The sequence below is a fragment of the Leptothoe kymatousa TAU-MAC 1615 genome, from assembly GCF_018739865.1.
In the GTDB taxonomy this organism is placed as follows: Bacteria; Cyanobacteriota; Cyanobacteriia; order Phormidesmidales; family Phormidesmidaceae; genus Leptothoe; species Leptothoe kymatousa.
The window spans coordinates 115,343-173,013 of the sequence record NZ_JADOER010000012.1 but is presented as its reverse complement, the minus strand read 5'-3'; the positions used below and the strand labels follow the sequence as shown (position 1 = coordinate 173,013).

Annotated in this window: 50 protein-coding genes (2 of these 50 running past the window's edge); 26 read left to right on the top strand and 24 right to left on the bottom strand. The window is 50.3% G+C overall.

Annotated elements, in window-relative coordinates; all coding sequences use genetic code 11:
* Positions 1-1,483, top strand: the 3' portion of a protein-coding gene (gene nadB, locus IXB28_RS14025) for an L-aspartate oxidase (protein WP_215619227.1). The gene continues 191 nt to the left of window position 1, outside the view; 1,483 of the gene's 1,674 nt are visible here — the last part of the coding sequence; the start codon falls outside the window, past its left edge; its stop codon occupies positions 1,481-1,483.
* Positions 1,484-1,493: 10 nt separating this feature from the next.
* Here the strand turns inward: nadB and IXB28_RS14020 are convergent, their stop codons facing one another.
* The 3 genes from IXB28_RS14020 to IXB28_RS14010 all read right to left on the bottom strand — a co-directional run bounded on the left by IXB28_RS14020 (position 1,494) and on the right by IXB28_RS14010 (position 8,082).
* On the bottom strand, positions 1,494-5,015 hold the full coding sequence (locus IXB28_RS14020; protein ID WP_215619226.1) for a two-partner secretion domain-containing protein: 3,522 nt from the start codon (positions 5,013-5,015) through the stop codon (positions 1,494-1,496).
* A 232-nt stretch (positions 5,016-5,247) separates the two neighbouring features.
* Positions 5,248-7,302, bottom strand: coding sequence for a thioredoxin domain-containing protein (locus IXB28_RS14015; RefSeq protein WP_215619225.1), 2,055 nt, complete (start codon positions 7,300-7,302; stop codon positions 5,248-5,250).
* Between the two features lie 60 nt (positions 7,303-7,362).
* The gene (locus IXB28_RS14010; protein ID WP_215619224.1) at positions 7,363-8,082 is read right to left on the bottom strand and encodes a hypothetical protein; all 720 of its coding nucleotides are present in this window, start codon (positions 8,080-8,082) and stop codon (positions 7,363-7,365) included.
* 189 nt (positions 8,083-8,271) lie between these two features.
* Here IXB28_RS14010 and IXB28_RS14005 point away from each other — a divergent pair, with 189 nt between their 5' ends.
* The 4 genes from IXB28_RS14005 (at position 8,272) to IXB28_RS13990 (ending at position 11,860) form a co-directional block, all read left to right on the top strand.
* Positions 8,272-9,411: an S-layer homology domain-containing protein gene (locus tag IXB28_RS14005; protein WP_215619223.1), complete on the top strand. Its 1,140-nt coding sequence runs from the start codon at positions 8,272-8,274 to the stop codon at positions 9,409-9,411.
* A gap of 26 nt (positions 9,412-9,437) precedes the next feature.
* Positions 9,438-10,055, top strand: a complete 618-nt coding sequence (locus IXB28_RS14000) for a DNA-3-methyladenine glycosylase I (RefSeq protein ID WP_215619222.1) — start codon at positions 9,438-9,440, stop codon at positions 10,053-10,055.
* Between the two features lie 99 nt (positions 10,056-10,154).
* The gene (locus tag IXB28_RS13995) at positions 10,155-11,519 is read left to right on the top strand and encodes a leucyl aminopeptidase family protein (protein WP_246559790.1); all 1,365 of its coding nucleotides are present in this window, start codon (positions 10,155-10,157) and stop codon (positions 11,517-11,519) included.
* Between the two features lie 149 nt (positions 11,520-11,668).
* Entirely contained in the window at positions 11,669-11,860 is a 192-nt protein-coding gene (locus tag IXB28_RS13990) for a hypothetical protein (protein ID WP_215619221.1), read from the top strand.
* Positions 11,861-12,156: 296 nt separating this feature from the next.
* On the opposite strand, the gene bicA is transcribed toward IXB28_RS13990, so the two are convergent.
* The 4 genes from bicA to IXB28_RS13970 all read right to left on the bottom strand — a co-directional run bounded on the left by bicA (position 12,157) and on the right by IXB28_RS13970 (position 18,231).
* Positions 12,157-13,860: a bicarbonate transporter BicA gene (gene bicA, locus IXB28_RS13985; protein WP_215619220.1), complete on the bottom strand. Its 1,704-nt coding sequence runs from the start codon at positions 13,858-13,860 to the stop codon at positions 12,157-12,159.
* Between the two features lie 652 nt (positions 13,861-14,512).
* The gene (locus IXB28_RS13980) at positions 14,513-17,275 is read right to left on the bottom strand and encodes an AAA family ATPase (RefSeq protein ID WP_215619219.1); all 2,763 of its coding nucleotides are present in this window, start codon (positions 17,273-17,275) and stop codon (positions 14,513-14,515) included.
* Positions 17,276-17,365: 90 nt separating this feature from the next.
* A complete protein-coding gene (locus tag IXB28_RS13975; protein ID WP_215619218.1) occupies positions 17,366-17,662 on the bottom strand; it encodes a hypothetical protein in 297 nt (98 codons plus the stop codon).
* 431 nt (positions 17,663-18,093) lie between these two features.
* Positions 18,094-18,231 (bottom strand): hypothetical protein, encoded by a 138-nt coding sequence (locus IXB28_RS13970; RefSeq protein WP_215619217.1) that lies wholly within the window; start codon positions 18,229-18,231, stop codon positions 18,094-18,096.
* 732 nt (positions 18,232-18,963) lie between these two features.
* On the opposite strand from IXB28_RS13970, the gene IXB28_RS13965 reads away from it, so the two are divergent.
* The 3 genes from IXB28_RS13965 to IXB28_RS13955 all read left to right on the top strand — a co-directional run bounded on the left by IXB28_RS13965 (position 18,964) and on the right by IXB28_RS13955 (position 23,363).
* Positions 18,964-21,525, top strand: coding sequence for an nSTAND1 domain-containing NTPase (locus IXB28_RS13965; protein ID WP_215619216.1), 2,562 nt, complete (start codon positions 18,964-18,966; stop codon positions 21,523-21,525).
* A gap of 529 nt (positions 21,526-22,054) precedes the next feature.
* Positions 22,055-22,627 carry a peptide-methionine (S)-S-oxide reductase MsrA gene (gene msrA / locus IXB28_RS13960; RefSeq protein ID WP_407659211.1) on the top strand — a complete coding sequence of 191 codons (573 nt, stop codon included), beginning with the start codon at positions 22,055-22,057 and terminating at the stop codon, positions 22,625-22,627.
* Between the two features lie 88 nt (positions 22,628-22,715).
* The gene (locus IXB28_RS13955; protein WP_215619215.1) at positions 22,716-23,363 is read left to right on the top strand and encodes a DUF3386 domain-containing protein; all 648 of its coding nucleotides are present in this window, start codon (positions 22,716-22,718) and stop codon (positions 23,361-23,363) included.
* Between the two features lie 58 nt (positions 23,364-23,421).
* Here IXB28_RS13955 and IXB28_RS13950 read toward each other — a convergent pair whose 3' ends face one another.
* Positions 23,422-23,898: a hypothetical protein gene (locus tag IXB28_RS13950; RefSeq protein ID WP_215619214.1), complete on the bottom strand. Its 477-nt coding sequence runs from the start codon at positions 23,896-23,898 to the stop codon at positions 23,422-23,424.
* Positions 23,899-24,138: 240 nt separating this feature from the next.
* Between IXB28_RS13950 and IXB28_RS13945 the strand changes: the two genes are divergently transcribed.
* The gene (locus IXB28_RS13945) at positions 24,139-24,996 is read left to right on the top strand and encodes an NAD(P)-dependent oxidoreductase (RefSeq protein ID WP_215619213.1); all 858 of its coding nucleotides are present in this window, start codon (positions 24,139-24,141) and stop codon (positions 24,994-24,996) included.
* 112 nt (positions 24,997-25,108) lie between these two features.
* Here IXB28_RS13945 and uppS read toward each other — a convergent pair whose 3' ends face one another.
* Positions 25,109-25,885, bottom strand: coding sequence for a polyprenyl diphosphate synthase (uppS, locus tag IXB28_RS13940; protein ID WP_215619212.1), 777 nt, complete (start codon positions 25,883-25,885; stop codon positions 25,109-25,111).
* Positions 25,886-26,595: 710 nt separating this feature from the next.
* Between uppS and IXB28_RS13935 the strand changes: the two genes are divergently transcribed.
* A complete protein-coding gene (locus IXB28_RS13935) occupies positions 26,596-29,013 on the top strand; it encodes an AAA family ATPase (RefSeq protein ID WP_215619211.1) in 2,418 nt (805 codons plus the stop codon).
* Positions 29,014-29,673: 660 nt separating this feature from the next.
* Here the strand turns inward: IXB28_RS13935 and IXB28_RS13930 are convergent.
* Together IXB28_RS13930 and IXB28_RS13925 are read right to left on the bottom strand one after the other, a co-directional pair.
* Complete coding sequence (locus IXB28_RS13930; protein WP_215619210.1) at positions 29,674-30,315, bottom strand: YdcF family protein; 642 nt, start codon at positions 30,313-30,315, stop codon at positions 29,674-29,676.
* Positions 30,316-30,454: 139 nt separating this feature from the next.
* Positions 30,455-31,099 carry an L-threonylcarbamoyladenylate synthase gene (locus IXB28_RS13925; protein ID WP_215619209.1) on the bottom strand — a complete coding sequence of 215 codons (645 nt, stop codon included), beginning with the start codon at positions 31,097-31,099 and terminating at the stop codon, positions 30,455-30,457.
* A 124-nt stretch (positions 31,100-31,223) separates the two neighbouring features.
* Between IXB28_RS13925 and stpA the strand changes: the two genes are divergently transcribed.
* From stpA to IXB28_RS13910, 3 genes are all read left to right on the top strand, one after another.
* Positions 31,224-32,462, top strand: coding sequence for a glucosylglycerol 3-phosphatase (gene stpA / locus IXB28_RS13920; RefSeq protein WP_215619329.1), 1,239 nt, complete (start codon positions 31,224-31,226; stop codon positions 32,460-32,462).
* Positions 32,463-32,468: 6 nt separating this feature from the next.
* Complete coding sequence (locus IXB28_RS13915; protein WP_215619208.1) at positions 32,469-33,353, top strand: ROK family protein; 885 nt, start codon at positions 32,469-32,471, stop codon at positions 33,351-33,353.
* 499 nt (positions 33,354-33,852) lie between these two features.
* Entirely contained in the window at positions 33,853-34,629 is a 777-nt protein-coding gene (locus tag IXB28_RS13910) for a pantothenate kinase (RefSeq protein ID WP_215619207.1), read from the top strand.
* On the opposite strand, the gene IXB28_RS13905 is transcribed toward IXB28_RS13910, so the two are convergent.
* Complete coding sequence (locus IXB28_RS13905; RefSeq protein ID WP_215619206.1) at positions 34,599-35,447, bottom strand: M48 family metallopeptidase; 849 nt, start codon at positions 35,445-35,447, stop codon at positions 34,599-34,601. The two genes, IXB28_RS13910 and IXB28_RS13905, sit on opposite strands and share 31 nt — an antisense overlap.
* A 462-nt stretch (positions 35,448-35,909) precedes the next feature.
* On the opposite strand from IXB28_RS13905, the gene IXB28_RS13900 reads away from it, so the two are divergent.
* The 5 genes from IXB28_RS13900 (at position 35,910) to IXB28_RS13880 (ending at position 40,521) form a co-directional block, all read left to right on the top strand.
* Positions 35,910-36,440, top strand: coding sequence for a DUF4330 domain-containing protein (locus tag IXB28_RS13900; RefSeq protein ID WP_215619205.1), 531 nt, complete (start codon positions 35,910-35,912; stop codon positions 36,438-36,440).
* A 147-nt stretch (positions 36,441-36,587) separates the two neighbouring features.
* Positions 36,588-36,950: a hypothetical protein gene (locus IXB28_RS13895; RefSeq protein WP_215619204.1), complete on the top strand. Its 363-nt coding sequence runs from the start codon at positions 36,588-36,590 to the stop codon at positions 36,948-36,950.
* Positions 36,951-37,113: 163 nt separating this feature from the next.
* Complete coding sequence (locus IXB28_RS13890) at positions 37,114-38,490, top strand: folate/biopterin family MFS transporter (RefSeq protein ID WP_215619203.1); 1,377 nt, start codon at positions 37,114-37,116, stop codon at positions 38,488-38,490.
* Between the two features lie 115 nt (positions 38,491-38,605).
* Positions 38,606-40,087 carry a carotenoid oxygenase family protein gene (locus IXB28_RS13885; RefSeq protein ID WP_215619202.1) on the top strand — a complete coding sequence of 494 codons (1,482 nt, stop codon included), beginning with the start codon at positions 38,606-38,608 and terminating at the stop codon, positions 40,085-40,087.
* Between the two features lie 149 nt (positions 40,088-40,236).
* A complete protein-coding gene (locus tag IXB28_RS13880) occupies positions 40,237-40,521 on the top strand; it encodes a hypothetical protein (RefSeq protein ID WP_215619201.1) in 285 nt (94 codons plus the stop codon).
* A gap of 1 nt (position 40,522) precedes the next feature.
* Here IXB28_RS13880 and IXB28_RS13875 read toward each other — a convergent pair whose 3' ends face one another.
* On the bottom strand, positions 40,523-40,963 hold the full coding sequence (locus IXB28_RS13875; protein ID WP_215619200.1) for a hypothetical protein: 441 nt from the start codon (positions 40,961-40,963) through the stop codon (positions 40,523-40,525).
* A gap of 467 nt (positions 40,964-41,430) precedes the next feature.
* Between IXB28_RS13875 and folD the strand changes: the two genes are divergently transcribed.
* The 3 genes from folD (at position 41,431) to IXB28_RS13860 (ending at position 43,767) form a co-directional block, all read left to right on the top strand.
* The gene (gene folD / locus IXB28_RS13870; protein ID WP_215619199.1) at positions 41,431-42,297 is read left to right on the top strand and encodes a bifunctional methylenetetrahydrofolate dehydrogenase/methenyltetrahydrofolate cyclohydrolase FolD; all 867 of its coding nucleotides are present in this window, start codon (positions 41,431-41,433) and stop codon (positions 42,295-42,297) included.
* A 76-nt stretch (positions 42,298-42,373) separates the two neighbouring features.
* Complete coding sequence (gene crtE, locus IXB28_RS13865; RefSeq protein ID WP_215619198.1) at positions 42,374-43,282, top strand: geranylgeranyl diphosphate synthase CrtE; 909 nt, start codon at positions 42,374-42,376, stop codon at positions 43,280-43,282.
* Positions 43,283-43,314: 32 nt separating this feature from the next.
* Positions 43,315-43,767 (top strand): divergent PAP2 family protein, encoded by a 453-nt coding sequence (locus tag IXB28_RS13860; protein WP_215619197.1) that lies wholly within the window; start codon positions 43,315-43,317, stop codon positions 43,765-43,767.
* A gap of 93 nt (positions 43,768-43,860) precedes the next feature.
* Here IXB28_RS13860 and IXB28_RS13855 read toward each other — a convergent pair whose 3' ends face one another.
* The 7 genes from IXB28_RS13855 to IXB28_RS13825 all read right to left on the bottom strand — a co-directional run bounded on the left by IXB28_RS13855 (position 43,861) and on the right by IXB28_RS13825 (position 51,885).
* Positions 43,861-44,493 carry a hypothetical protein gene (locus tag IXB28_RS13855; RefSeq protein WP_215619196.1) on the bottom strand — a complete coding sequence of 211 codons (633 nt, stop codon included), beginning with the start codon at positions 44,491-44,493 and terminating at the stop codon, positions 43,861-43,863.
* 31 nt (positions 44,494-44,524) lie between these two features.
* A complete protein-coding gene (locus tag IXB28_RS13850) occupies positions 44,525-44,851 on the bottom strand; it encodes an MgPME-cyclase complex family protein (protein ID WP_215619195.1) in 327 nt (108 codons plus the stop codon).
* Between the two features lie 132 nt (positions 44,852-44,983).
* Positions 44,984-47,194: a GumC family protein gene (locus IXB28_RS13845; RefSeq protein WP_215619194.1), complete on the bottom strand. Its 2,211-nt coding sequence runs from the start codon at positions 47,192-47,194 to the stop codon at positions 44,984-44,986.
* Between the two features lie 166 nt (positions 47,195-47,360).
* Positions 47,361-48,641 carry a polysaccharide biosynthesis/export family protein gene (locus IXB28_RS13840; protein ID WP_326521046.1) on the bottom strand — a complete coding sequence of 427 codons (1,281 nt, stop codon included), beginning with the start codon at positions 48,639-48,641 and terminating at the stop codon, positions 47,361-47,363.
* Between the two features lie 351 nt (positions 48,642-48,992).
* Entirely contained in the window at positions 48,993-49,688 is a 696-nt protein-coding gene (locus IXB28_RS13835) for a cyanoexosortase B system-associated protein (RefSeq protein ID WP_215619192.1), read from the bottom strand.
* A 74-nt stretch (positions 49,689-49,762) separates the two neighbouring features.
* The gene (gene crtB / locus IXB28_RS13830) at positions 49,763-50,701 is read right to left on the bottom strand and encodes a cyanoexosortase B (RefSeq protein WP_215619191.1); all 939 of its coding nucleotides are present in this window, start codon (positions 50,699-50,701) and stop codon (positions 49,763-49,765) included.
* 26 nt (positions 50,702-50,727) lie between these two features.
* Entirely contained in the window at positions 50,728-51,885 is a 1,158-nt protein-coding gene (locus tag IXB28_RS13825) for a DegT/DnrJ/EryC1/StrS family aminotransferase (RefSeq protein ID WP_215619190.1), read from the bottom strand.
* A 315-nt stretch (positions 51,886-52,200) separates the two neighbouring features.
* Here IXB28_RS13825 and IXB28_RS13820 point away from each other — a divergent pair, with 315 nt between their 5' ends.
* A complete protein-coding gene (locus IXB28_RS13820; protein WP_215619189.1) occupies positions 52,201-52,542 on the top strand; it encodes a Dethiobiotin synthetase in 342 nt (113 codons plus the stop codon).
* Here the strand turns inward: IXB28_RS13820 and IXB28_RS13815 are convergent.
* Positions 52,526-53,146 (bottom strand): class I SAM-dependent methyltransferase, encoded by a 621-nt coding sequence (locus IXB28_RS13815; RefSeq protein ID WP_215619188.1) that lies wholly within the window; start codon positions 53,144-53,146, stop codon positions 52,526-52,528. The two genes, IXB28_RS13820 and IXB28_RS13815, sit on opposite strands and share 17 nt — an antisense overlap.
* A gap of 102 nt (positions 53,147-53,248) precedes the next feature.
* Between IXB28_RS13815 and argF the strand changes: the two genes are divergently transcribed.
* Positions 53,249-54,172 carry an ornithine carbamoyltransferase gene (gene argF / locus IXB28_RS13810; protein WP_215619187.1) on the top strand — a complete coding sequence of 308 codons (924 nt, stop codon included), beginning with the start codon at positions 53,249-53,251 and terminating at the stop codon, positions 54,170-54,172.
* On the opposite strand, the gene IXB28_RS13805 is transcribed toward argF, so the two are convergent.
* Together IXB28_RS13805 and clpS are read right to left on the bottom strand one after the other, a co-directional pair.
* Positions 54,153-55,001 carry a CPBP family intramembrane glutamic endopeptidase gene (locus IXB28_RS13805; RefSeq protein ID WP_215619186.1) on the bottom strand — a complete coding sequence of 283 codons (849 nt, stop codon included), beginning with the start codon at positions 54,999-55,001 and terminating at the stop codon, positions 54,153-54,155. The two genes, argF and IXB28_RS13805, sit on opposite strands and share 20 nt — an antisense overlap.
* A gap of 39 nt (positions 55,002-55,040) precedes the next feature.
* Complete coding sequence (clpS, locus tag IXB28_RS13800; protein ID WP_215619185.1) at positions 55,041-55,331, bottom strand: ATP-dependent Clp protease adapter ClpS; 291 nt, start codon at positions 55,329-55,331, stop codon at positions 55,041-55,043.
* A gap of 408 nt (positions 55,332-55,739) precedes the next feature.
* Between clpS and IXB28_RS13795 the strand changes: the two genes are divergently transcribed.
* Positions 55,740-56,171 (top strand): hypothetical protein, encoded by a 432-nt coding sequence (locus IXB28_RS13795; RefSeq protein ID WP_215619184.1) that lies wholly within the window; start codon positions 55,740-55,742, stop codon positions 56,169-56,171.
* Positions 56,172-56,231: 60 nt separating this feature from the next.
* Here the strand turns inward: IXB28_RS13795 and IXB28_RS13790 are convergent, their stop codons facing one another.
* Positions 56,232-56,426 (bottom strand): hypothetical protein, encoded by a 195-nt coding sequence (locus IXB28_RS13790; protein ID WP_215619183.1) that lies wholly within the window; start codon positions 56,424-56,426, stop codon positions 56,232-56,234.
* A gap of 352 nt (positions 56,427-56,778) precedes the next feature.
* Between IXB28_RS13790 and IXB28_RS13785 the strand changes: the two genes are divergently transcribed.
* Both IXB28_RS13785 and IXB28_RS13780 read left to right on the top strand, forming a co-directional pair.
* Complete coding sequence (locus IXB28_RS13785; protein ID WP_215619182.1) at positions 56,779-57,099, top strand: STAS domain-containing protein; 321 nt, start codon at positions 56,779-56,781, stop codon at positions 57,097-57,099.
* Between the two features lie 169 nt (positions 57,100-57,268).
* Positions 57,269-57,671: the beginning of a TIGR03960 family B12-binding radical SAM protein gene (locus IXB28_RS13780; protein ID WP_215619181.1), read on the top strand. 2,294 nt of this gene lie beyond the right edge of the window; only the first 403 of its 2,697 coding nucleotides appear in the window; it begins with the start codon at positions 57,269-57,271; its stop codon lies beyond the right edge, outside the window.

Here is a 57,671-nt window from a genome sequence, read left to right as displayed (position 1 = left end):
AGATGACACCCCCGAACTCCACATAGCGGATACGCTCAATGCCGGTGCTGATCTGTGCGATCGCGCCGCGGTAGAAGTGCTGGTGCGCGAAGCCGGACGATGTATTGAAAATCTTTCCACCATGGGCGTAGCCTTCGACCGAAAAGGCGAACAGCTAGCCATGACCCTAGAAGCCGCCCATTCCCGCAAACGAGTACTCCATGCCGCGGATACGACCGGGCGAGCCGTTGTCAGCACCCTAGCCGGTCAAGTATTAGACCGTCCCCATATCCACGTTTTTAACCAAGCATTAGCCCTAGATCTATGGATGCACGGCAACGAATGCCACGGTGTGCAACTGCTATATCAAAACCAGATCATTTGGGTACAAGCGAACGCCGTCGTTTTAGCCACCGGGGGCGGTGGCCAAATTTATTCCCAAACCACCAACCCCACCGCCAGTACCGGCGACGGTGTAGCCATGGCATGGCGTGCAGGGGCGATCCTCCGGGATCTGGAATTTATGCAGTTCCACCCTACGGCACTGACCAAAGCGGGCGCTCCCCGATTTCTCATCAGCGAAGCCGTTCGCGGAGAAGGTGCCCATTTAGTAGACAGCACCGGACATCGGTTTGCGTTTGATTACCATCCGGACGGTGAGCTTGCCCCCCGCGATGTGGTCAGCCGCGCAATTTTTAGCCACTTACAAAAAAATCCCCATGAATCTGTGGTCTATTTAGATCTTCGGGCAATTGAACCAGAACGCATTCGCCGCAGATTTCCCAATATCATTCGCAAGTGTCAAAAATGGGCAGGCATTAACATCTTGGACACCCCCATTCCGGTGTCACCAGCCGCCCATTATTGGATGGGGGGAATTGTTACCGACTTAACAAGTCAGACCACGATTCCTCGGTTATATGCAGTGGGAGAAAATGCCAGTACCGGCGTCCATGGAGCGAACCGCCTCGCCAGCAACTCTTTGCTAGAGTGCTTGGTCTTTGGTGCCCAGCTGACAGCACTCATACCTCCCCAGCTAGCCGATGTGCCATTACCACCGCCGAGGGAAACGCCCCAGCTCAATACCACGGCAGCTATTCCGGCTGAGCTTGAGTGGCTAACCCAGCATCGAACCGCCATTGGTCAATTAGTTTGGCAAAGTGCAGGCATTTCTCGCACCGCCAGCCAGTTAGACGAGGCCCTAGCCCAGTTGGAACAATGGCAAGACACGTTCAACACATTGGCCCTTACCCAGACCATGGAAAATCTGCCCACAGGTCATCCCTCCCAGCTGCCTGACACCTTACCGCTGCAGACAATGCGGCAATGGAGCGAACTACGCAATTTATTAGCGATCGCAACACTTGTGCTCAAAAGCGCCCTGTTCCGGAATGAAAGCAGGGGGGGGCACTATCGCAGCGATCATCCAGAAACACTTCCCCACTGGAAACTACATACCCTCATCCAAGGCACAACAATATTTAAATCGAATCCACTCACATAAAGCAACGTTGTTATCTCTCCCATGACTGGGCACTACTCAAACAAGTCCCCTTTGAATCCTCCACGGGGGCTGGGGTCATCAACGTTACGTCCCCTTCAGCATTGCGTCCCCATATTGTTGCTTCCTGCAACAACGGCCGTTCTGGAGTCAAGGCTAACCTGGCCGTATCCTTGGTTGGCGCTCCTATGGAACTCACTTCAAAGGAGTGGAGCAGAATATCTTCCGCAACAGATTGCCTCGGATCAATGGAGAGACCACCCCGGCCAGTGACGACAAAGTTGGCAGCCGTATTTGCCATACATCCCGCAACAATTTGATTAGCGGCATCCACCACATCGCTTGGGAGTGGGGCTAATCCCGCCTCAGGATTCAGCACAATAGGTTGAATTGCCACAACTCCCTCAAGGCCAAATTCGGAACTAGCCGTGATGTCACTTTCGATGGTGAGCTGATCGCGAAAGTCTAGACCGAGCAATCCTCGGGTGGCAATGTTTATATTGCCTCCATTGCCCTGGATCGCATTAGCGGTAATGTCGCTATTGTCATACCCAAGCAAGATCGGGGTAGTAATAAGAATGTTGCCCCCTGTCGCTCCGTTGGTTGCATTAGTCGTGATTTGGCTACCACGATTGAGCACAACGTAGCGGTCTGCATAGATATCAATATTGCCCTGGTTCCCAGCAGCCGTTTCTGCCCGCAGGCTGGCATTGTTACTAAGTACGATGGAATCTGCTGCGATCGCTAAGTTACCAGCGTTGCCACCGTTGATGCCGCTAACGGTTACTTCACCACCATCTCGCAACTCTACAGCGCCAGCATCAAGAACGATAGCGCCAGCATTACCGTTCGTTTGAGAAAAAGCCGTAATCCGGCTGGCCTTGCCGTCAGGACCTATGCCTTGAACATTGATATCATTGGCATTAATGATAATAAGCCCAGCAGGGCCATATTGGACACCGTCCGGCAACGTAGGAGTAATCAGATCCAAGCTGTTACCCCCTTCGCCAGCAAAAGCAAACGTTTGTTGAGCCGTGAAGCCAATTTCTTCGAGGCTAGATGAGCTAATTTGCGCCCCCTCCAAAACATCTAGAGTATTAGCGGTCACCTGCAAAAGGCCACCCTCGCCTTCTCCCCCCGTAGAAACCGTGATGGCACTGCCTGCATCTAACGAAATATACTCAGCAACAAGATGAACATTATTACCAACGCCTGTTGCCCCCGTTCCATTGGCGGCAAAGATGCTGCCTCCGTTGGTAATGGTCAGGTCATCGACTAGGATATCGAGATTGCTGCTGCCGCCACTGCCAAATTTAGCCGTGGATATTAGTCCCCCCTGCATGTCAATTTCCCTGGCGATAATACTAATATCTCCAGCACTACCGTTCCCTAAATTTTGAGATTCAATTGATGCACGACGATTCTCATCATCTAACTCTCGCAACACAATGGTATCGGCTTGAACATTAATTTGACCACCATCGGCACTGCTATTAGTATTTTTGACCGTTGTTCGAATCAAACTCTCGTCAAGAACAATGCTCCTAGCGATGACATCCACTCTGCCAGAATTGCCAGTGCTATTCTGTTGGGCTGAACTGGTCAAACTAGACGTAGTCATCGTAATGCTATCAGCCCTAACGGTGAGAATCCCTGAATCAGAGGTGGAGAATGTATCTGAACCCACACCAGACTCAACCATAATTAGCTTGTGAGCATTTACGGTAAGATTGCCAGCCACCCCCTGCCCCGAGATATCTGTTCCGAGACCAGCCCTCTCCATGAACATGGTGTCATTGACATTAATGATAATGTCTCCACCAGTGGTATCTTGAGCATCGATGTCAAGGACCGAGCCGAACCCCGCGTCGCGGAGCGTAAAATTATTTGCAGTGATTTGAATCGAACCACCTCGACCAGTGCCATTGGTGGACGCACCAAATCCACTTTCTTCGAAGAGAAAATTACCCGCCACAATATTGATTGTGCCAGCATCACCACTGGCAAAGGTATCAGTCCCAAAGCCCGATTGGGTAATGGTGAGTTCATCGGCAGTGAAATAGATATCCCCCGCATCGCCGCTGCTAAAGGTGTTGCTCCCAAAGCTAGATTGCCAAATTGTTAATTCACCAGCGGTCATTGTAATGTTGCCAGCATCGCCGCTTGACTCGGTGCCGTTAAAAAAACCTGACTGGGAAATGACCAGCGAATCGCTAGCAGTCATTGTAATGTTGCCAGCATCGCCGCTTGACACGGCATCATTACGAAAGCTCACCCCATCAAGCAAGATATTTGCAGCCATAAAGGTCAGGTCGCCTGCTCGACCTGCGCCATAGGGCCTACTACTTATAAATCCTCCAGGGCCAAGATAGAAGCTAGCAGACGCGTTGATAGTGATATCACCGGCTCTGCCGTCACTATACCCGTCGCTGGTAATCCCCCCGTTTTGGATGGAAACATCCTCGGCCGTAATGATGATATTACTGGCGTTACCCAGGCTTGCACTCTCACCTCTGATAGCTGCATTGTTATCCAGCGAAAATGTATTGGCTGTAATGTCAACGCCACCGGCATTACCCGCCCCTCGAGTCTCATTGAGAACAAACCCACTTGAGATCTCAACAGTGCCACCCATGAGGGAGATAGTCCCTGTATCCCCCTCATCCATGGCGATGGAAGAGAGTGCAGTATTATTGTTTAAGGTTAATGCACCCGCAGCCTTAACATCAATGCTACCGGCGGCACCTAGGTCTCCATTGGCAATCAGAGACACATTACTCAATGTCGTGTCGTTACCCATCAGGCTAATGGAGCCATTGGTAGTACCACTAACATTGAAGCTAGATTCCTCGATCAATACGTTACGAAAACCCCTGGCGCCAATAATGTCCACATTATCGTTTTGGAAAGTCCCATCCGCATCAAGGCTTAAGGTGCTATTGGCAGCTAGACCGGCCACCTGCAGGCGTCCTCCCGGTGCAGTGAGGCCACTCCGGTCCATCGTCACTGCGCCACCAACCAGGCTCATGGCCTGACCGGCATCCACGGCAAACTCCACGTTCTCAAAATGCATGGGTGCAGCCGTATTCCCAAACTGTAAGCCGACCGGTGTGCTGAGGGTAAGCAGGGGGGCGGCTACTGCAGTATTGGCACTGAACCTCAGACCACCCTCAAACAAAACAGACTCAGCAGTGGTCGCGACAAAGGAGGCCGGCAATGCCAGGGTAGCATCGGGACCAAAGACCATACCGTTAGGATTCAGTAGGAACAGATCGGGGGCATTGCCACCGGTCAGGGACAGCTGTCCATCAATAAAGGAGCCGTTGTTTCCTGTAACTCGCCCGATCACGGTATCAACTGCGGCTTGGGTACCATCCAACGCAAAGGTGACATTGTTGGCATTGGGTGAAAACTCAGAAAAGCTGTGGAATAGGGTGGTAAGTTGTTGCGTTCCTCCGGTAATGATTAGTGGGCCACTGCCACTCACCACCGTCCCCACCGTATTGTCCTCAATCACCTGCGCTCGTGCTGGCATATGCACCAACGAGCACAAGATACTTATGCCCAACAAACGATATAGCATGAGAGTCTCCCTAGGCTATAAAACCGTTATGTTGAAATAGATCAAGTTTTCCCATGATGATTAGCACCGTCCTAGCTAGATCATCAAGTGTATGCCATGGGCTAATCACCGATTGTGAAGAGTCTAAGAGTTTTCTCTCCCATCAACTCTTCTCTGCATAAAAAGAGAGTATAGCGGCATACCCTTAGGGGCATTGACTAGCCAACATTTGTTGTTCCATTTGGTTGTAGCTATGGGCTGGGTCTTTGCAGGTTAGCCCTTGGCAGACTAGGCCAAGCACGCCCTCAGACAGTTGATTGTCAATGGCAAAAACAGTTGTAGGTGCATAGTGTCGAGATAAGGTTGATACATGCTCGACGGTGGTGCACACTAGGGTTTGATGTCGATACCAATCTAAGGCTTGGAACAATGTGGGACAGGACCGGGGGGCTTGATCCATTACGATACTAAATGCTTTTAATGCCTCCTCAGCGCGATCAAAATACGCTAAATCTTTAGCCAATAATGACAATCGGATTAAATTAGCGATCGCAACGCCATTAGCTGCAGGAGTCGCATTATCTTGATAGCTGCGTTCGCGCACTAACAAACTGTCACTAACATCACTAGCAGTGTTGTAATAGCCCTGAGCGGCATCGCTCCACAGCCACTGGTCAAACTCAGCTTGAATTGTTGTTGCATGGGCCAACCAATCTACAGAGACATCAGGTGTCCGCAAAGATAAGCTCGCTTGCTGAATATCCAGCAAAGCTTTAATAAACAACGCATAGTCTTCTGACTGAGCAAACACAGCGGGGTTACCATCGTAGTTGAGTCGATGAAAACGGCCATTGACCCACTGGTTCTCAAGAATAAATTGAGCCGCAGCCATCGCCAGTTCCAAATAGTCGGTGCGGCCAAACACCTTGGCAGCAAGGGCTAAGCCCGAAATCATCAAACTATTCCAAGCAACAATCATTTTGGTATCGGTCACGGGCGGTATGCGACCAGGCCATGACGCTGTCTTAGCCGCTGTAGCATCAAGGGCCGGGGCAGCCGTATCCACATTCGCTTGGCCATAACGGATAACAAATAACTTACCCAGAGCAGTTTCCGTTGAAGCCCGCAATGCCCCACCTTGTTTACGCTGCAAGACAATATTGCCTTCAAAATTACCGGCCGCCGAGATCATAAAGTCTGCAGATAGAGCCGCAAATTCCGCCTCTGTTAACAGCTCTCGCAACGAGACCTCAGTCCAGACATAAAAAGCGCCCTCTTCCGGTTCGGCATCATTCGGTGTGACAAAGCTATCGGCATCTTGAGCCGCGTAGAAATAGCCTGCCCACATTTCTCGCTTTAACCACTGAAATGTGCCATCAATCGCCCTTTCAAACGCAGGCTCTTGATGCCCTTGGCTCCAGAGGTCTGCTAAATACTCCACAATCAAACCATTGTCATAGAGCATTTTTTCAAAGTGGGGCACCGTCCATGTGGGATCCACCGTATAGCGATGGAAGCCCCCTGCCACATGGTCATAGATTCCCCCCAGAACCAAATCCAAACCGCGACGCAGACAAATCTGCTGAGGCTGCAGGTCATCCGTTGGTGGCACCAAACGAATCGACCGCAAAGCACTCAACCCATATGGAACCATCGGGAAACGAGTACCAGGGCCAGATGGGGCAAGGATTTTGGCACTAATGGTCAGCCCCCGCCCTAACAACTCAGCACTAAGATTATCGTCCGCAGGTAGTAGTACAGACTGCTGCAACGTTTCTAAAATTTGAGACTTAACCGCACCAACCTTAGGTTTATCCGTATCGTAGAGATTTCGCAGAATTTGGAGTAGCTGCAAAAAACCTGGACGGCCATAACGAGGCTCCACCGGAAAATAAGTCCCCCCATAGAACGGCACCAAATCCTCAGGAGATAAAAATATATTTAGCGGCCAGCCCCCCTGCCCCACAAGCATTTGCAACGCTTGCATATAGATACTGTCTAGATCAGGGCGCTCTTCACGATCAACCTTGATCGGCAGAAAGTTAGCATTGAGATACTCGGCAATAGCGGGCTCTGAAAACGCCTCTCCCTCCATTACCGTGCACCAATGGCAGCTAGAGTAACCGACTGACAAAAAAATCGGTTTATCGCCAAGCTTGGCAGTCTTTAAGGCCTCGTCACACCATGGCCACCAATCAATCGGATTATGGGCGTGCTTGCGTAGATAGAGACTTTGACTTTGGGCTAACCGATTCACCATTAACGACATCAGGCAGGAACAGCCCTATGAGTCTATCAAGGTTGAGTTGCCGTTCACCCATCAAGAACAGCCTTCGGTCCAGGTCACAGCAGGCAGCTGCCCAGCACGAAACTGAGTCACCTTACCTGATTTGTCAGTCTCAAACACCAAGCTATATAAATTGGTTCCCGAGGCCTCGGAGCTCAGCGTCAAATAGTTGCCCTCAGTGTAGGGATGCTGGGTCACTTCCATGTTGCCGTCATAGGCAGCCTGCACCTCGGCCATGGTGGAGCCAATACCAATATCCCCAGGGGTTTTCACTGGACTACCTGGCCAAATATCGATGCGAATGACCTGACCGTTCACCACCATCAAGCCAATACCGTCAATCGTACCGGTACGAACGGCCTTCTCAGGGTCAAAGTTTTCTGGCAAATAATACTGACACGACGGCGATTGGCTCAGGGATGTCACCACAAAGCTCACCTGGGCAGCATTAGCAGCCTCTTGAATGGTCATCCCCCATTTAACTGGGCCTAAACCACCGATGGAAATCGAGGCCTTTTCCAGCTCATGCAATGACGCAAACTGCTCATGGACACGACTAATCAAGGCATCGACAGCTGTGGCCCTGGCAACGAGATGGGGCACTAAGAGCGACACTGGACGCAGTGTCGCCACCTGGGCAGTGGCCGCTAAGCAACCGCTGACCGAGATAGCTGGCAAGGAACAGAGGATTAAACGACCAAACGCCCTTACCAGAGACGATTTTGGCCAAGTTTTTTGGAATTGAGAAATCATGAGTAGACTAAAACGTTGCGTCCCAAAGCAGGAACACCCCAAGGAAAAACACTTACTTAAGTAAAAGCTTAATAAAAAGAATAATTGAGAAATGTAAGTAATAACGCTGAAATCAATTCTTTTCTGCTTTATCTTTATATAGGGAATATATTGTCTAGTTCACACTTGATTAGGTATTAGGAGTCTACTGTGTCTCAAATTCCGTCTGACCCAGGTACCGACCGTCGCCGTCGATCCCTTAGCTACGACGAGCTAATTGCAATGTTTGTTGCATTTTTAACACTGGGCAGCGTTCTGTTCTGGGGTCTGACCCGTGCAGGCGTGAACCTATTTGGCAATGTCGGTCTTTTTGATGCAGACGGAGCGCCTTCCATCGTCGGTGACTTAGATGGTGATGTGGCACCGCTCGAGTTGCCCAATGCTGAGCTCGATGACGATGATGTCATTGGCTTTGGTGCGGCTGAAATCGTTGGCGCAGCAGGTGCTGGTAGTGCGTTGGGAAATATTGGCCAATCGGCAGAGAAAGCTACGCAAGCCTTGGAGCCACAGCGTACTACCCGTAGCCAATCGGTAACTACGCCTGATGATACAGATACTATTAGTACAGATACTGCCCCCACGCCTCCTCAACAGGAAGCTCAGCCTGCCGCTGAGCGCGAGGCCGCCCCAGAGCCAGAGGAACCTGTAGCCCCCCCGGTCCCCTTGGAGGTGACGCAGGAAGCTCTTAAGTTCCAAGATGTGCCTGACGGTTATTGGGCAAAACCCTACATTGACGCCCTGAGCGAGCGCGATGTATTCGACGGAATCATTGTTGATGGTGTCGAAGCAGAAGACACCTTCAAACCAGATGAGCCAATCACTCGGGCTCAACTTGCCAGGGCAATTACGAAAGCCTTTCCCCTTTCAGACGAAGAATCTGCTATTTCGTTTTCAGATGTAGCGACTGATTTTTGGGCCATCGACTTCATCAATGAATCGGTGAAGGGAGGCTATATGAATGGCTTTACGGACGGTAGTTTTAAGCCAGATGTTAATGTGCCTAGGGTGCAGGCGTTGACTGCCATGGTCACCGGGAGTAAATCCGCTGCCGATGGGGATGCCGGAGAAATAGTAAAACGGTATAGCGATGCTGACACCATTCAAGATTGGGCTGTACCCAAAGTGGCTGCAGCTACCCAAGCGGGTTTGGTCGTTAATCATCCTGATTTAAGTGCGTTGAACCCCAATGAACCGGCTACTCGGGCTGAAGTTGCGGCGATGATTTATCAAACGTTGGTAGCCCAAGGGCGCATTGACCCCATTGATGGGGAGTACGTTGTTCAACCGTAGGTAAGAAGTAGTAAGCGTCTGACTATATGGACGGTCTAATTACGGGCGTTGATAAGAAAGTTCGATGTTGGTGGCCCGGTAAGGATGCTCAATATTTGGACTATCACGACCATGAGTGGGGCCGTCCCGTTATAGATGATCGAACGCTGTTCGAAAAGATTTGCTTGGAAGGATTTCAGTCGGGTTTGAGCTGGCTCACCATTCTTCGTAAGCGAGACAATTTTCGGGCAGCATTTGATCAGTTTAAATTTGAGACAGTTGCCCGTTATGGCGATGCTGATGTGGAGCGGTTGCTGCAAAATGCAGATATTGTGCGCCATCGACGCAAAATTGAATCCACCATCAATAATGCTCAGCGGGCATGCGACCTGGGGGATGAGTTTGGTTCTCTAGCGGCCTACTTTTGGCAATATGAGCCGAAAGAACGCCCGCCGAAATGTGACTATGCCACCCTGTCTGAAATTAGTAAAACCCCTGAATCTACTGCACTCAGTAAAGATTTAAAGAAACGGGGGTGGTCATTTGTGGGTCCCACAACGGCCTATGCCTTTATGCAATCCATGGGGATGGTGAATGATCATCTCGAAGGATGTTGTATGCGAGCAATAGTAGAAAAGCAACGAAATTTGTTAGAGCGTCCGTAAAGGAGCGTGAGTTTCAGGTGTAAATCGAGGACTCTGCTCATTTGCAAGACAGTTGCTGACAGCCTTAGGGCAAACTACACTCGTTTGATGCAGGTGTCTTTGAAGGCGTGGAGGTTTCCCTTGGCAGATGCGATCGCAATTTACATAGTCAGTTCAGACCAGCTACAAGAGCAACACAGCGATAGCACCACCTGGTGCCAGGTCTCCGGTTTTGCCGGAAAAGCAGGTACCCTATGCATCGTCCCCGATGCCACAGGCAACATTTCCAAAGTTCTCGTCGGCAAGCCCGAGCAAATAGATACCTGGACTCTGGCCGATCTCCCCAAAACACTGCCTACTGGCACCTATCAGCTTGCCGATAATTTTTCCGCCGCAGTAGCCACCAAACTTTACTTAGGCTGGCACCTGGGCAGCTATAGCTTTGATCGCTACAAACTCACCAAAGCAAGCAAAATATCCAAATTACACCCCCCCGAAAATGCTGATGTAGCCTATGTCAAAGCCACAACCGAGGCCACCTATTTAGTCCGCGATTTAGTCACCACCCCATCTAACAACATGGGTCCCGAACAGCTAGAAGAAGTTGCTCGCAACCTAGCTGATACCCATGAAGCCAAAATGAGCGTGATCGCTGGAGGGGATTTAGTCATCGAAAATTATCCGATGATTTATGCCGTCGGCAAGGCCAGTACCCGTGCCCCCAGGCTCATCGACTTACGCTGGGGTAACGAAAATGCCCCCCAAGTCACCTTAGTCGGAAAAGGAGTTTGCTTCGATAGTGGTGGGTTAGACATCAAATCCGCTGTGGGCATGAAGCTGATGAAAAAAGACATGGGCGGGGCTGCCCAGGTATTAGGCCTAGCCCAAATGATCATGAGCTTAAAGCTGCCCATCCACCTCAGGGTATTAGTCGCTGCCGTAGAAAACAGCATTGCCGGCAATGCCCTACGTCCCCTAGACATTTTGACCTCCCGCAAAGGCACTACCGTTGAAGTAGGAAACACCGATGCAGAGGGTCGGCTCGTACTCGCCGATGCCCTATGGGAAGCCAGCAGCGAAGAACCTGATCTGCTGATTGATTGCGCCACGCTCACAGGAGCAGCGCGAGTTGCCCTCGGCACAGAAGTGCCCGCCTTTTTCTGCAATGACAGCCAAACCACAACCGCGCTGCTAACTAGTGGACAGGCCCTTGACGATCCCCTTTGGAACCTACCGTTGCACCAACCCTATCGGTCTATGTTAGATAGTGCCGCAGCCGATATGAATAACATTGCTAGCGGCTCCTATGGAGGCGCCATTACCGCCGCCCTATTTCTACAAGAATTTATCCAGCCAGACCTCTCCTGGATCCACGTCGATTTGATGGCCTACAACCTCCGCAGTCTGCCAGGTCGTCCAGAAGGAGGCGACGCCATGGGCATGAGGGCATTGTTTGACCTAATCAAGCAAAAATTTGCTAGTTAGAATCACCCCACAAGTACGGATTACGCCACAAATTCTACCGGCACAATCAATTGACGCCCGACCACATATTTCGTTACCTTTGTTTACATAACACCACACTTATGAATTCTACTGACCGTTTCGGACAGTAGATAAAAGGAGACAGAGATATGGCCATCGTACTGGCATTATTGATTGGCACTTGGCTTGCGACTGTGATGATCAGCTCCCAGGCATATGCGGTAGGCGAAACCCCTCAGCAGTCCGATGTATACCAGCGCCCTGGTGCTACGGACACATTAGCCAAAACTGCTCCACAGCGTCAGACAACGTTCCAGCGTCGCGTTCCTACCTATAGCTAAAAAATATAGCTAATAAAATCTGGCAAACAGTTTGTCAGATTTTATCTAGATGGACTGAAGTCATCTCCACAAGACGGATTGTGCTGGTTTGAGCTGCTGAATGCAATCGACACAATCTGGACCCAAATCACCATTGCTATCTGGTTGAACTAAAAAGCCGCCTCTGACAGATTGGTCAGAAGCGGCTTTTTAGCAGGCGCGAAAATGCAACAACGTTTCTAATCCATTCGCCAGCTTGGCTCACAACGGCGCAACTACATTACCAGCAGTCAAGCGGCTCTGGTAATGGCGTTCTATCAACTAGGCAGAACCTCAGTGGTCGCAGCAGGATTGACCATGGTCGTATCTAATCGAGTTGGATATAGCTTCGAAACAGCGTGTTGCAGGGCCTCTACCCGACCCATGGACGTGTGATTTTCAGGCAAAAGCTGAAACACTTTGAGCGATTCTAAACGGCGCTCAGTCTGGCCATTGGCACCCACAATGTAAACATCACGCTCTTTCTCAACCGCTTCTTTAATGGCACTTTCTAACGCTAAAGACGCGGTGACCCCCAGATGGGGCACATCCCCTAAATCAAAGACAATGGCATCACATTCACCAATGGCATTGTGCTCACGGGCAATGGCCTTAGCCACACCAAAAATCATGGGGCCACTGAGCTGAAATAACAGCACACGACCATTGCCCTCATCTAACCATCGCTTCTCTTCCGGCAAGAGACGCACCGCATCGTCTGCATCTGAAATGGCGCGTACCGACTCGGAACGCAGCTGACTCAGCCGGTCGATCGTTAAAATATTGGCAACAAATACGCCGATGCCCACAGCCGCAATCAGGTCCACCAATACGGTCAGCGCAATCACGCCATACATGATGAACGCCCCCTTGCGGGAAATTTGATGCGCCCGCTTGAGAAAGTCCCAGTCGATGATATCGATACCTACCTTCAGCGCAATACCGGCCAGAACGGCTAGAGGAATAGTGGCCGCTAAATTTGCTGCCCCAAGAATGACCATCAGCAAGATCAACGCACGGGTCAAACCAGAAAGGGCCGTACGCCCACCGGATTGAATATTGACGACGGTTCCCATGGTGGCACCAGCACCGGCAATGCCCCCAAATAAACCAGACACCAGATTGCCCAGGCCCTGACCAATTAATTCCTTATTCGAATTATGCTCGGTGCGGGTCAAACTATCGGCAATCACAGATGTCAGCAGGGCATCGATACATCCCAACATGCCAAGCACCGCCGCATTCACAAACATTAGCTGCAGCTGACTGGCGCTAAACGTGGGCACCTGCATCTGGGGAAAGCCCATGGGAATTTCACCAATCCGGCGAATGTCGATGTCAGGAAATAGAACCAGGGAGAGCAGGGTGCCTGCAATCAATGCCACCAGTTGGGGCGGGACAAAGCGCTTGATTTTAGCAGGCATAAACCAGATGATGGCGACCGTCAGCAAGGCCAAAAAGGTCTCGGCTGGCTGGATGTTGCTCAATAAGGTTGGCAAGGCCCCCAGTGCACCCAACACCCCACCGGCAGGACTAGCCTGCCCCAAGAACGGAGCTAGCTGCAAAATCACTAGAATGATACCGATACCGGACATAAATCCAGAGATCACGGTGTAGGGCATCATGGTGACATACTTGCCCAGACGCAAAACTCCAAACAGAATTTGGAATAGACCGGCCAGCATGACCACGGTAAACGCCATCGCCATACCGTTTTCAGGATCGGCCGCTGTCAAATTAGCGATAACGGCGGTCATAACCACCGTCATCGGACCCGTGGGTTCGGAAATAAGCGTGGGGGTGCCGCCAAATAGGGCCGCGAAAAAGCCCACAAGCACAGCCCCCCATAGACCTGAGGCCGCACCTGCACCAGACGCGACACCAAAGGCCAATGCCATGGGTAAGGCGATTACTGCAGCGGTGACCCCACCAAATAGGTCACCGCGTAAATTTCGGAAATGGATTCTATTTGTAATACGCATTTTGAAGCACCTTGCTGAGTCAAGCTAAGCTCTACTGAATCGCCTGCCAGTCGTATGAAACATCCTGGAATTTGCCAAGGATGCTGAGGAGGCGATTGCTAAAAAATCGATAAAATCAGCAATCGGCAAAGAATTGATATTAGTAAATGAAGACTTTACCTAACATTGATTTAAGTCTAACAATAAACCTCAGTAGAACAAATATATTTCCAGTTTATGTCTTTCGATTCAAGCAAAAAGTTTTGCTTATACCCTAAAATCAACCAATTAGGACTTGTACAGCGTCAACGCTAAAAATTAGGGCTGGGACGGTGAGTGGTGTGTCAGGTTTGACCGCATTGGAGCACGTCACTCATCCATCTTAAAATTTAGTCTTGACGGACTAGGGCAGCATCAAGGGTTAAACCTGGTATTGGTCTTGATGAAGAGTAAAGGATTACGAGGAACTCTTCAAAAGAACACTAGGGCGGGGCAACACTTTTTATGGTCGGTTTGCGGGGTTGTCGCCACTACGCTGATACATAGGACCTAACAGCGATCGCACAATCCAAACATGCCCCAATCTATTCTCCCACAAGGCATTGCCAGTCTATGGCACCAGGCTATTTCCATTGAACCGGGTTTGCCGTGATGCAACAGTTCGCTCCGCTGTTTAATCCTCTCGTTCAACCACAATGACGTTTTCAGTGACCTTCTCAAAGGTATCATCATGGCTAATCACAAACAGTTGTTTAAACGCCTTCAGACGACCAATCGCCTCCGCTAAGCTCTCCCGACGTGGGCGGTCCATATTGGTGGTAGGCTCATCAAAAAAGGCAATATCAATATCTGCCAGCACCTTTAATAAGGCTAAACGCACTGCCAACGCAGCACACATCTGTTCACCGCCAGAGAGATTAAGAAACCGACGGGTGTTGCCGCCTTCTTGCACCAAAATTTCATAGTCACGGGTCCATTCCAGGGCAACATTTGGGCGGTTGAGTAACTCTCGAAACAACCGATCTGCTTCTCGGGAAATTCCTTGCACATAGCGTTCCGTAATCCGTGGTCCCGCTTCTTTATAGGCCTTACGGGCAAAGTTGATAAACCGTTTTACCCGTTCTTTTTGCTTTACGTCCACGTGGGCCTGATCGCGCTTTTCGGCCACATGCCGTAGGCTTTCTAGCTGGCTCGACAGTTCCGTTTGGAGCTTCCGCTGTTGGGGCAAACTACCGGCAATGCGATCGCACTGGGACTTTAGCTCACCATATTGTTTTTCCAAAAGCTGCAACGCTTCCGGGTCAAAATCTACCGCCAGCTGACCCAGTTCAGTCACCAACGTCTCCTGTTGCTGCGTCAGCTCTGCCACAACCTGGGCAGCTGCCGCCAAATCAGCCGTCAACTGTTCTAGTTTTTGGGCATCTTTTTCATTCTGCACATACAGCAAATAGCCCGCCTGGGAATCTTGACGGAGCTGCTGTTGTTTAGCCAGTTCCACTTCCACATCTGCAAAATCATCAATCTGCTTAGTCAGCGTAGCTAATGCGGCCTCTAGCGTTTGACGTTGACCACGCAGCCTCCCATATTCAGTTTCTACCTGGGCCATCGCCTGCAGCTGTTCTTCCAATACCTGACGACGCCCGTTGGGATCTCCCAAGGCTTTTAACTCAGCTTCTAGCTGTTGTAATTGTTGATTGACCACCTCAGATTGGCTGAGCTGCTGTTCAATTTCTGTCATCTCGGTTTGTAGCCGCTGCTGTTGAGCGCCCAGCTCCGAGAGTCGCAGCTGCAGGGGCTCTCGATTCGCTAATTTGGCCCGATTGCCATAGGCTTTCGTTAAGTCTGCTTGGCCAGTCTTGAGTTGTTTCTGCAATTGGGGCAGATCCACCTGGGCCGACAGATCGGCCAAAATACTTTCTAACGCAGCCAGGGTGGTTTGGCTCAGGGTCTGCCCAGTCGAAATAGCTCCCTTCAGCTGTTCGAGCACATCACTAGAAAGCAACGGCAAACTTTGTTGCAGCTCCCCCAGGGACTCTAGCGCGGAGGCCGCCTGCTGGTCATATGCGCTAGAGTCATTGCGGTGGCTAGCCACCAGCTGCTGCAGCTCTTGCTCAAACTGTTGCGCAGCTTCGATGCGACTCAGCTGCTGCTGCCAACGCTGTTGTTGTTGCTCTAGCGCTGGAATTTGCTCAACGGAGTTTTGCAATATATCTAGTTTGTCCAACGACTGTTTAGTTTGCACACTCTCTTGCCGCAGTCTTCCCAAATGCTCCTGCAAGGACTGTAAACGCATTTTTAACTGAGTCAGCGCCTGCTGCTGTTGTCCTAGCTCTAGACGTTGCTGTTCTAATGCTTTTTGTTGCTTGCAAGCTGCTGCCAACGTCGAAATTTGTTGTTGTAGCTGATCCCGCTGTTCTAGCTGCACTTGCAACCGCGCCATGGCAGTAGCTTGCTGATCTAGGCTACGCTGCTGGGTCTGCTGTTGTTGTAACAGCTGCTGGCGTTGCTGATTTTGTTGATTTAAAGCTTTGAGGGTGGTTTCAATGGCCACATAGCCTCGATAGGCGGCCCCATGGGTTTGACACAGCTCTGTCGCTTGTTGCGATCGCCCGCAGGCCTGTTCGATTAATTGCCGTGCCTGTTGCTTAGCCTCTAGCTGAAGCGTCAACTGCTGCTGTTGCTGTTGCAATGCTTGTATTTTTTGCCCTTGGGCGACCAGGGACTGGCGCGATCGCTGGAGCTGGTCTAAATTCTGTTGCAATGAAGTCAACTGCCGTTCACCCTGGGCAATTTCTTGACCGATGGCGGCATGCCGTTCATCTAAACCTTCCCAAGCCTGTAGCTGTTCGTCATATTGTTGCAGCTGCACCTTTAACAGCTCTACCTGGCCTTCAGCGTAGCGCCTCAGGGTATTCGACTCTTTGTGTACCCGACGGTATTCCTCTACCTTGAGCACACCATCAAAAATTGGCTTACGCTTTTCGGGGCTGAGTAAAAAATCGGCCGTAAATGTGCCCTGGGGCACCCCAATGGTATTGGCAAAGAGCTGCCCCAAGTCTGTGCCGACGGGTACACCCAAATGTTGTTGCAGCCACGGCTCTATCTCATCTTTAATGCGACTATAGTTTAGCCGCTCCCCCAGCTGAGGGTCAAAAATGGTATACCCTCGGCTAGTGCAACGCTCCACTTCGTAGGTACGACTATCGTAGCTAGAAACAAAGGCAACCCTAGCCTGGGCACTACCGCTACCATTACGGATTAAATCTTCTTGCTTATAACTGCCCCGATGATTAAATAGAGTCCAGGCAATGGCCTCTAGGATGCTGGTTTTACCGGCACCATTCACACCACAAATAGCATTGGTGCCTAGTTGAAACTCAAAGTTGCGATCGCGATGGGTCTTGAAATTCGTAAGGGTTACCGACAATAAATACATGACAGGCCCTGACCCCATCCTTCAATAATGCAGCTAGCCAAGTTTAGCGCGTAAACCCCTAACCAGCCGATTGCCTGATATTAATTGAACCTAAAATATATCCGTACGGCCAATGGCGCTGGCAGGCTGACGCAACACTGGCAACGCTTGCTGAGCCCATACCTGCACCTTGGGATGGGAGCTCGTCGCTAACTGCCGACATAACCTAATCGCGGCTGACAATTGCCCACTCTCCTTATAGGCACGCACTAACCAGATATTGGCCGAATAATAAAGTTTATTAGGTGGACGCACCTGGGAAGCAATATATTCCAGACTATTAATCCCTTCATGAAATTGCCCCACTCTCACTGCTTGAATGGCAGCCTCCAGCATCTCTTGTGACATATAACCTCAGTTCTAAAAGTGTGTAAGTAAAAAACCAAGACAGCTGCTGCTGCATAAAGCACATAAAACCGCCCCCCTCACCAGACAAGTTAGAGCTACGACTCTTGGGGAACTGCGGCCTAGACCGCCATTGAGTCCCACTCAAGCCAAACCAGATTAGACGACCTAAACAGCCGCCCTGATCGATCTATTTCTTGAGAAGGAGGCCCAATACGATTAACCCCTCTATCTCGTCGTAAGCTCCCTCTTTCTTCGAAGTTAATTCTTTAGAAAATGTAGGCCTTGATTTTGTTCCAGATGATTAGGAATTCAGTCATAAAAATAATAGATCGTAAAGAATTAAAAAACCTCGTACATCAAGAAAACTGACATCAAAAACGTTTAATGATTCCCCACTTGAATGCCCCCAGCCATCTCAACCAGAAACACTCCTAACTAAGATGGCCTAAAACAATGGAAAAAACAAAGGGATCGCGAATCTCTCCGTACTGCAGCCCCTGATTGATGTAAAGCCCAAAGAGGCCTATGGCTAGATTCTCTGTATTTACCCCAACAATCCACGTATTCATGCCATACCACCTTCTAGTTAGTTATATGAACAGAACTTGCAAGTTTGAACTATGGCTGATGTTGTATGAACGACATCAATCTGCCAGTACTCAAGCAACCAACCCTCCGTACATTTCATATGCACCAAAAAGCTTAAACGGTTATCACGACAGTATTTGAACTGACGGGTCCGTAACAACACGGACACTACAGCCATCAAACTTCAGCCAATTGGCGTATACCCAACAATAAAAATCAAGCTATCAGCGATCGCCAGCACACACACCGAAAATTAGCCTTAAATATACGCACACTTATACCAACAAAACTTGATAAGACTAGTACTACCGCGGACCATGCCTTTACATTGAATCAACTATTTTTGATGTTTTCGTGTAGTTTCTACGAGAATTTATCGACCCCCAAAAAGCATCAACATATTGAATTGTGTTGATATAGGCAGGGTGGGGGTTTTAGCCCCCTAGCCTATCCGCAAAAACTTCTATATGTTGAGAACGTAATACTCTTGTTACAAGTAAAATCACGTTGCAGCCATGCACGATTCACTTGAACACCTCTATAGAAGAATCCTTTAAAAACCATCATCAATTTTGGTCAAGCCCCCCTAACCCATGGCCAAAGTTATGACATTAAATCTACTGGCATAAGCAAGCGACCTCCCAGCTTATGCCGATTACTCCGCATTACAGAGACGGGCAAATACGTCCTCTAATGCTTATCAGGAAAAACCTATGTCACGGGATGCTCTTATTGTTGGAATTAACCAATATCAATATTTACCCAAATTGACAGCGGCAGCGAAAGATGCAGAAGGGATGGCCAGTCTTTTAGAAAGTCATGGCAACTTTCGAGTGCGTAGGTTACCTGAGATTATTGATCATCAAAGGCCCACGGTAGGTCAAAATACTTCGGTCTCTTTACAACAACTAGAAGCAAGTCTAGTGCGCTTGCTCATCCCTAAAGGAGATCATATTCCAGAGGCCGTTTTCTTTTATTTTTCAGGCCATGGCCTCCAGAGAGACGTCGGTATACGAGAAGGTTTTCTAGCCACTAGCGACACCCAAGTAGATACGTCCAACAGTGGCTTATCCCTATCTTGGCTGCGCCGCATTATCCGCCATAGCCCCATTCGGCAAATTGTTGTTATTTTAGATTGTTGCCACAGTGGTGAGTTCTTAGCCCTCAAAGAAGATTCGTGGCAAGGCAGCGATGGTCAAAGCTATCTCTTTATTGCAGCCTCTCGGGAATATGAAGAAGCGTATGAATCCCTTGAAGGAGACTACAGTGTTCTAACCCAGGCAGTCCTATCTGGGCTTTCACCTCAACAATCGGATAGCAACCGGGTCACCAGCACGGACCTCATCGCATCGATTACCAAGCAGCTCAGCAATGAAATTCAACAACCTCTGTTTGAACAAGGAGGAAGTGAAATTGTCATTACCCAAAAAACAGACAATAATCTCGTTGAGACCGACAACAGTTCCGTTATCTCTCGCCTCAAAAAATATAGTCTCAACTTTTGCCCTTACCGTGGGTTCCAACCCTTTGAAGAGAAACACACCGACTATTATTTTGGCAGAGAACCCCTAATCCAAGCAGTCCTACAAAAGCTGCAGCAGCAAAATATTTGTGTATTGGTAGGCGCTTCCGGCAGTGGTAAAACTTCCCTATTACGCGCCGGGGTGATGGCACGGTTGGCATCGGGTCAGGATATTGCCGGTAGCGAAAATTGGATTGTACGCTACCTGACCCCTGGACAACGGCCTCTGAAAAATTTAGCCAAGGCTTTTGCAACTGAGACTCCGGGCATTGATGTGGCCAGTCAATTATCCCAAGCTGATGAGCTATTGCGTCAGGAACCCAATGGGTTGATGCACCTCGTTAATGGTGCTTTGCTCAAACAACCGGGTACCTCCAAATTTTGGTTGGTAATCGACCAATTTGAAGAGCTGCTAACGCCCACAACGGACCCTCACCTCCAGGCAGAACAGCAGCAAACCCTAGAGCTTTTGTTGCAAGCCATGACGTGTCCTGCCACATCATTGGGTCTTGTCATTGGCCTACGTTCAGATGCCCTCGATGCATTAACGCTCCATAAAACCTTATTTTCACTGGTTGAGCATCATCGGGTGGTGCTGACGCCCATGACATACCAAGAAATTCGCGATGTGATTGAAAAACCCGCCGCGAAAATGGGCTTGGCCTTGGATCCGTATTTAGTACATCACCTAACGCTCGACTTAACCGGGGCACCTGGGGAATTGGCACTGCTCCAGAGCATTTTGCAAGAGCTATGGCGGCAGCGAAAAGCACACCCCCTGAAACAGGAAAACCCCTGCCTTTCATTGGATAGCTACCTCAAACTGGGGCGTCTTTCTCAAATTTTGGTCCAGCGTGCCACCGATTGCTATGACACCCTATCTGCTGACGAACAGCCAGTGGCCCAGCGCATATTTTTAACCCTATGTGACCTAGGTGAGGGCCGCTTGGATCAAAGCCGTCGCGCCCGCAAATGTGAGTTGGTCAACCGTCAGTTTCCCAAGGCAATGGTTGATCAGGTCTTGGCTAAATTAATCGCCGCCCGCCTGGTTGTGACGAATAAGATTTCAGCGGTGCCCCAAGGCGAAGGACAAGGAATTGCGACGGCGGCCTGGGAAACCCGTGACTCTGACACAGCAACCGTGAAACGTTGGCTAGTAGCCAATTGGCCCAAACCTCAGACAACGGATGAAACCATAGAATTGGCCCACAACTCATTGGTATCGGATTGGCCCTTATTGCGAGCATGGTTACACTGCGATCGCACCTTACTAAAACAGCAACGGGACATCGAAGAACGTGCCTGGGTATGGCAAGACCGCGGAGCCCCCAAGGGATCCGACTACCTCCTGAGTCAACAATATCTAAGAAAGAGCCGTGATTTTTTACGGGGACATCGTTCTGATCTGTCTACCCTAGCCCAAACATTTGTCGAAACTAGCCAACGCGCAGCCACGTTTGCCCTGTGGCAATCTCGCAGTGTTGCCGTACTCCTACCCCTGGCTATGATGGCGGGGATGACCGTTTCTTTAGCACGCCAACCCGACATCGCCCCTGACAGCATCGACATTCAAGCCCTATACCCCGTAGTCCCGGCCAATGTAGGCAGTGCAGGCATTGACAGACTCACCGTGACATCCAAAATTCTCGCCTTTCACCAGCAACACCCCACCTCTGCACTGAGCAAAGTATCGATTACGCAGCTAGCAGATCTAATGACCCACCAGGTAATCGCCACCCAGATTAGTCAATAAGTTCGGAAGTCGGAGATCGGAAGTCGGAAATGGGCAAACATCCCGACCTCCAACGTCCGAACTCTACTGAAACCCAAGCAATCGAAATGGATAACTATCCCCCATAGAGCAGGATCTTTGCTATAACATCTATGCTTGCGCGGTTTAGCAGCCCAAAGTCATCACAGCAGCGATCAAGATTAGGAGTTACCAACTATGGGCCATCGAATCAGCCCTATGCTCAAACGATACATTGACTACTGGCTGCTGGCAGCTCTATCCTTTGCGCTGACAACCATTGGCAATCCTTGGGTCTAATGGTCTGCCAACCTGACGCAACCCATAAACTAAAACCGACGCCACCCTACCACCGCTGCCCCATTAACAAACCATTCCCCAGGCTAGAAAACTCGCCCTTCCTCGAAGCATTAAAGTTAAGATCTTTTTGAGGATCAGCAACGCTATTTTTTAAACCGTGACGTTTTCTATCGCTAATCTGCAGCCACGCTGGCAACTGCCAGCGGCTGTAAAGACAGTATTTCTGAGTTTCATTGTTATCGCCACACTATGTGTGGCCTGGGCTAGCCCTGCTGCCGCAGAACCAGCCCAGGCCACATTTGCTGGCGGCTGTTTCTGGTGTATGGAACATCCATTTGATGAACTGCCCGGTGTCACTAACACCACATCGGGCTATATGGGTGGCACGGTAGAGGACCCTAGCTACTATCAGGTATCGTCTGGCAACACCGGCCATGCAGAAGTAGTCCAGGTGGAGTATGACAGCGACATTGTGAGCTACGACACCCTATTGGATACGTTCTGGCGCAATGTGGACCCCCTAGATAGTCGGGGCCAATTTTGCGATAAGGGCAGCCAATATCGTTCCGCCATTTTTTATGGCACTGAAACGGAGCAACAGTTGGCGGAAACCTCGAAACAAACAGTCGGGAAACTGTTTGACCAGCCCATTGCCACCTCCGTTGTGCCCGCTAGCCAATTTTATGCCGCCGAAGATTACCACCAAGACTATTACCAAACCCACCCAGCCCGCTATCGGATTTATCGCTTTGGCTGTGGCCGTGACCAGCGCTTGGCGGAACTATGGGGTCAAGCACCCCAATAGGACTCAGTTTTAGACATAGAGCAATCTAAATGCTCAAGAGTGAGAAAACTGACTAAAGTAAAAGATAGATGTAATCGAACGAGTATCCATGACTGCTGTAAAGCTTTCTGCCCGCGACATGATGCGCGCGGCCTACGAAAATCGCTACACCTGGGATAGTAACTTTCCTGGCTATACGACTGATGTGGAGTTTAAGCATGGCGATCGCACCTATGCTGGCAAGGCTCGCGTCAACCCTGACCTATCGGCTGAGGTCTTTGACATTGAAGATGAAGCCGCACTCAAGCTGATCAAGGGCCAGCTGTGGGAAGTAGCCATCCACCGGGTACGTCGTGAGTTTGAAGACACCCATGGCAAAAACACCTTCGCCCTAGGCGACACCGATGAGCGCGGTGCCGTCGAAATTTTAGTCGAAGGTAAGTCCACCGGCGATAAGTACAAGGTACTCAATAACGAGGTAGTGCTGGTCCATCGCCATATCCATGGTGTTGTGGTCACCATCAACACCTTCAGCACCCACGATACGGGTGCGGGCTATTTGTCCCACACCTACGATTCTGTGTACCACGACCCCAAAACTGGGGAGCAGAAAAAAGGGCGCAGCGAATTCACCGATGAATATGACAAGGTCGGCGATTATTTTGTGCTCACTCGCCGGGCAGTCACATCTAGCGATGAAGGCGATATGGAGTTTATCTTCTCTAACATCCAACCGTCTGAGCCGAAGGCCGCTTAAGCCAGCCAACACCTGCCCGCCTAATCAACGCAGCGCCGCTTACCACAGCGTCGCTCGCCTATCTCAGCGGGCAGTGTTTGCGTAGTTCGGTCGTCACCCGGCCAATATTTGCTTCAGAATCTAGCTGTAGCTGCCGCACCTGGGTTTCGACTCGAGGGTTCAACGTAGCGGCCTCAGCAATCAACTCAGCGGCTTGGTAGCGATAGTCCGAAGCTCGTTGATACGCTTCGACAAAACGAAACTGCACGTTCTGCAATGCCCGATTGGACAGCCTCAGACCGTCGAGCACTTGGGAAATATCGTAGTAAACCCGGCCCACCTGACGCTCAATTCCTTGGTTGTAGCCAGATCCGCCACGGTTGCCTTCATAAATTTGCTGAACCTGCAGATTTCCATCCGCCAATGCACCATTGATCGCAGCACATTCCTCCTGGGGAGTACAGCTCACCAGGACAAGGCAACACACCAAAACACTCAGCGATAGTAGCTGACGGCACTTAGCCCAAAGAACAGTGGAACGGTAGAAATTAAGCATAGATTTTTGCGATCGCGGGCTATATTCGGCTGATTACGATACAGGACACATCAAAACAGCTACAGGGTCTTAAGCGATGGCTGAAATAAAGGATAAGACAATCCGTGTGACAGGTCAGATCACAGCATCTATAAAGATGCGGCTATCCCCAAAATCAGCAGCGCCATCCTAAATTTTACGAGTACCTGGAAATATCCCAGGACATCTAGTCAAACATAGCCGAACAACGAGGATAGCAACGTGAACATTGGTTTTCTGGGCACAGGTCTAATGGGCGCACCCATGGCGCACCAGCTCCAAGCCGCAGGTCATCAAGTGTATGCCTGGAATCGCACAGCCACCAAAGTAGACTCCCTGGCAGCCACAGGCATTAAACCCACCGCCACCGCCATCGACACCATTACCGCAGCAGACAGGCTCATTGTTTTAATGCTGACCGATGCCGCAGCCATTCAAAGCACCCTGCTTACCGCCGAAGCAAGGGCTCACCTCAGCGGGCGCACCATCCTCCAAATGGGCACCATTGCCCCCCAAGAAAGCAAAGCCATTGCCACGGCTGTCACAGCCGCTGGGGGTAGCTATCTCGAAGCACCCGTCCTTGGCAGTATTCCCGAAGCCAAGGCAGGTAAGCTCATTGTGATGGTGGGCAGCACCCCAGAACAGTTCGACCAATGGCTACCCATTCTGAAATGCTTTGGCCCAGACCCTCAACTGATGGGACCGGTGGGCGCAGGCAGCGGAGTCAAACTCGCCATGAATCAGCTAATTGGCACCCTCACCACCGCCTTTTCCATGAGCCTAGGCCTAGTGGAGCAAGAGTCTATTGATATTGAAAAATTTATGGCCATTGTGCGCCAAAGCGCACTTTATGCACCCACGTTTGATAAAAAACTAGGCCGCATGTGCGATCGCAACTTTGCCAATCCCAACTTCCCCACCAAGCACCTGCTCAAAGATATGAACCTCTTTGTCCAAGCAGCGGAAAGCTTTAATGCCGAGGTGGCCCAAAGTGTTGCCCACATGGCCCAAAAAGCCGTGGAACAAGGATTAGCCGATCAAGACTATTCAGCCGTCTTCGCTGCGGTCAATGACCAATAATCGGCCCAGTTAATTCACAAAAGAGAAGCCAACAAACAAAATCCCCTCCGAGGAGGGGAGAAATTATCACTTGAACCTAAGCCCTAAATAGCCCCTAAGCTAAAGACTAGATTTAAGCCGTTAACGCCTGGGCCTTCACAGGTTCTGACAGGGCACCAAAGCGACGATCGCGATGTTGAAACGCCAACAGTGCCTGATGGAACTGGTGCCGATCAAATTCGGGCCAAAATACATCGGTGAAATACATTTCTGCATAGGCCATCTGCCATAGCAAAAAATTACTTAACCGCTGCTCACCGCTTGTGCGAATCAACAAATCTGGATCGCTACTACCCGAGGTATATAGGTGACGCTCCAACAACTCTTCAGTAATCGCATTGGCAGATAGTTCGCCCTTCTCTACACGTTCTGCCACCGAGCGGCAAGCCTGGGTAATCTCATGGCGGCTACCGTAATTAATCGCCACGTTAAACTCCACCGCATCATTGTGCTGCGTTTGCTCCATGGAGCGCTCCATTTCCCGACGCAGCGATGCGTGCAGCCCAGTCAAATCACCAATAAAGCGAATCCGCACCCCTTCGCGATGCATTTCTGAGAGCTCTTTACGTAGGAGCCGCTCAAACAACACCATTAAAAAGTCCACTTCCTCGTGGGGACGTCGCCAGTTTTCAGTGGAAAACGCATAGGCCGTTAGGGCACCAATGCCCCAGTCCTTGCAGCAGCGCAGTAAATCTTTGAGGACATTAGCCCCACGACGATGGCCTTCAATCCGTGGCAAACTTTGGCGCTGAGCCCATCGACCATTACCATCCATAATCACAGCTACGTGGTTGGGTAAGCCACGAGGATCAAGGTCGGACGGTAGAATTTGTAGAGGTTGGGTCGTCATAATTGCAGATGCGTATTGCTCCAAATATGCATTAAATGTGACTAGACTGCTGTGCGCTAATGCGCAGTCACCAGAGTCAAGTTCACCAAAAATTACCGTTACCGATTTTCAAGACAACACCATCTGAACCAAGGTCAATGTGCCAATAGTTTGCAGATAACGTCATACCGGAAATCAACAACGCCAAAAATTAAAAATATTGGCTCCCTAAGAGCCCATCCACTTTCCTGTAGTCTGTCTCCACAGCGTCCCCGAATAGGAAATACCGTGAACTGATCCAAGGATGCCCCAAATCCTCTAATTTACAGACGTTCGGCTTCAGCCTAACCAGGCAACACCTAGAACGCCTATCAAAATCAGTTGATTAGGGCCAAGCCCCACCAGTTTACCCTTTTGGCCTAAAATCAGTGGCGCTGCTGATTCTCGGGCTAGTTGAGCGTTGCCATCTTCAGACCATGGGTCAGCGTGGCAAATTGCTTCATACCAAGCATTAGCAGCAGCTTACTCAGGCTGCCAGGGCGAAACAGGCGTTTAGCCTCAGAAAACAGAGGGATGAGTAGATTGCACTCCATTAACACTCTACTGAGTGCTTTGTCTGAGATTGTAGGTAAGTGTCTGACTTTAAAGGTCTGAAAAAGTCGGAATATTTGATACGCAATGGTCCTGACCGTAACGGTAGTCTGACAATAAGAAACCATTGACGATTGCCGATGGGTGTAGACAACGCCATTGAATTTACTGATTCACTACTTTATGAGAAAACTGGTCAGCACCTCAGCGACCTCCAGTGCTGTATCTTGCAGCAGGTGTGGGGTGGCAAAACCTATCGTGCGATCGCAGCCGTTGCCGGCTACAGCGAAGGCCACGTTAAAGATGTCGCATCCCAGCTATGGCGACTTCTGTCGGATGTTCTAGGCGAACGCATTACCAAGGGCAACTACCGATCGCGGCTGGTCTATTGGCTCAAGCGTGCCAAACGCAAAGTGATCACCGTCGCTGATCGCGTGAGTCCTCATCTACATACAGCAGTGGCCGCACCGGCCCCCGCTCCAACCACAGACAATATCGACCCCCATTTTATTGGCCGCGATGCGCACATCCAAACCCTAGAGGATCTGAAATCCCAAGGCCATAAAATCATCGTCATTCAAGGAGAAGGGGGCCTAGGCAAAACCACACTGGCCCAGCATTATCTACGCCAAACCAGCTTTGACATCCTTCTGGAATGGCGAGTGGCCCAAGAAACCTCTAGCTTGACCGATGTGGAACATATTTTAGATGAATGGTTACGGCAGGATCTAGGGGATGAACCAGGCCAGGACCTGAGCATTAGCCTCAGCCGATTAAAGCGCCATCTCAAACAAAAACACATTGGCATTTTGATCGACAATCTGGAACCAGCCCTAGATGGGAACGGCCAATTTGTGCCAGAAGCCCGCTCCTACGCAGAACTCCTGAAGTTACTGTCCGACTTTTCGATCCAGGCCACCACCCTCATCACTAGCCGCGACCGTCTTTGCGAACCAGGCATTAAGGCCCACCACTATCGCCTACCCCGGCTGACGTTCGTTAATTGGCAACAATGTTTTAGCTACCATCAGCTACGTTTACCAACAACGGATGAGATTTTGCAACGGCTACACCGCGCCTACGGGGGCAATGCCAAAGCCATGGAGATTTTATGCAGTACGGTACAAACCGACTTCAATGGAGATTTAGCCGCTTACTGGCAGGCCTATGGGGCAAATCCCCTCGCTGAAATTGACCTCAAAAATTTGGTCATTAGCCAAATCGATCGACTGCAGTGTTTAGATCCAGTGGCCCATCAGTTACTGTGTCGTCTCAGCTGCTATCGCTATCAGGCCATTGCCAAGCTGCCCCTGGCAGCGGTGCTAGCCCAGGGACAGGAGCAGGATGCACAACGTGCGATCGCATCCCTGCGCAATCGTTCCCTGATCGAAATGGAACATGGCCAATACTGGCTGCATCCGATTATTCGCGCCGTGGCCATCGAACGCCTGCGCCAGGATGCAGCACTCTGGCACCAGGCCAACCAAGCCGCCGCCCACTATTGGACCAGCAGCATTACCGTGCTCAAATCCATTATGGATGCACAACAGGCCCTAGAAGCCTACTATCACCACATCGCCATTGACGACTACTCAGCCGCCGCAAACGTGTTGTTAAAAAGCCGTCACAACCAATGGCAACAGTTTTTACCCCTAGCCAGTAGCCTATACCGCATGGGTTTTCTCCATCCCGTTAGCACCGTCATTACAGATGTCCTCACCCATTTAGAAAATGAATCAACGCCCCTATTGCAAGTGAGTGAGCTACGCAATATTCTCGGCGACATTTACTGGATTACGGGCGAGATTCAAGCCGCTATCACCTGCCAAGAGAGTACACTCTCCACGACCCATCGCCACCTCGATAACGTTACCAATCTAGATGCGCGCAGACATTATTATCTCCAGATGTTAAACATCGACTCCCAGCTTAGCCTGGGCCTCTATGCCATGGATCTATGGGAACTAGACCAAGCAAAAGATGCTTTAACAACTGTGATTAACCAGGGAGAAAACACCCGCCACCAAGCCTGGGCCGACAAAGCCACCGTAGCCCTAGCCCTAACCCATGCATACCAGGGGCAGGCACAAACAGCCTCCACGCTGGCCAAGCGATGTTTGCATACCTTCACCCACCAAAGTTCCCAGTCAGGCAGGCTCGCCTACTTTATTCAACTATTAGGACAAACCTACGGGCAGCTCGGCCACCTAGACCAAGCCAAAAACCTTTACCAGCAGGCCCTTAACTTCGCAGAAGCGGGCCATTATCCCCAGGTCAAAGCAAAAGCCCTCACAGGCCTTGCTACGATTAGCCGTCAGCACCAGCAGCCAGCAGAAGCACTGCAATACCATAGCCAATCTGTTGAGCTATTTGACGGCATCGGCGCTAAGTGTGATTTGGCCTATGCCTATGTGGAATTAGGCCATACCTATCTCAGTTTGCAAAAAGTTGATGTAGCCCATCAGTATTGGCACCAGGCATTAGCCCTATATAGAGATATTGACGCCCAAAAGCAGATGCATCGGGTCCTGAACTTGTTGAACAATAAACAATCTTGATGCATCTCTTGTAATAGTCTTTAACATCAAGATTGTTTATTGTTTAGTTTTATAGTAAGGACATAAACAATACGGATTTCTTCATCCGTGATTTATCCAACCCTCGGAGTTACTGACTATTCTAGAAATGTGCGAAAGGAGCACCTCAGCAAGCTTCCTTGAGACAGAAGTTAGCTGCCAGTACGATCGGTCTCTTTGATTCTGAAAGCCAATGACAGACTGCGCGGTGCAAACCGGCAGTCTTTTTTTTAGCCGTCCCACATTCCCTGCTAACTGAACAAATTCGAAGCTACGCCTAAACCAATAGGCCCTTACGACTCCGCTCAAGGAGCGCTGTTTTTTATGACAACAGTTTTTGAAACAACATTTTTTTATTTTTTTTTCAAGGCCGGTCTTTTGCCTACTCTGGGATACCCGATGCAATTAGCCTATAAACAAAAGAGCAATACTTATCCCAGCAATACCGTTGGTGAAGCGAAGCCGAAGTCAACACTCCTAACCAGGGTCCCCTAGCCCCTCTGGCACAGCCATGCCGTAGAACAAAATATTTCCAAACACACGCTTGATTATCTACGCGCAATATCAACGGGCAACCACAAGGAATTACCCCTACCGAAAAAACCCTTTTTAATGGGAGCAACTGACACTGCAGCATTGACCTCAATAAGAGCCAAGCACATCGCCCGAGGCTCTCACCACTTGCTTGGCCATGGCATAGGCACCATGTTGTTGAAACAACCACGCATGGAACTGTTGCATGGTTTGATTTTTTTGTGCCAGAGTTTGCACGTTTTCTAAACTCTTTACTTCCCGAGACTTTCTTGCAGCCAGAAGCTTCGGATCAATGCCTGCATCACTGACAGCCTGAAACTCCAGCTCATAATTCTGAGACAGTCCTTCTAAACCATATATCCATTCAAAAATTCCTTGGGTCCTAGGCATATGAAACTCAGAGGTAACGATTAAAAGTCTCTTAAGCTGCAACGGGTCAATGTGAATGACCCGCGAGAAGTAAACGTTACCAATGGTGTCGTAGGAACAGGTTTCGACTAAAATCTGCTCTGGGGCAATGCCCCGTTGAATTAAATACTGAGCGGCAGCAACAGATTCGAAAATGGGGAAGCCTTCGGGATCTAGGGGAGGAGGCTTATGGGTGGTACCTGCGCTGAGGGGGATGATGTAGGAAGCACTCTGACTGATTTCAATGGCGTGGGTAAGCCGCCGTTGGGTCCACAGGGGTAGCTCACCATTGGCACGGACACCACCACCGGGAATGAAGACTGCATCGTAGGCGTTCATCATATATTTTGGATGCCAATGCTACGAATCCCTGGCATGCTAACGGCAGAAAAGCACACCTGAATTCTGACATCTGCCTCTCTGACATCTGCCTCAACGAACCCACTTCTCGCGACCCATCGATATTGGCCCCTCGGCAACCCTACATTTCGTCTGCGACAACAAAATTTTCCACCGCGTCAAAGCCCAACCCTTTGCGCAAAATAACCGGCTCATCGTCCGTCATATCCAAAATCGTCGATGCCAGATAGCTAGGATCCGTCTCACTATCGATAATGATGTCCACCTGCTTCTCTAAAGCATCAAACAGCTCATACCGCGAAAAATACGCCTCATCCATATCCCCCGTATGGGCCGATGTGGAAATAATCGGATTGCCTAAGCTTTTCAACAGCGACTGACACACCGGACTATCGGGCACCCGAATCCCCGTCGTCTTCCGTTTCGGATTCATCACCAGCTTGGGAACCAGCTTGGTCGCTGGCAAAATAAACGTATAGGGCCCCGGCACCAAATGACGCATTGTGCGATAGGCGGGATCGCTCACGTAGGCATATTCCGCAATATTAGATAGCGACGAACATAAAAACGTCAGCGGCTTATCATTCGATAGCTTTTTCAGCTGCCGCACTCGCTTAATTGCATTTTTTGACAATAGATCACAACCAATGGCATACACCGTATCCGTGGCGTACAGCATGATCGCGCCACTTTGCAGTTGCTTACGGATTTTGTCAATTTTAAAAGTCTGAGGCGTCTCTGGGTGGAGAGTATAAATTGTAGCCATAGGTCGAGCCCCCAATACTGAGCTCACTACTGCAACAGCCATAGTAGCGAGGATTACCGTAATCTTATACAAACGGCTACGTCTCTTAACAGAAGTTTTTATGACTTTCCCCATTTCCTCTACGGTGCCCCTACACCAGCAAACGTTTTCCCTAGACCATGCCGCCTTTACCCATTTGCTGGCTAACACCGAAAATTTGCTCGTCATCCAAGACTTAGATGGGGTGTGCATGGGCCTGGTCAAAGATCCGTTAAATCGGGAAATTAACCCAGACTATGTGGAAGCAGTCGCTAAATACGATGGTCACTTTTTTGTGCTCACCAATGGCGAACATATTGGCAAACGGGGTGTCAATGGCATTGTGGAGAAAGCCTTAGGCACAGCGGTAGACGATTTACACCTGCCGGGCCTGGCCGCAGGGGGGGTGCAATGGCAAGACCGCCATGGCGAAGTTACCCATCCTGGTGTCAGTGACGCCGAACTTGCGTTTCTAAAGGCCATTCCCCAACGGATTGAAACGACGCTGCGAGATTTTTTGCAGACGGTAGACCATGGGTTGTCTGCGGACACATTGAACACCTGTATCGCTGCATCGGTGTTGGATAATGTGGCATCGCCGACAGCGAATCTGAACACGTTTTATGAAACCCTGGAAAATCCCACCCTTTATGGCCAAATCCAGGAGCAGATGAAGGCGTTGATGGATCAGCTACTCACAGAAGCTACAGACCAGCAGCTAGGGGCCTCATTTTTTGTGCACTATGCGCCCAATTTGGGTCGAGATACCACTGGCAATGAAGTGGTGTGGTGGGCAGACGCCGCGACATCGGGCACGACAGACTTTCAGTTTATGCTGCGGGGGGCGGTGAAAGAGGCTGGAGTGCTGGCCCTGCTAAATCGCTACTATTTTCATCGGATTGGCATGCACCCTCTGGGAGTGGGCTTTAATGCACGCCAGGCGCCAAAAACGATGGCGGATATGCTCAACCTGGTAAAGCAAAATTTTGACCCGGTGCATATGCCTCTGATTGTGGGTGTGGGGGATACGGTGACGAGTAAAGCGGTGGAAACGGAAGATGGCGTGGAGTTTAAGCGTGGGGGCAGCGATCGCAACTTCCTCCAGCTCATCCAAAACCTAGGCCAAGCCTTTAATAATGGCAACCTGGTGGTGTATGTAGACAGCAGCGGCGGCGAACTCCAAAACCGCAGAGCCATCCAAGTAGAAAACAATATGGTCACCCAGGGGCCGGTTGACCCCAGCGATACCACCGACCCGCTCACCCTCAATGTGGTTTTCCCCGGTGGCTACGAACAATATTGCCAGGCATTCCAAGCAGGTGCCGCCCAGCGCACAACCCCATAAACAACCATGGAACACGTTATCGGCGTTGACTTAGGCGGCACCGCCATTAAGCTCGGGTGCTTTACCCCCACCGGCGACTGCTTAAGTTCGCTAACGGTGCCCACCCCCCAGCCCCAATATCCAGAACCCGTATTGGCTGCTGTGGCAGATGCGATCGCCACCCTAGACCCAGACCACAAAGCATCCACCATCGGCATTGGCACCCCCGGCCCCGCCGACATCACCGCCCGCATTGCCCGCATCGCCATTAACTTACCCCAGTGGCTCGATGTGCCCGTCGCCAACATCCTAGAAGCCAAAACCAACCGCCCGGTGGTGGTCGCTAACGATGCCAACTGTGCGGGCCTCGGCGAAGCCTGGCTGGGCGCAGGCAAACACTACAAAAACCTGATTTTGCTCACCCTGGGCACCGGGGCGGGCGGCTGCATCATCCTCAATGGCCAGCTATTCGTGGGGCACGACGGCAGCGGCGGCGAACTCGGCCTGGTCACCCTCAACCCCAATGGCCATGAATGCCAGAGCGGCAACACAGGCTCTTTAGAACAACATATTTCCGCCCAGGCCATCCGCCGAGAAATGGCCATGGAGCCAGGAGAGTTAGCCGCACTTGCAGCCACAGGAGACGCCAAAGCTCTGGAGTTTTGGCAACACTATGGCCAACTACTAGGCATTGGCCTGGTCAGCTCTATTTATGTCCTAAACCCAGAAGCCGTCATTATCGGTGGTGGCATCAGCGCCGCCGCCCCCTACTTTTTAAAGTCCACCCAAGCAGAAATCGAACAACGCATCCGTCCCCGTTATCGACGCTCCCTACAATTACTCACCGCCACCCTGGGCAATCGGGCTGGCATGGTGGGAGCGGCAAAATTAGCGCTAGATCATATTAGTTAATCAACGAAAAAGGATAGATCAAAACCCAATCTAAAACGTTACAAATACTCAAAAACCAGTCTCTACAATTAGAAAAATATAAGCTATCAAAGACTTATATAAATGGTTGTAAATTTGAGTAAACAACGATCTGGAAGACTGTGTTTGGTGCTACATTAAATCTATCGAAACAACTGAATAGACATCAGGAAGTCCACTTTATTCCTGATAGTTAAACAACAAAAACTCCTCAGATTTAGCTATACGTCTACCAAGGGCATTCGTCATTTTAGGTTACTAAAATAGACCGCCAAATCTCAATCGATATAAGGCACGTAGCAAGTTTGAACCGTAAACCCTTAGTAAGCAAATACCATTTACTTCTTCAACCAAATTAACAGCAGACTAGCGATTGTTTTTGAGTTTTGCCAAGTTGAAAAATGGGGTCAGTTAGAAATAACTGGCCCCTATTTTAATGGCCCCCATTTTTATTTTTTAGTTCTACTAATATCAGATCAGAATGGCCGATTGGTTAGCCCTAGTCATTGGCAATAGCCGCTGGCATTGGGCGTGGTTTCAAGAGATGAACCTACGCTGGGTGGGGCACGCTCCCCATCGGCACCAATCACCAGCCACCAGCCTAAATACACTGCTACCTGATCATGCGCCCCCTGAGCTGCACGCCATCTCTAGTCAGCCCCTAACCGTGTGGGCCGTTTCCGTGGTGCCTGCCCAAAGGGCATATCTCAATCGCCCCTTGAACGTGCACTGGATTCAACAGCTCCCGCTCAAAAACATCTATCCCACCATGGGCTTAGATCGGAGAGTGAGTTTATGGGGCGCAGGTCAGCACTATAGCTGGCCCGTCCTAGTGATCGACAGCGGCACTGCCCTGACCTTTACCGCCGGTGCAGATGCAAGCTTTAAGGGCGGTGCCATTTTATTAGGGCTGCGATCTCACTTCAGAGCCCTCCACCACTACACCGCCGCCTTACCCCCCATAGAGCCCCCCACTGACCTACCACCCCCCTGGGCAATGACCACACCTGACGCCATCCAAAGCGGCGTCCTATATCCCCTTTTAGCTGGGATCCACCACTATATTCAAACCTGGCAACAGCAATATCCCAACACCAACCTAATCTTTACCGGCGGCGACGGCGAGTACCTCCATCGGCTTTACCAAACATACTTACAACAACAAAACCAGGTCCTGCACAACAGAACCTGGTTTGATGCCAATCTTATGTTTTGGGGAATTGCCGCTTACCGCAACGAAGCGACCCGTGAGCTATAGGCGACCGTATCGGTGCCCGAGGTTGCCGCAGGCAGAGCTAAATCACTATCCATCCGTTCCAACCGCGCCACCCGATCCTTAGGATTAGGATGGGTACTAAACATCGCCGGAGGATTATTACCACTGTCTAGCTTTTGCATCAGCGTTGCCATACCCGTTTGGTCATAGCCCGCTTCCCCCATGGTGATAAAGCCATGGTCATCCGCCACCAGCTCATCTTTGCGGCTATTGGGCAAGGTCAACGCCACATCCACAGCAATACCCACCATCTGGTTACGGCTGAGGCCGAACGCCCCAGCCACGCCCTGGGCAATCGCCACATCTCTCATCTGGTCTAGGGCATGCTTTTCCGCAATGTGCCCCACCTCATGGCCTAAGACACCCGCCACTTCTGCTTCATTATCAGCCGCCGCCAACAGACCGGTGGTGATGTACACATAGCCACCCATGGTCGCAAAGGCGTTAATACTGTCATCTTCGACCACCTGAAATACATAGGGAATGTCTGGGCGATCGCTATGGGGTATTAAACTTTGTCCAATCTGATCCACATAGGAGGTCAGAGCCTCATCGCGATACAGCCGAAACGACTGGCTCAACAACTGGCGATTCACCTGGGAGCCCAGATTCACCTCCTGCTCATTAGACATATTGGTAATTTGGAATACCTGGATAGTCGGCAAAATAATATCCAACCATCCAGCACTGGCAGGGCGAGGAACAAACGCACCAAAACTGAGGGTCATAACAAACGCCATCACACCGTAGGCCAGACGGCGTTGCCAGCGATTACCCCAGCGGAAAACTGCATTAGACATGATCAGCGTACTGAAAGGAAACAGCGAATAGAATGTTGCTAAACCGCAATGCCATCTGACCACAGCCGGAAAGCAAAAGCTGCACATTGGACAGACACATCATCTACGACATCAGCAACGAGAAGCGAAGACGGATAAAGTCAACTCTGAAATTGTTTGGATAACAAAGCTAATATCCACCTTTTGACCATAGCGATAGCCTCGATAGCTTTCCCCATGGGCTGTGACAGTTAATAGATTGTGGTTTAACTCCCTACCCTAAACAGTCAAGTTACAAAAATCATTGGGTATATAGCGGAATCTCATCATGAACCAATGTCCCAGGCTTGATACACAGAGCAAGTCGAGAGATTTCTGGTCTACATCCCTACAATTTGGCCTCCCCATGCTTAAATACTAACGGCTGCATCCACCCAAGCTAGGGTGAGTTGCACGTCTGTTACATTTCGGAGTACCCAAGCCATGGCCATTTTGGATTCGAAAGGACGCTTGTTTGGCAAAATCAGCCTCTTAGACATTGGCGCAGGCTTGATCATTCTGATGGTGGCAGTCGCCATATTCTTCTACCCTGGCACATCGGGCTCGGTGGCCCAAGTCGGTGCCATCAATAAAGACATCGAAGTGGATGTGATGGTGCGCGGGTTAACCGTCCTCAACCCAGAAGAATTTTTAGACAATATGCGAGAGGAAGGGAAAACCAACATCATCATTCGGAACCAACCCTACGGTCAGGTGGGCATTAAAACGATCCAACCCTTACCCCGTAGCACCGCAGTCCCCCAGCCAGATGGGTCTGTAAAAGCATTTCCAGACCCTCGTCCCGAGCTCGAATTCACCACCGACATGCTGATCACCCTGACGGGCAACGCTCAGATCACAGATGACGGGGCTGTATTTGGCAACAGCAAAATAAAAATTGGTACCCCCATCGAACTAGAAGGCCAGCTATACACCTTTAGGGCCAGCACAGTTGCTGTACGCATACCTGAATAAATATTTTTGTAGCCTCAGCTACATTTTCTCAGTCTATTATCAGCCATTTCTCTGAAGATTTTCAGCCACCTATCAGAGGGGCTTCAGTTGGTCTTTTCATCGTTGTAGGCAAGAAAGTTCAAAGCCTACTTCTTTGGAGGACACACGATGAAACGCTTCTTAGTTTCAGGTTTATCTGTTTTAATTGCGGCTACTGCTGTTGCACCGGCATTGGCCGCTAAAACCACCAACGATGACTCTTTGGTGAACACCACAATCCAGCAACGCCGCCTACATGAACTCAACATCCGCAACAAGAGCAGTGACTCTTTGGTGAACACCACATTGCAGCAACGCCGCTTAGATGAACTCAACATCCGAAATAAAAGCAGTGACTCTTTGGTGAACACCACATTGCAGCAACGCCGCTTGGATGAACTCAACATCCGAAATAAAAGCAGCGCTTCACTCACCGACAAAACGATTCAGGAATATCGCCTGAATGCGATAGATATCCGCAACAAATCCTAATCTCGATTTGTTTAGGTCACCTATTGTTTTAAGCATAAAAACCGACAGAGGGCACCCACTGTGCCCTCTTTTTATTTGGCTTGATTTTGCAGAAGACTGGGGCAATGCGAATAGAATCGGTATGATTAAGATACTTGACATTTCTTAAAGGTTTTTGTCATATATGGCTGCGACCAGTGACTCAAAGGGCTTCAAGCAATTTTTAGAAAATCGTATTTTATTAGGTCGGCCCCTCACCACTGAGTTAACAGCGATTTTGCTGGTCTACTTTGTCCAAGGCATTTTAGGTCTGGCGCGGCTAGCCGTTAGTTTTTTCCTTAAGGATGACCTGGGGCTGAGTCCCACAGAAGTAGCAGCCCTGACGGGGATAGCTAGCTTGCCATGGACGATTAAACCCCTATTTGGTTTTTTATCCGATGGGCTACCGATTTGGGGCTATCGCCGTCGCCCATATCTGATTTTGTCAGGGTTAATGGGCACGACGGCCTGGCTCGTGCTGGCCACTTGCACTAACACCGCTTGGTTGGCCACCGCCATGATTCTCCTAAGTTCGGTGTCCGTGGCCATGTCAGACGTCATTGTCGATTCCCTGGTGGTGGAGCGGGCGCGCCAAGAGTCCCAAGGTGAAGCGGGCACTATTCAATCACTGTGCTGGGGCGCTTCTGCCATCGGCGGTATTTTGACAGCCTACGTTGGGGGCTTGCTGCTGGAGCAAACCAGTACCCGCATGGTCTTTGCCGTCACGGCCACATTTCCTCTAATTGTGTCCATTGTGGCCTGGTTGATTGCGGAGGACGCCTCTAGTGAAAAATCTAGCTTCAAAGCAATTTGGTCTCAGGTCAAACAACTGAAAACGGCCTTTAGCCAACGTGTTATTTGGATGCCTGCTCTATTTTTATTCCTTTGGCAAGCCACCCCCAGTGCTGATTCAGCGTTTTTCTTTTTTACAACCAACGATTTAGGATTCAAACCTGAATTTCTAGGACGGGTACAGCTGATAACGAGTTTTTCTGCTTTGATCGGCATTAGTATTTTCCAGCGTTTTTTGAAAACAGTGCCTTTTCGGGTAATTTTTGCCTGGACCACCGTCTTAGCCTCCGTTGGGGGAATGACCACTCTCTTGTTGGTGACCCACGCCAATCGCAGCCTGGGTTTAGAAGATCACTGGTTTAGCCTAGGCGACAGTGCCATTCTGACCATCATGGGCCAAATTGCTTTCATGCCAGTCTTAGTGCTTTCTGCCAGGCTATGCCCACCGGGCGTCGAGGCCACCTTGTTTGCCCTGCTCATGTCCATTGTTAACCTGGCAGGTCTGGTGTCTCGGGAATTGGGAGCGGTGCTGACCCATTGGCTACAGGTTACGGAAACAGACTTCACCAACCTGTGGCTGTTGGTTCTGATCACTAATTTGACCACCCTACTGCCCCTACCGCTGTTGTTCTTACTGCCAGATGATTCGGTCTCTGGGACTAGCGCAGCAGCGGCCGAGGCTAATGCTGAAGACACAGAAGCCCCTGAACCCGCCTTAAGTTCTTCATAGCCAACCAACCATCAGCCGACCCTGGTTGGGTTGCAAAATAGCGGACTCTACCTAAGGGTCTAGCAGGTTTTTACTGACCATTCATATCTCTTTTTAAGTTTTTAGTTATTTTCTAATGCAAACTCTTCCTTCCCCTGGTGCATCCACTGACTTTGATATGGATGATTGGCGTAGCGGCTATCGGTCGCAGCCCAATGAATATGCCTATGAAATCGAAGACATTGAAGGGACAATCCCACCTGACCTGCAAGGCACGCTATTCCGCAACGGTCCTGGCCTATTAGATGTTGGCGGGCAGCCGGTACACCATCCATTTGATGGTGATGGCATGATTACGGCTATTTCCATCGGGGATGGTAAGGCGTATTTTCGTAATCGGTTTGTGCGCACCGAAGGCTATGTCAAGGAACAAGCCGCAGGGAAGCCGCTTTATCGGGGGGTTTTTGGCACCCAAAAGCCCGGTGGGCCCTTGGCCAATGCCTTTGACCTCAGGCTGAAGAATATTGCTAATACCAATGTGATTTATTGGGGTGGCAAACTGCTGGCTCTGTGGGAAGCGGCGGAACCCCATCAGCTGGATGTGACCACCCTGGAGACCCTGGGTCTGGAATATTTGGATGGTGTACTGAAACCGGGGGAGTCATTTTCGGCCCATCCTCGGATTGATCCTAGCTGCGATCGCACCAATCAACAGCCTTGCCTAGTCAACTTTGGCGTCAAAACCGGTCTATCCAGCACCATTAGCATCTACGAATTTGCCACCAATGGACGGCTGGCCCACATCCACCGCCATAACATTCCTGGTTTTGCCTTTCTCCACGACTTTGCCATCACCCCCAACTACTGCATATTTTTCCAAAACCCCGTTAGCTTTAACCCTGTGCCCTACCTAGCAGGTCTCAAGGGAGCGGCAGAATGTATCCAATTCAATCCCAAGCAACCCACCCGCGCCATCATCATCCCCAGAGATGGCACCAGTCCCGTCCAAACCATCGACCTTCAGCCCTGCTTCGTCTTTCACCACGCCAATGCCTTTGAAACCGACGGCAAGCTCTATCTAGATTCCGTCTGCTATCAAGAGTTTCCCGACCTCAAAGGGGCAGAGAATTACCTCGAAGCAGATTTCAGTCGCATTCCCGAAGGCCAGCTCTGGCGCTTTGAACTAGACCTCGACCAGGGCTCTAGCCAAGCCCAGTGCCTACTTGAGCGTGGCTGCGAGTTTCCCCACCTCAACCCCAATCACGTTGGTCGCCCCTATCGCTATCTATACATCGGCGTTGCCCACCAGTCCCAAGGGAATGCGCCCCTTCAAGCCATCCTCAAACGAGACCTAGACACTGGCAAAGAAGAAATTTGGAGTTTTGCCCCCCGTGGCTTTGCCGGTGAACCTATTTTTGTCCCTAGGCCCAACGGCACCGCAGAAGACGAGGGCTGGGTCCTTGGCATGTTTTACAATGCCGCCAGCCGTTGCACTGAGCTAAGCATTCTAGATGCACAAAACATTGAGCAAGGCCCCATCGCCACCCTCAAACTCAATCACCATGTCCCCTACGGACTCCACGGTAATTTCACCCAGAACCTAGTCATCAAAGCGTAAAGCCCACAGCGCATTCAGTACATCTAAGGACAGCGGTACTATCCCTCTCTCTGGGATAGTACTGATTTATCATGGGTGTCGTTGTCATCCAAGCACAAGCGGGCATTCTACTTACTGTAGACAGGTAATAAACGACACCCGTAGCCCAAATGAATCAGCGTATAGTTGGCCAAGAAACCCTTAACTACCGCCTGCGCCCCAATCACAGCGGAGTATGCCTTGATCTTTGGGAAAATGACCCCGATGCCTCCCCCGGCGAAGCATCATTTCGATTCTTTGTTACCTATGACCTCAAATCCACCGCCGATGCCCAGGCAATTTTGGATAACTATTTAGTCACCAACAGAATGGACCAAGCTATCCCATCAGCCGACCAGGAAGTGACTCCCCTCCACTTGAGCACCCTGGTAGGGTCCACAGCCGTCGTTCAATAGGCTAATTCTCGGGTTCTTCTGCTGCAGCTCCATCCGGCTGTAGCTGACGCTGCTTCTCTTCTAGGTAGTAGTCCCCCAGATCCGCACCATTGACCTCCACGGGCTGATACCTAACCACCCCCTTGATATGGACCTGATTTCCAACGACAGGCGCCACTTCCTGGGTTGAGATCCATACTTGACCGGTCCCATCATCCACCTGATACAGCCAGCCATTCACAATGGCTAGCTTTTGGGTCACTGTTCCCATGAGATTGACTGAGCGCTCCACCCGCTGCGGCTGCTTCAGGGCTTCAATCGGAACCGTTGACTTTGGCAGTGAGATTAAGCTAGGCACCTGATTGGTGGATGATGGGGAATGACAAGCGGCAGAAAGCACCATCAAGCCAGTCGCCAGTGCCAGCATCCATCGAGTATTAGAAAAATATAATTTTGCAACCATAGTTAAAAAACATACGTGATCGCTACATGTCTGATAGGACAACAACGCTAGTCACATCGGCTAAAGTATGACTCCTCAGCCCACAGGGCCATTAGCCGGATATACAGCTAAGTTGATCAGACAGCAGCTTGGCAAATATAGGTTACGCACTTACAGCGCCAGAAATAACTAACAGCGTGGGATTGGAAAAGCTATGTACACCCCAATCTGTTCCATCTCTTCAACAACCGTGGGTGCTCAACCAGTACAAAAATTCAGCATTGCGGATTTGACGTAACATCTCCAGCCATTTAGATAATTTTATCGGGCATTTCATCCTGGCCAGCCGCAACGGTCAAAGCACAGGCATATCAGGAAATTTGGGGCAGGGGAATAGCGTTTGGTACTCTGAGGACAGTCAATGTTGCCAGTATCTATCAGTTAACTGGTGACACGACACCCTCGCCAATAAAGTTAGCAAAATCTCCATGGCCCAGCGGTTAGATGGCAAAGCCCTTGCTCAAAAGATTCAAGCTCAGCTTGCAACTGATATCAGTCAACGCGACCCTAACCTGCGCCCGCCCGGATTAGCCGTTGTAATGGTCGGGGACAACCCTGCCAGCGCCGCCTATGTACGAAATAAGGAAAGAGCCTGCGATCGCATTGGCATTACCTCCTTTGGCTCCCATCTGCCCGCAGATACTGCCCAAGAAACCGTTGCAGAACTGATCGATCAGCTCAACAACGATGAACGGGTGGATGGCATTTTAATTCAACTGCCTTTGCCCAGCCATCTCGACTCAGTCGCGCTACTCAATCGCATTGCCCCCGATAAGGATGCTGATGGGCTACACCCTGAAAATATGGGGCGTTTAATGCGTGGCGAAGCGGGATTGCGAAGCTGCACGCCAGCAGGTGTGATGGCAGTCCTCAAGGAATACAACATTGACGCAACCGGCCAGAAGGCCGTCGTGCTAGGGCGCAGCATTTTAGTCGGTAAGCCCATGGCTTTGATGCTCTTAGCCGCCAATGCCACGGTCACGATGGCCCACTCGCGCACAGAAGATTTGCCCGCACTGTGCCGTCAAGCAGATATTTTAGTGGCGGCAGTGGGACGACCGAACATGATTAACTCAGATTGGATTAAACCTGGGGCGACAGTCATTGATGTCGGCATCAACCGTATTGAAGACGAAACATCTGGTAAGGCAAGACTCGTAGGCGATATAGATTTCGCTAGCGTTGAGCCCATTGCCGGGGCAATTACCCCCGTACCCGGTGGAATTGGGCCTATGACAGTGACCATGTTGATGCACAATACAGTATTAAGCTACCGCAAGCGATTTAATGGTTAATTAATAATTAGCCTTAGGTCAATTTTGATCTTGCCAACGGCGTAGTTCTACCGATTCATATTTTTCCTTAGTAGCCATGATGACCACCGATGTCGCTGCCGATTTTGACCTAAAAACCTATCTCACCACCAAGTGTGCCGAGGTTGAGGCAGCCCTGGAGCAGTCATTAACCGTGGTTTATCCCGAGACAATCTATGAATCCATGCGCTATTCCTTGATGGCAGGGGGTAAACGTTTGCGTCCCATTCTTTGTCTGGCGACCTGTGAGTTGGTCGGTGGCACGATTCCCCAGGCTATGCCCACAGCCTGCGCCCTAGAAATGGTGCACACCATGTCGCTGATCCATGATGACTTACCAGCCATGGACAATGACGATTATCGGCGGGGCAAACTGACTAACCATAAGGTTTATGGTGATGATGTCGCGATTTTGGCAGGGGACGCTCTCCTGGCCTATGCGTTCGAATTTATTGCCGACCGCACCCAAGGTGTTGCCCCCCAAGCAGTGTTAGATGTAATTCGTCGGCTGGGTAAGGCCGTTGGCGCAGCTGGACTCGTCGGGGGGCAAATTGTTGATTTGGCCTCCGAAGGTAAGCCAGATACGTCCATTGAAACACTGAACTTTATCCACATGCACAAAACGGCAGCCCTGCTAGAAGTCTCGGTTGTATCTGGTGCAGTGTTAGGTGGCGCAGACTACGACACCGTTGAAAGGCTTTCTCGCTATGCCAATAATATTGGCCTAGCCTTCCAGATTGTGGACGACATTTTAGACATTACGTCCACCCAAGAAGAACTGGGTAAATCCATTGGGAAAGATGTGCAGGCCCAAAAGGCTACATATCCCAGTATTTGGGGCCTAGATGAATCGCAAAAACAAGCCGACGCGCTAATCCAAGCCGCCAAGGATGAACTGGCCACATTTGGCCCGCTTAAGCAACCACTCGTTGCGATCGCAGATTACATCACCGCTCGCACACATTAAATATCCTGCAAAACCCATTTTTTAAAACTTGTATGGAAGCCTTTATCGAAATTTTTCAGAACCACGTCCTTGTGGTGTCACTGGCCGCTTGCATCAGTGCTCAGTTGCTCAAACTGATCATTGAGGTTGTACATAACCAACGCCTCAACTTTCACGTCTTAGTGGAAACTGGCGGTATGCCCAGTTCCCACTCCGCTCTGGTCACAGCGTTAGCCTGCGGCATTGGTCAAACGATTGGCTGGTCGAGCCCAGCGTTTGCGGCCACCGCCGTATTTGCCGTCATCGTTATGTACGATGCAGCCGGGGTGCGCCAAGCCGCCGGCAAGCAGGCTCGGGTGTTAAATCAGATCGTAGACGAATTCTTTAATGAACATGAGTTCAAAGAAGACCGCCTCAAAGAACTCCTAGGGCATACCCCCGTGCAAGTCGTGGCTGGTGCTGCCCTAGGCGTCATCATTGGCATCCTTGCAGCCCCCACATACTAGGGGCCTAGAATACTAGGGGCCTAGAAATACTAGGCATCTAGAAATACTAGGGGCGTTAGCACCCAGTAGGGCATCAAAAATCTGGGTCGATGGTCACCGAATAGTTTCCGCTAGCCGAATCACACGCTGGCCATCGACTAAAAAGGACGTTAGCCCACTGTCTACTAACTGCTGTAGCCGAGATGCAGCGAGGGATGTGTCGGTGGTATGCAACACCAGTAAATACGGCTGCTGTAGATAAACGGCCAGCCCCACATTGCCTTGCTGCGCTAACTGACGGCCAACCTCAGGATCCTGCTGATAATCGACCAAAACAGCCACACCTTCCCCCAGCAATTTTGGTTCATAGGCAACTGGCTCGGGGACGGCCACCACCGCAACGGGTTCCACCGTCTCTTCGGAGGCAACCGTGGGTTCTACGACCACCGTATCTAGCTGCTCAATATCATTAAGATATAGAGCCCAGGAATTGGCGACCTCCAATGAATCGAAGCCTCCCACCCGCACTACTGTGTCATCTAAGTAGCTGCAAGCCAAGGTAGGTTTATCAGTTGGCAAAACAGAAATTGCGCGATCGCGAGTGGCGGCATCCTCCCCGCGCACAAACAAAAGATACTCACTACTAGCAGGCGGTGGACAAGCCGGATAGCTTTGGGCCATCACGTTCCCAGTTAAGCCACTCGCGAGTAAACCTACCGTAGCTCCACTTAACCACCGATATGCCATTGTCCACCCTCCTGAATGAGCGTTGTTCGAACTAAGCCGCTGCCAAGGACGCTAACGGATCACCCACAGATGTTAACGGAGTTTCAAACTCTCCAGTGGCAATGTACTCCAGTCTTAACTTTAGCCAAGTGATAAAGACCTTATCGGTGGAAACCACGGCCGCCGCAGGTTGAGGACACTGTGCTTTGACTGCAGCTAGTTCCGGCGCTTCTAAAAAGGCAGGCTGCTTTACTAGCCAAAAATCAATTTCTTTTTCCTGTTCCTGATAATAGCGATGTCTCTCTTTCAAGACCTCTTCTAGAGGCTCTTCCTCAAGCAGAAAGCGCTGGCTAGCTACGGCGTAATAATATGTCGTCATGCGTCTTAAAAACTAGCAAAATCAATGGGCCGATGGGTGCCCGGTTTTCAAAGTCAATAGACAGGATTCTAGCAGGGAATAAGCGCCCTGGTACTTTCTGTTATTAAACTCACCAGCCAGTCAACTGCACGCTTAGAAATCCACAGGAGATGTGGCCACCACCTGGGAAAGCTCATCGGTGTCTACCGACAAATCGTACTCATCCTCATCGATGAACTCATCCTCATCATCGTCATCCTGTAGATCAACCGCAGCACCGTTGATCAATACCCCCAGTAGACGAATATCATCGTTCATGTCTAACTCTTCTAGGGCCGTGTTGAGCACCGCCCGCTCAGTCACACCGGGGCGAGCGACCAGAATCATGCCATCTGTTTCACCCTCCAGTAGCAAAGCATCATCAACGCGACTCAAGGAAGGCGTATCCAAAATCACCATGTCAAAACGCTCACGGGCATCGCTTAAAAACCGACGCATTTCGCTGGATTCTAAAATCGCTGCCGCCTGCCGTTGAGGTCCAGGGCTCGATGAAACATACAGGTTTTCAATAAAGGGCACCATGGCTACGCTGTCTCCCAGGGTGCCACCGTAGTACCTTAAGGGCTCTAGAAAAATCTTTTCATCTTTGACCAGACCTAGGTATTGGGCCTTTGATGCAGACCGCAAATCTGCTTCGACTAGGAGGGTACGACGCCCAGCCTGGGCCGCTGCGATCGCTAAATTATAAGCAGTAATACTCTTACCTTCATCCGCGACCGTACTCGTCACCAACACCACCCGAGGACCAATCACACTATCCTCAAAACCCGTGAGCCGCAATTTACTCAAGCAACGCTCATAGCTATCGTGGTAGGGCGAATCAGGTTGCACCAAGATAGGCGCAGCCTTAGCAGGGCGCGTACGAATCAGCGGCACTGCACCCAGGATAGGCATATCCAAATCGCGCAATATTTTCTCCAAATCCTCAGGCGTACGGATCGTGCCATCCAGCATATCCAGTAGGAAAATAATTCCACCGCCCGCAATCAGCCCTAACAGGCCTCCTGCCAACAACACAGTGGCCGGGTTTGGATTTTCCGGCTCATTAATCACAGCCGTGGGCGGTGTCGCCACCGTCAAACTACTAACGGTCTCAGCTTCCGCCGCTTCCGCATCAACGATACGCGCTTGAATTTGGTCGTATAACGCTTTTTTCAAACCCACCTGATACGCCAACCGTTCACGCTGGAGTTGCTTATTCGGCAAGCTGGCATATCGCTGGCGCAGCGCTTGTTCAGATAGGGCCAGTACCTGATTCTGACGCAACAAAGTATCTTGCTCAGTTTGCAAGGCCACTAACTGATTCGCTAAGTTCGCTCGCGCCGGATCTAAATTGCCATTGATATTTCCCACTCCGGGGGCCAAGGCCGTGGTCTGGCCATCCCCTAACAACACTTCCTGCTTCCGCCGGGCAAGTTGTAACTGGAGCGTGTTCAGATTTTGCTGAGCTTCCACGACCACCGGATGACTAGCCCGATAGTCCCCCTGACGCAGGCCATCAATCTGGCTCTCAACCTGATAAATTTGATTCCGCAAATTCGCAATCAACGGATCAGCACTTAACGCTGACGCCACATAGGCCTGATCGGCATTCATGCCCAAACGCTGTTGCAAACTCCTCATTTGGGCATCAATGCCTTCTAAGGTGATCAAGTTTTGACGAATTTGCTGCTGACTACCCGAAATCTGACCGAGCAAACTGCCATCTTCAGCAGCTTGGATGGCTGGCCCTTCCTGGCGATCGTATTGTTCTAATGCTTGCTCTGCTTGACGTAACGCATTTTCAATAGGTGGCAACCGTTCATTCAAGGCATCGATAATAGCTTGGAGTCGAGCTTTATTTCGAACACGGCTAAATTCCACCATGCCCTGGAATAAGGTACTGAGGACAATCGTCGCCGTTTCCTCATCTTCATCAATAAAACGCACCACGGCCTGCTTGCCAGGCTCATCCTTATCTCCACCCCTAACCGCAATGGTGGTATTGCGCCGAATCTCACTGGCAGTGAATTCTACCCCTCTAGTGGTTAATTGTCGAGCCACCTCTTGGAGTAAAACTTCCGACAAAAGTTGCTCTTCACTAATAATGCCTCGCCCAAGCTGGTCAATCGTATTAGCCGTGTTCGTTAACGATACGAGGGGCGCATTGTCTACCAGTGTTCCTTCAGCGTAGTATTCCACTGGCGGCGGCGGCTGCAAAGCCACAACACCCGAGGCGCCTAGAATGGACAACAAGCACGCCAGCCCAGCCCACTTATAACGCTGAACAGCCAATAGATAACGCTTGACAACAGGAGAGACCATGAATGGGCGCTGAATTAAAGAGAACTAGGTGGAAAAAGCACGTAAGTTATTGACTCAGGCGGACCTAACATAGGTCGATTTTGTCATATTCGGACGACTACAGGAAAGCATAGCTCAATCCATTATGATTCGGCCCTAAACAATCACGCCGTAGGGACAGACGCCCTTAGTTATCGTCACCGAACAGATCGTTATCAACAATACTGTCAAAGAAAAGCAGAAACCCCAAAATGTCCTGAAATGGCTGAGTGACCGTATCAATTGCGAAGGTAATACGATTGATAAAGTTACGCCCGACGACAATCACATCATTATCCCTAAGGGGAGGATTTTGGGTCGGGTCACCATAAACGGCTTCCTTAGCGTTGAGCTTCGTCACAATCGGTTGACCTTGCTCTGGATCAAAGCGAATCAAAGCCACCGACCGTAAATTAGCCTGATTGAGTGGCAAGCCTAGGCCACCACCACCACGCACCGAATCACCGACCAATGCATCCACAAAGGTACTGCCATTGGGTAGACGTTGACCGCCAATCACCCCCCTTGGATAATTTACTACCCGCACAATGATTTCAGGCTGGGCCAAGGTGGAACGGGAAACAAAGTTCACGTCGTAGTCATAGGCTTGAGCCGGGTCAAGGCGAGGAATAATCACGACATCACCATTTTCCAGGCGATCTTCAGGCAAAGGTTTTCCATCCCGAATGGGGGTATACAAATCGAGTGTTGTTTCGATTGTGCCCTCGGGTAAACGTCGCTGAATGCGAATTTCTCTTAAATCTGCCGTATTTCTGGCACCGCCGGCTGCAAGCAACGCCGCAGAGAGCCTAGGTACGGGGAGTGGGTATAGTCCTGGCCGCTCAATTTCACCCAGCAGTACGACTTCTACGCCGCGTTGTGCCGTCAGTGCCAGGGTGACATCAGGCACTCGATATCGATTGGGCTCCAAACTGCGAAGCGCTTGATAGTTTGGAGAAATTTCTCGATTGAGAACGTTCTCCGCTGACTCATACGAACGACCTTCAATCTGAGTAATCAAACCTTGGTTATTTTCATAGAGCGATCGCACTTCCGCCAGAATCACATACTGATTGTAGATAGCCCGAATTCGATTTTCCGCTTCATTCAGGGTTAAACCAGCCATGGGCACAGCGCCCTCAATAGGCACAATCACATTGCCCTGCTGGTCTAACGTGGCCTGGAAAGACAGATCGGGAAACCGCTGCACACTGACAAAAACACTATCCCCTGGCCCCAATCGATAGTGCTCAAACTCACTGTCTGGATCGTTGACTGCTGGGGTCAGCCCTTCTAACAACCTAGAATCCAAATCATCCGGACTTGGGCGCAGATTAAAAGGCGGTCTATCTACCGCAGGCAGGCTCGGCTCGGAGTCACCGTCTGTGAAAGCATCTTCAGGTGGCAGTTCAGACGGAACTGTAGGCACCTCAATAGCCTCCTCCTCGACAGAGGGAACCGGAAGCTCGGGAAGACCTTCCTCTAAAACATCTTGCTGGGCTAAGGCAGACCCTTGCCACAGACACCAACAGACTGAACCCAATAAAAGATTTCTAGCAACTATGACAGGCCACAAACCAGGCTGCTTGGTACGTTTACTAGCGTTAATAGGAACCATACTTGGGGGCTTATTATAAAAATTCATAACGCTCAATTAGTGAAAATTGGCGTATAGATAATTGGAAAAATCTATAAATTCCGTAATGTAGCTACTCTATCCTATCTTTTGCCTGCTTCAAGTGACAGAGATGGTTGCCATCGCGGACATCTCGACCCCGCACTACGACTCCTCACGAAACACCGTTGCGTCTAAAGAGGCTTGCACCTGCTGGCTTAACTGCTCTAGGTCTTCATACACTGGCGCCATCTCTCCTAAAGGAGGCATGGGGATAAGCACACTCACGGCAACCCAGGGTAAACGACTCCCGCGACTCCACTGGTATTGTTGATCGCGCCAAAACCAATGGTAAGGAGCGGGATGACCGTTTTGAGGCGTAGCATACCACTGGGCTACAGCAAAGGTTTGAGCCGCATTCCAAGCTCGAAATGTATTGAGCATTAGGTTATCCACCCGCAAACGACGCTGGTTAGACGTTTGCCACTTTTGCGCCCCTTGTAGATCAATCCACTCCACTTCGGGTTGATCGGTGGATACCCCTTGCGGTTTCAAAAAAAGCACCATTTGCTGTGGCGTCGCTTCACCGAGGCGATTCAGTTGCTGCACCGACCATTGATCGCCACCAAGCTGAATTTTCTGCTGAAACTCCTGTGACCAGCCTTCTAAGGCCAATCCGTTTTCCTTTAAAGCTCGAATATCTCGAATTTGCTCAACATCAGGGGGCGATTGCCACGGCCATTGGGCAGAAAAATATTGAGGCAAGGCCACAACGGTAATGATGAGCGCCAAAATAGCGACTACCAGCCATTTGAACTGAAAGCGAGCCTTGGAATCGGACGAGGAAAAAGACACAGCCATGATTTCACAAGTTATCCACAGGAGGTTGAAATATCGGCTGGGTGACCGCTATCTCCAAACATTGAGCCCAACCATCAAAAGTCTAGGGGGGGTGTCGACGATGGTGCGGCCGATGCTGTAGCCGTGCTCGCACTCACCCTAGCCGCCTCTAATTTTTCAGGAATATGGGTTTGAATCGCATTGACTGTGAGCACCAAAGACCCCAACATGACTGCCGAGTAGACATCCCCACCCCAACTGTCATGCAACCAGTAGAAGGCTTCGGACATGCTGTTGCCATGGAAAAACGTCAAGATCGTGTTGCGTAGAATATTGCCAATGACACTCACTAAAACAATGCCCACAAAAAATATCCCTGTGCGCAATCTTGAGCGATAGATGCCGGTCCAGTAGGTCAGCACTAACCCCATATATAGACTGGTAAAGAGCATTTTTAACCCGGCACAGTGGGGGGCAACCTCTACCAGCTGCTGGTTCATGGTCAGATAGATGTTATTGACCTCAACGTCATAGCCAAACCCATGGAGAATTGCCCCAGCGACGGTGGCGATAAAGCGCTGCAACGGCAGAATATAGGGCTCGATTAGGTACGGCAGCTGAGTGGGGGTGGAAAAGAGGACCAATATCAGTGGAAACAACATGAGCTTGAATCCAGCTCGTCCTTTGAGGCAAAGTAGCAAACCAGCCAGCATCAAAGGCAGTGAAAGGTTGAGCGCATCCATGACGCCACTGGTGTAAAACACTAGGGCCACGGCCAGACAAGCAAGGCCAGACCAATGGCAATAATCTGGCAAGCGCGCCCACGTTTGTCGCTTATCCCACACCAGTTTTGCGGCCAAAGGAATTCCTAAGATGCCATGGCTAAAATATTCGTGTTGAATACTAATGTCTTTATTGACCCAGCCGTCCCATACCCAGTGATAGAGCAGCGGACCATAGAGAATTACCAAAAAACTGAGGAGAATCAGCTCGGTTAACCATCGGGATGATTTGGGCTGAGAAAGGCTAATCATGATCTTTCAATGGCTAGTGAGGAACGTCAGATTAAAACGGGTGCAGCTTGGATGTGCTTGGTTACGGCTTCGACCACATAGGTCAATTGGTCTTCGGTCATGCCGGGGTACATGGGTAACGATAGGATTTGCTGGCTCAGCCGTTCGGCTACGGGAAAATCGCCGGGTCGATAATCTAGATGGTGAAATGCCGGTTGGAGATGACAGGGCACCGGATAGTGAATGCCGGCTTGAATACCCTGGACCGCGAGTTCTTGCTGTAATCTTGTCCGATCAATGGCACAGTCGTCAGTTAAGCGAATGACATATAGGTGATAAACATGGCCACTGCCACTATGATTCACCATGGGCCTGAGCCCAGCCTGAGAAAGGGGGGCAAGGGCTTGGTCATAGAGTTTGGCAAGGCGGTTGCGATCGCAGTTCCACTTGGCCAAATGCGCCAGCTTAATATTCAATATGGCGGCCTGCAACGTGTCTAAGCGACTGTTCGTCCCCCCCGGATCCGTATGGTAGTACTTACGGGTGGACCCATAATTCCGTAGGGATTTCACCGTTTGGGCCACCAGTTCTCGCTGGGTAACGACCATGCCGCCATCCCCCATGGCCCCCAAATTTTTACTGGGATAAAAACTAAACGCCGCCGCTAAGCCCACACTTCCAGCCATCACGCCATCCCGTTCGGCACCATGGGCCTGGGCAGCGTCTTCAAAAATAATCACATCATGGCGCTCTGAAAGGCGACGCAACGTCTTGGGGCAAACCATTTGCCCATAGAGATGCACAGGTATGATCGCCCGTGTTCTGCCATTAATAGCCCGCTCTGCCGCCGCTAAATCAATCAGCCCAGTCTCTAAGTCGCAGTCTACAAAGATAGGTGTGGCACCTGCTTGTAGCACACCAATCAATGTGGCGACAAACGTATTCACGGGCAAAATCACTTGGTCACCGGGGCCCAAACCGCACGCACGCAGTCCTAAGGTCAACGCATCGGTGCCTGAGCCGACACCCACCCCAAACCGAGTTTGGCAGGTGGACGCGAATGTCTGTTCAAACTGACTAACCGCATTACCAAGAATATAGTCACCCCGAGCAGCGACAGCTGCCATAGCCGCCATTAGCTCGTCCTGCAAGGGAACGTGCTGCAGGGCAAGATCAACAAAGGGAACAACGGGTGTATTCGCCATGGCATAAAGTTTTTAAGACAGCCAGCATTTACAAAATATTCCCTAAGCTAGGACCATTTGAACTGCCCCTATTACAATTAGGTGCCACAGAGGGAACGTATTCGGACGTTTCTATCTTTAAGTGTGTCCCCAGAATTTGCAGATTGGACATCCCCTAACCATAAAATCTCGATGAAGCTTGAGAAATGCCTTTGTCTCTACTTGAGAATCGACGCAGGTAATCGAGCACTTGAGGGGAAGCAGATCTGAGCAATATGGGTGACCTCCATCGGGTCATACCATTGGTCATCGCCCACGTTATATCCCCCACAATCTATGGACGTTCCCACAGCCCAACAGGTCGTTATTACCCAAGCCAACAAAGACCAGGACGATACATTTTTAGCGCGACTACAGCAGCAACAGCCCCCGGTGCCTGGCCAGGTCACCTCCCTACTACTGGCGTTAAAGGTACTTTACGAACACCTCAAAACGGCGACCACCCTTGACCGGGAGCTAGCCCATGCATTGCACCAACTCGCCTATGCAGGCCGACAGTTCTATGAGCGGGGCAAACACCTCAACATTGAATGGCCCCCCTTATTAAATGAGGATCTAGAAAGAATTGCGATCGCAGTCGCTAAAATTTTCCAAGGCGACCTTAAGAACAGTCCTTAGTGGCTACGCCCTTGTAGAAGTAACCAATCAACTTGGGTAAATCTTGCGCATAAAATTCATCCCAGCGCACCTGATCAAACGCCGATTCCACCAAACTGGCCATGGGCCGATCCAAATGGCACCCATCGGCAATTCGCCGCTGTAGTGGCGTGACTCGGCGCTGCCAATTACCAACGCCCCGCTCAGGGCTAATGCCGTGCTCAATAAAGAAAAATTGTCCCCCCGGCTTGAGCACCCGATAGACTTCCGCCAGGGCTGTTTGAATGTGGGGAATGCTGCATAGGGTCCAAGTACAGACCACCGCATCAAAGTGATCGGCGTCCATTGGCAGCGCTTCTGCACTGGCCGTTTCTAGGGTCACCGGAATAGTCGTTGATTGTATGCGCGAAGTTGCGATCTCAGCCATACCCTGGTTCGGATCAATGGCGGTCAGGGACGTCACACCAGCACCATAAAACGGCAAGTTCAACCCCGTCCCAAATCCAATTTCTAAGACCACACCCTGCACATCTTGCAGCAGTGCCTGACGATAGCTACTGAGCTCACGCCCCGACATGGTTAAGTCCAATAAGCGTGGAAAAATCAACCGTGAATAAAATCCCATCTAGCTCCTTGCAAACTATCCACGGTATCTTCCGCAAACATCAATACTGCCTGCCCAAATAGTAGTATCTTGTTGACCTCACCGCTTATCACTAACGACTCTATGGACTCACTGAAGGGACGGGATCTGCTCAGCATGGCAGATTTAAATAGTACAGAGCTGCACACCTTACTAGATTTCGCAGCAGAACTGAAAGCGGGGACCCGTCAGCCCAAGTGCCCCAATAAAGTACTGGGGCTCGTTTTTTCCAAAGCATCCACCCGCACCCGTGTCAGTTTTTCCGTTGCCATGTATCAGCTTGGGGGGCAAGTCCTAGACTTAAATGCCAGCGTCACCCAAGTAGGTCGGGGAGAACCCACAACCGATACAGCCCGAGTCCTCGATCGCTATCTAGATGTCGTTGCCATTCGCACCTTCCAGCAATCTGAAATCGAAGAATTTGCCGAATACGCCTCCATTCCAGTCATCAATGCCCTCACCGATCTGGAACATCCTTGTCAGACCCTGGCCGATCTGCTCACCCTAAAGGAAGCATTTGGCAGCTTAGACAACCTCACCATGACCTATTTGGGTGATGGCAATAATGTGGCCCATTCCCTGCTCTTGGGGTGCGCCCTAGCTGGGGTTAATATCCGAGTCGCAACCCCAGAAGGATATGCCCCCAATCAAGCGGTTGTAGATCAAGCCATTGCCCTGAGCCAGGGCCGCAGTGAAGTCATGATCACGACAGACCCCAAAGCCGCCGTTGAAAATAGCCACGCTCTTTACACCGACGTTTGGGCCAGCATGGGTGAAGAATCGGAAGCAGAGGACAGAATTCCGAAATTTCAGCCCTACCAAATCAATCAATCAATGCTAGACCTGGCCCATCAGCAAGCCATCGTACTCCACTGCCTGCCTGCCCACCGTGGCGAAGAAATCACCCACGACGTCATGGAAGGCCCCCACTCTAAATTATGGGACCAGGCCGAAAACCGACTCCATGCGCAAAAGGCCCTACTTGCGGCTATTTTGAACGCAACTTAAACCCGGCGAGGACAGCCAAACCACTTAGAATTGCGACGCCAAGCAGACCGGATAAGGGGTTGCCATGGATGCCTGTCATCCACTCGGGCACCTGCCCCGAGGGAATAACCAAGTCCGCTACATCCACTATGTAGTAGCCCCAAACCAAACCAGCATGTAACCCCATGGGTAAACCGAGGCTTTGGAACCTGGTGGGATAGCGACTGATATGTCGCATGGCTCCTAAAATTAGGCCTAAAAGCAAAAGCCCCAAAAATTGGGGAGACGTGCTGATGATGTCTGGCAATGGCTTAATAAAATGAGCCACTGCAAAAATAAAACCACTCCAAAAAATTGCCTGATACTTGGACACACCCGTGCCAAGTTCCGTGAGCAACCAACCTCGGAATAGGAGTTCTTCTGCCAGACCTATGCCGAGGGCCACCCCCAACCCTTCTAAGGCAATTGTTGTGATGCCCCTAGGGTGCAGTGTGGCCCAACCCAGAAAAACTTCTAAACCAAATAAACCAACGACTAGGCCTAAGCCAAGGGCCAGTGCGATCGCGCTGTCCTTAAAAAAACGCTTCACAAAAACTAACCCGTACTGGTCGAAAGGGCGCAACCAGCCATGGACACCACGGCCCCACAACCAAGCATGGCCAAGGAAACAAAGATATAAAGCGATCAGGGCAAGGGTGCTAGCCAGTGCACCTTGGTTAGCCACATACCCTGCCCCATAGGTCAGCAGGGCCAAGGGGCTCCACAGTAAAAGCAAGAGCGCAAAAAAAATCAAAATTCGCCAGGGCAGCGCAACACAAGCCAATTGCTGATAACGCAGACGTTGCACCATAGCTAAACAATCACTACACCGTGACTAACGGCCATCGCCCTATTCATCCGGTTCAATCGTACTCGTCAAACCCTTCGAACGCAGCATTTCACTGTAAAACTCTGCGTGCTCTAGTTCGCACGTAATCACCAGACCCACACCAGCATTATGGGCCTGCATCATAATATCGACTGCCTGAGGTACGGAAAGACTAGGGACCGTTTGTACCAAAGATTCAACGACATATTCCATAGAGTTGAAATCATCGTTATGTAACAACACTCGATAGCGGGGGGCATGCTTCCGCTTATTAGTGGTCCCTGTCTTTTCAATCGTCCCAGTAGACACCATGACTATCTAATCCTTGCCATCAAGCAAACTTTCGTACTAAACCGCCGCCGCTTCAAAAAAGCAGCAAACCACAGGATTTCACACCGTTTTTAATTTTAACCAGAACTTATCTGAAAGCCAGTAAACAAATCGCCAAATCGAGTTTAGACAAGGCATTAAGAGATAGTCCGCATCCTAACAAGCTTTAAGATTACGAAATGAATAATAAAAAGCAAGGTTTCGAAACACAGTTAGTGATAGCGTAATACCTAATTTAACAAAAATTGATCTTTCCAGCCTCAGTCACAGTAGCCAATGGCTAAATACTTTCTCATCCCTTGAGGAGCAATCGTTTGAGGCATTAACCCACCCAAAAAACAGCAGATATCCATCGTTATCAATTTAATTGGAAATTCTATTTTTCAAAAAATGAATACCATAAATCCTGGACAAATTGTCTATCTCGAATGCCTAGATAAGCGTCTCTACGCAGAAGCAATCCAAGTGGCTGGCTCGGTTAGACTATGGTGCCGCCCCCTGATGCTAGTGTCGAACCTGCCGCACGATTCTCACCAACAACAAGCAGTTATTGCAGATGCTGCCATTGATCCTGAAACTTGCAGCCTAGAACTCTTCGATCTTAAAACTGCTCCTGACCTTGTTTGGCCGCTTGAGAGCTTTAAAATGGCCTTTGATACCGACTTCTTCGCCCTGCTCTTTCACCTACGCATCATGGACAACAGCGAAGCTGAAGGCCCTGCCAAACAACAATTTCAACATTTCCTACATAGCTGCTGGCAGCATGGAACCAAAGGCTATGACACTCCCCAAGCACCGAGAAAACTGATCTCCATTCGCTAATCAGTTCACCTTAATTACTGAGGTGTCTGGAGACATCAACCCAACGCATCAAGCTTGTGCCTACCGCATGCTAGGCACAAGCTTGATGCGTCCTTCATCCATTTCACTCATCAGTAGCTCAAGGGCTTCGTAGTCCACCTCTGAGATATAGCCTAAGCGGGATAGTTCTGAGTTGATCTGTTCTTCGATGTCTGGGGTCAACTGTTTGGTGTAGAGGGCTTTTTCTACCAACTGACGAATCGCGAATGAATGCATGGCACTTTCCTTAGCAAGGCTTTGTGGTCGAAGCTTCAAGGCCGACAGGTCAATGCCAGAGGGTCAGTGACCTACGCTATTTCAAGTGAAACTTTTGGTGTTGTTGTCCTCAGTGATCCGCATCACTCACACTGACATGCAAAGGATATATCAATGGAAAAAGTAGCTATGGCTACGGTTCTAGGGAAATACTTTCTGGAAACTTTAAACAATCAGGCAAAACATCAAGATTCCACAAATCGGTGATTCCCATCTGGGCACGCTTAGAGTCATCAAGCTAGCTTCGGAGACATACGAAAAGGTCGTGGTCTAACACTCATTTAAATCTACGAAAACTCTTAGGAGACTGATTATGTATAGTGTTGAAACTTCAGTTAAAGTTGTTCGACCTGAAGGCGCTTTAACCGCTGCCAATGCTGATGCTTTTAAGGAAGAAATGCTATCGGCTATTACATCTGGCAGTACGAATGAAGTGGCAATTGATATGGCAGCCGTGGATAGTGTAGACAATTCTGGCTTAGTTGCTCTGCTAGCTGGTTTTGACACAGCGAAACGTCACAGCAAGCGCATCAGTGTCCGCGATGTGGCTCCTTCAGTACGCATTGTGTTTGAACTCGCCCAATTAGACCGTGCTGTATCCATCGTGGACCAGCCCAACTTACAGGCGGCGTAAGGACACTTTGCCTTGACCAATGTCCGCATGGGAGAGCTTTGGTTTTAGTCTTGCAAACTTAGCGCTGCGAACAGCGGGTGTGTTGATGCCACACCCGCTGTTCTGTTAGAGCGTCGGGCCCTCCCTGGGAATCAGCTATAGTTTATGTCTAAGTTGATTTTGAATTGCCGTGGCCACTGCTATAGACCAATTGATTACCCCAGATATTGCCCGCCCAGCACGCTACCTGGGCAATGAACTGGGGGCAGTGCATAAAGATTGGCAAAGCACCGCCATTCGGTGGGTTCTGACCTATCCAGAAATATATGAGGTAGGCGCTTCCAACCTTGGCCACATCATTCTTTACAGCATTATTAATCAACAGCCTAGGCAGCTGTGCGATCGCGCCTATTTACCTGGAGCCGACTTAGTCCAAAAACTAAAGGATAGCGGCACCCCTCTGTTTGCCGTCGAGTCACGGCGCCATTTAATCGACTTCGATATTTTGGGCTTTAGCCTCAGCTATGAACTGGGAGCCACCAATATCTTAGAAATGCTGTCTTTAGCCGGCATTCCCCTCACCTGGCAAGAAC

What these genes read in the sequence shown, in the direction of transcription:
- IXB28_RS14000 (WP_215619222.1), top strand. Translation starts at nt 9,438, where the DNA reads ATGGACGGTCTAATTACGGGCGTTGATAAGAAAGTTCGATGTTGGTGG.
- IXB28_RS13890 (WP_215619203.1), top strand. Translation starts at nt 37,114, where the DNA reads ATGGCTGCGACCAGTGACTCAAAGGGCTTCAAGCAATTTTTAGAAAAT.
- IXB28_RS13795 (WP_215619184.1), top strand. Translation starts at nt 55,740, where the DNA reads ATGAATACCATAAATCCTGGACAAATTGTCTATCTCGAATGCCTAGAT.
- IXB28_RS13860 (WP_215619197.1), top strand. Translation starts at nt 43,315, where the DNA reads ATGGAAGCCTTTATCGAAATTTTTCAGAACCACGTCCTTGTGGTGTCA.
- bicA (WP_215619220.1), bottom strand. Translation starts at nt 13,860, where the DNA reads ATGCGTATTACAAATAGAATCCATTTCCGAAATTTACGCGGTGACCTA.
- crtB (WP_215619191.1), bottom strand. Translation starts at nt 50,701, where the DNA reads ATGATTAGCCTTTCTCAGCCCAAATCATCCCGATGGTTAACCGAGCTG.
- IXB28_RS13935 (WP_215619211.1), top strand. Translation starts at nt 26,596, where the DNA reads ATGGGTGTAGACAACGCCATTGAATTTACTGATTCACTACTTTATGAG.
- IXB28_RS13950 (WP_215619214.1), bottom strand. Translation starts at nt 23,898, where the DNA reads ATGCTTAATTTCTACCGTTCCACTGTTCTTTGGGCTAAGTGCCGTCAG.
- IXB28_RS13835 (WP_215619192.1), bottom strand. Translation starts at nt 49,688, where the DNA reads ATGGCTGTGTCTTTTTCCTCGTCCGATTCCAAGGCTCGCTTTCAGTTC.
- IXB28_RS13980 (WP_215619219.1), bottom strand. Translation starts at nt 17,275, where the DNA reads ATGTATTTATTGTCGGTAACCCTTACGAATTTCAAGACCCATCGCGAT.
- argF (WP_215619187.1), top strand. Translation starts at nt 53,249, where the DNA reads ATGGACTCACTGAAGGGACGGGATCTGCTCAGCATGGCAGATTTAAAT.
- IXB28_RS13895 (WP_215619204.1), top strand. Translation starts at nt 36,588, where the DNA reads ATGAAACGCTTCTTAGTTTCAGGTTTATCTGTTTTAATTGCGGCTACT.
- IXB28_RS13990 (WP_215619221.1), top strand. Translation starts at nt 11,669, where the DNA reads ATGGCCATCGTACTGGCATTATTGATTGGCACTTGGCTTGCGACTGTG.
- IXB28_RS13930 (WP_215619210.1), bottom strand. Translation starts at nt 30,315, where the DNA reads ATGATGAACGCCTACGATGCAGTCTTCATTCCCGGTGGTGGTGTCCGT.
- IXB28_RS13850 (WP_215619195.1), bottom strand. Translation starts at nt 44,851, where the DNA reads ATGACGACATATTATTACGCCGTAGCTAGCCAGCGCTTTCTGCTTGAG.
- IXB28_RS13975 (WP_215619218.1), bottom strand. Translation starts at nt 17,662, where the DNA reads ATGTCACAAGAGATGCTGGAGGCTGCCATTCAAGCAGTGAGAGTGGGG.
- IXB28_RS13785 (WP_215619182.1), top strand. Translation starts at nt 56,779, where the DNA reads ATGTATAGTGTTGAAACTTCAGTTAAAGTTGTTCGACCTGAAGGCGCT.
- crtE (WP_215619198.1), top strand. Translation starts at nt 42,374, where the DNA reads ATGATGACCACCGATGTCGCTGCCGATTTTGACCTAAAAACCTATCTC.
- clpS (WP_215619185.1), bottom strand. Translation starts at nt 55,331, where the DNA reads ATGGTGTCTACTGGGACGATTGAAAAGACAGGGACCACTAATAAGCGG.
- IXB28_RS14015 (WP_215619225.1), bottom strand. Translation starts at nt 7,302, where the DNA reads ATGGTGAATCGGTTAGCCCAAAGTCAAAGTCTCTATCTACGCAAGCAC.
- IXB28_RS13955 (WP_215619215.1), top strand. Translation starts at nt 22,716, where the DNA reads ATGACTGCTGTAAAGCTTTCTGCCCGCGACATGATGCGCGCGGCCTAC.
- IXB28_RS13790 (WP_215619183.1), bottom strand. Translation starts at nt 56,426, where the DNA reads ATGCATTCATTCGCGATTCGTCAGTTGGTAGAAAAAGCCCTCTACACC.
- IXB28_RS13855 (WP_215619196.1), bottom strand. Translation starts at nt 44,493, where the DNA reads ATGGCATATCGGTGGTTAAGTGGAGCTACGGTAGGTTTACTCGCGAGT.
- IXB28_RS13845 (WP_215619194.1), bottom strand. Translation starts at nt 47,194, where the DNA reads ATGGTCTCTCCTGTTGTCAAGCGTTATCTATTGGCTGTTCAGCGTTAT.
- IXB28_RS13965 (WP_215619216.1), top strand. Translation starts at nt 18,964, where the DNA reads ATGTCACGGGATGCTCTTATTGTTGGAATTAACCAATATCAATATTTA.
- folD (WP_215619199.1), top strand. Translation starts at nt 41,431, where the DNA reads ATGGCCCAGCGGTTAGATGGCAAAGCCCTTGCTCAAAAGATTCAAGCT.
- IXB28_RS13905 (WP_215619206.1), bottom strand. Translation starts at nt 35,447, where the DNA reads ATGTCTAATGCAGTTTTCCGCTGGGGTAATCGCTGGCAACGCCGTCTG.
- IXB28_RS13925 (WP_215619209.1), bottom strand. Translation starts at nt 31,099, where the DNA reads ATGGCTACAATTTATACTCTCCACCCAGAGACGCCTCAGACTTTTAAA.
- IXB28_RS13900 (WP_215619205.1), top strand. Translation starts at nt 35,910, where the DNA reads ATGGCCATTTTGGATTCGAAAGGACGCTTGTTTGGCAAAATCAGCCTC.
- IXB28_RS13970 (WP_215619217.1), bottom strand. Translation starts at nt 18,231, where the DNA reads ATGAATACGTGGATTGTTGGGGTAAATACAGAGAATCTAGCCATAGGC.
- IXB28_RS13815 (WP_215619188.1), bottom strand. Translation starts at nt 53,146, where the DNA reads ATGGGATTTTATTCACGGTTGATTTTTCCACGCTTATTGGACTTAACC.
- IXB28_RS13805 (WP_215619186.1), bottom strand. Translation starts at nt 55,001, where the DNA reads ATGGTGCAACGTCTGCGTTATCAGCAATTGGCTTGTGTTGCGCTGCCC.
- uppS (WP_215619212.1), bottom strand. Translation starts at nt 25,885, where the DNA reads ATGACGACCCAACCTCTACAAATTCTACCGTCCGACCTTGATCCTCGT.
- IXB28_RS13880 (WP_215619201.1), top strand. Translation starts at nt 40,237, where the DNA reads ATGAATCAGCGTATAGTTGGCCAAGAAACCCTTAACTACCGCCTGCGC.
- IXB28_RS13910 (WP_215619207.1), top strand. Translation starts at nt 33,853, where the DNA reads ATGGCCGATTGGTTAGCCCTAGTCATTGGCAATAGCCGCTGGCATTGG.
- IXB28_RS13820 (WP_215619189.1), top strand. Translation starts at nt 52,201, where the DNA reads ATGGACGTTCCCACAGCCCAACAGGTCGTTATTACCCAAGCCAACAAA.
- IXB28_RS13885 (WP_215619202.1), top strand. Translation starts at nt 38,606, where the DNA reads ATGCAAACTCTTCCTTCCCCTGGTGCATCCACTGACTTTGATATGGAT.
- IXB28_RS14010 (WP_215619224.1), bottom strand. Translation starts at nt 8,082, where the DNA reads ATGATTTCTCAATTCCAAAAAACTTGGCCAAAATCGTCTCTGGTAAGG.
- IXB28_RS14020 (WP_215619226.1), bottom strand. Translation starts at nt 5,015, where the DNA reads ATGCCAGCACGAGCGCAGGTGATTGAGGACAATACGGTGGGGACGGTG.
- IXB28_RS13915 (WP_215619208.1), top strand. Translation starts at nt 32,469, where the DNA reads ATGGAACACGTTATCGGCGTTGACTTAGGCGGCACCGCCATTAAGCTC.
- IXB28_RS13825 (WP_215619190.1), bottom strand. Translation starts at nt 51,885, where the DNA reads ATGGCGAATACACCCGTTGTTCCCTTTGTTGATCTTGCCCTGCAGCAC.
- IXB28_RS13875 (WP_215619200.1), bottom strand. Translation starts at nt 40,963, where the DNA reads ATGGTTGCAAAATTATATTTTTCTAATACTCGATGGATGCTGGCACTG.